Genomic DNA, 57,671 nt, shown 5'->3' on the forward strand with positions numbered 1-57,671 from the left:
GACCCGGCCGGGTCCGCTGCCGGGGCTGGCGGAGTCGGGTTCGGCGAGGGACCCGGCCACGGCGGGGGCAGTCGGCGCTGGTGGGGTCGGCACGGGCCCTGTGTGGCTGGTGGGGTCAGCGGGCGGGCTGGTGGGGGCGGGCCGCGCGGGCCACCGCGACGACCGCCTTCTCCAGGGCGTACGCCGCGTCGTCGCCGCCGCCCTTGACCCCCGCGTCGGCCAGCGCGACCGCGCGCAGGGCGTCGGAGACGGCGTCCGCCGACCAGCCCCGCATCTGCTGCCGCACCCGGTCGATCTTCCACGGCGGCATCCCGAGGTCCCTCGCGAGATCGCCGGGTCGGGCGCCGCGGGGGGCCGAGGCCAGCTTGCCGATGGCCCGGACCGCCTGGGCCAGGGCGCTGGTGATGAGGACCGGCGCGACCCCGGTGGACAGGGACCAGCGCAGTGCTTCGAGGGCCTCCGCCGCCCGGCCCTCGACCGCCCGGTCGGCGACGGTGAAGCTGGAGGCCTCCGCCCGGCCGGTGTAGTAGCGGCCGACCACGGCCTCGTCGATCGTGCCCTCGACGTCCGCGCACAGCTGGGCCGCGGCACTCGCCAGCTCCCGCAGATCGCTGCCGATCGCGTCGACCAGCGTCTGGCACGCCTCGGGCGTGGCGGACCGGCCCAGGGTGCGGAACTCTCCCCGTACGAACGACAGCCGGTCCGCCGCCTTCGTCATCTTCGGGCAGGCGATCTCCCGGGCACCCGCCTTGCGGGCCGCGTCCAGCAGCCCCTTGCCCTTGACGCCGCCCGCGTGCAGCAGCACGAGGACGATCTCCTCGTACGGCGCGGCGAGGTACGCCTTGACTTCCTTGATCGTGTCCGCCGACAGGTCGTGCGCGTTGCGCACGACCAGGACCTTGCGCTCGGAGAAGAGCGAGGGGCTCGTCAGCTCGGCCAGTGTGCCGGGCTGGAGCTGCTCGGACGCGAGGTCGCGCACGTCGGTGTCGGCGTCGGCGGCCCGGGCCGCCGTCACCACCTCGCGCACCACACGGTCGAGGAGCAGGTCCTCCTGACCCACCGCGAGGGTGAGTGGGGCGAGCGGATCGTCGGTTGAGTTCTTCCTGGTGGCCATCGGCTCCAGCATCCCACGCCGCACCGACAGCGCCGCGCCCCGCATACCGGAGAATGGTCCGGTGAACGCACGACACGTACTGGTCCTGCCCGACCGCGACGCCGCCGACGAGGTGGCCCGGGAGCTGGTCGACCGCTTCGGGCTGCCCGAGGAACCGCAGCTGGTCCGCGACGCCCTGGCGGGCGAGGACGACGCCGAGGACGCCCAGTGGCTCGTCGTCGTCGAGGACCCGAGGGAACTCCTCGACGCCACGGCACTGGACGGCCTCGCCGCCGACTACGACGGCTGGCTCGAAGCCCCGTAGCCCGGACCCGTAGCCCACCGGCCGTAGCCCGTAGCCCGGTCTCGGTGCTCCGGCCTCGAGCAGGGGCCCTGGGCGCCCGTCGGTGGGCGGTGGGCTACAGGCCCCCTACGGGCGCTACGGGCTACGGACTACGGGCCCGATCAGGCCTTGTGCACGATCTGTACGTCCAGCTTGACCTCCACGCTCATGCCGATCGCCGCGACGCCGTGGGCCAGCGACTGCCAGTTCAGCGTGAAGTCCTCGCGCTGGAGCTCGGCCGTGGCGCGGCAGGCGGCGCGGGTCTCGCCCTCCAGGCCCGTGCCCACCCCCAGGTACTGGGCGTCCAGGGTGACCGAGCGGCTGACCCCGTGCAGGGTCAGAGCGCCCGCGACGGCCCAGTGGGTGCCGCTTCGGTGGATGAACCGTTCGCTGTAGAACTCCACCGTCGGGTGGCGCTGCGCGTCCAGGAAGTCCGCCGAGCGCAGGTGGTCGTCGCGCAGCCGGACTCCGGTGTCGATACTCGCCGCGTCCATGATCACGTGCATGGACGAGTCCTCCATCCGGTCGGCTATGCGCACCGCTCCGGCGAAGGTGTTGAACCGGCCGTGGATCCGGGCCAGGCCGATGTGCCGGGCCGTGAAACCGACGGAGGAGTGCGCGGGGTCCAGCTCCCAGTGCCCCGGGCGCGGCAGCAGCGGCGGCTCGACCGCGTCGAGGACGATCTCCCCCGGGCCCTGCCGCGGCCCTTCGCCCACGGCCACGATCGTCGCCCCGTGGTACGGCGCGTAGCCCTCGGCCGTGACGGCCAGTCGGTACTCCCCCTCCGGTACGGCGGCCGTGAACCCGCCATAGGGGTCGGTCTCCCCGCTGACGATCCGTCGGCCGATCGGATCGGTCACCTCGAACCGGGCTTGGCGGACCGGCTGGTGGACGGTGTCGAGGACCCGGTAACTGAGCAGGCCCGCCATCGGCGGCAGCGTCAGCGTCGCCGATCCGGGCGGGCCCGCGCCCGCGCCCGTCTCCATACCCCGTCTGCGACTGAACATGGTTGATGCACCCCCGTGCTGTGTGGACTTGATTCGGTCTGGCGAAAACGCATTCGATCATGCGGTTGGGTTGCGGGCAAACAGAACACTCGCACCCGGTATGCGCCCGCCTCCTCCGTCGGCGCCCGGCTGGAAACGCCCGTAGCCCGGGGCCCGCTCCCGTGACCGCCACCGAACCGTCGGTATCGGTGCGCAGTACGGCCGCCCCCGACTCCCGCAGCCGTGCGAGCGTTTCCTTCGCGGGGTGACCGTAACGGTTCCCGGCGCCGACGGGAACGATCGCGATCCGCGGTGCGATCCGTTCCTGCAGTGCGGGGTCCTGGTGGGCGGATCCGTGGTGGGCGACCTTGAGGACGTCCACGGGACCCAGGTCCGGACGGTCTCTCAGCAGCTGCCGCTGGGCGGCCGGTTCGAGGTCGCCCAGCAGGAGCAGACGCAGCCCCGCGCTGTCCACCAGCAGTGCCACACTGGCGTCGTTCGGCCCGTCGGGCGGCGGGCCCGCGCCCGGCCCGGCGGGCGGCGGCCAGAGCACCTCCCACGACAGCGGGCCGATCCGGCGCCGCTCCCCGGCACGGGCCTCCTCCACCCCGATCCCGGCGGCGGCCGCGGTACGGCGGACGAACTCCGCCTGGCCCGGCGGCTGCGCCAGCGTGGTGGTCTGGATCACCCCGACGGTCCGCCCCCGCAGCACTCCGGCCAGTCCGCCCACGTGGTCGGCGTGAAAATGTGTCAGAAGCAACAACGGCACCCGCCGTACCCCCAGGGCCCGCAGGCACCCGTCCACCGGCCCCGGTTCCGGGCCGGTGTCCACGACCACCGCCGTTCCCGGACCGGCGGCGAGGACTCCGGCATCCCCCTGGCCCACGGCGCACTGCGCGTAGCGCCACCCCGGCGGCGGCCAGCCGGTCAGCGTCCGGGTCAGCTGCGGGGGCCGCAGCAGGGCGAGCAGCAGCACCAGCGCCGTGGCCGCGCAGGCCCAGCGGTACCGGCCCAGCCGCGCCGCCAGCCCTACGACGCCCAGCGTCACCCCCGCCAGCAGCAGGCCACCGGTGACCCCGCCGGGCCAGGACAGCTCCGCCCCCGGGAGCCCCGCACCCGTGCGGGCCACCGAGGCGATCCACCCGGCGGGCACCCCGGCGCACCAGGCCAGCGCCCGCGCGCCCGCCATCCACACCGGCGCCACCCCCAGCGCGGCGAAGCCCAGCACCGTGGCCGGGCCCGCCGCCAGCTCGGCCAGCAGATTGCACGGCACCGCCACCAGGCTCACCCGGGCCGCGAGCACCGCCACCACCGGGGAGCACACCGCCTGCGCGGCCGCGGCGGCGGCCAGCGCCTCGGCGAGCCGGTTCGGCACCCCGCGCCGCCGCAGGGCCGCGCTCCAGCGGGGCCCGAGGATCAGCAGGGCCCCGGTGGCCAGGACGGACAGCAGGAAGCCGTAGCTCCGCGCGAGCCAGGGGTCGTTGAGCACCAGCAGGACGACCGCGGCGGCCAGGGCCGGGATCAGCGACCTGCGCCGCCCGGTGGCGAGGGCCAGCAGGGTGACCGCACCGCACGCGGCGGCCCGCAGCACGCTCGGCTCGGGTCGGCAGACCACTACGAAGGCCAGGATCAAGGCCGCCCCGCACAGGGCCGTCCCGCGCAACGAGAGCCCCAGCCGGGGAGCCAGCCCGCGCCGCTCGGCGTGCTGCGCCGTGGCCGCGGGACCGATCAGCAGGAACAGGACGACGGTGAGGTTGGAGCCGGACACCGCCAGCAGGTGCAGGAGGTCGGTGGCGCGGAAGGCTTCGTGGAGATCGACCGGCACCCGGGAGGTGTCTCCGACCACCAGGCCCGGCAACAGCGCCCGCGCGTCCGGCGCGAGCCCTTCGGTGGCCTCGCGCAGGCCTTGGCGCAGCCGCCCCGCTACGCGCTGCGCGAGGTCCGGGCCGCCGGTCACCCGGGGCGGCCCCTCCCCCGCCGGGTTCAGCAGGGCCACCGCCCGCTCGCCGTCCCGCGCCGGGGCCAGCCGCCCCTCCACCCGCACCCGGGTCGAGGGCAGCAGCCGCACCCAGCCCGGGTCCCGCGCCATCACCAGGACCGGCGTCGCCACCCGGGTCCGCGCACCCTCCGGACCGGTCACCCGGGTCACCTCCGCGTCCAGGAGCACCACCGGCGGCCCGCTCCCGGCTCCGGCCCGCCGGGGGTCGGAGCCGACCGTCAGCTCGGCCGTGACCAGGGCGTGCTGCCGCGCGAGCCCGACCACCGGACCCGCCCGGGCCTCCGCCCGGTGCAAGGCGCCCACCGTGGCTCCGGTGGCCGCGCAGAGCAGGGCCGCCGCGACCGCCGTGCCGATCGTCCACCGGGGTTCGCGCCGTCGGCACGCCACCAGCACCAGCACTCCGGCGCCCACCACCCCCAGCCCGGCCCCCGCCGCGCTCCACGCGGCCGGGGTATCGAGCGCGAGCGCGGCGGCCACCCAGAGGGCGAGCGCGGGCCCCACGAGCCGCAGGTCCGTCACCCCCGCCCGATCCCCGCGCCCACCCGGGCCACCCGGCCGACGCGGCTCTACGGAGTCGCCCGGAGCCTGGGGCCCACCGGCCCCGCTCGGGTCGGGGTCCGCACCCGTCCCGGGGCGGCTCACAGCCGCACCAAGGCGCGCAGATCCGCGAACCGCCGCTCCCCGATGCCGTTGACCTGGCGGAGCTCCTCCACGGAGCGGAAGCCACCCCGCGCCGTGCGGTAGTCGACGATGTGGCGGGCCAGGACCGGGCCGACACCCGGCAGGCCGTCCAATTGCTCGACCGTGGCACTGGCGAGGCTCACCGGACCGGGGCTCGGCCCGGGCCCTCCCGGGGCGCCCGGGCCGCCCGGGCCGTTCTGTGGCGGGGCACCGACCAGCACCTGCTCGCCGTCCATCAGGACCCGGGCCCGGTTGAGCCCCGAGGTGTCCGTGCCCGGCCGCACTCCCCCGGCGGCGGCCAGCGCGTCCTCGACCCTCGACCCGGCGGGCAAGCGCCGGATCCCGGGGGCGCTGACCTTCCCGCCGACGTCGACCCCGATCCGCGCCTGAGCCGGGGCCGGGTGCGGTGCGGCCGCCCCCGTAGCGAGCGCGGGCGCGGGAGCGACGACGGAGGGCGCCCTCACCGGCTCAGGCCCGGCCGACCAGTACCGCTGTCCGGCGAACCCCACGGCGGCCACCAGCACCACCGCCACGGCCCCCAGCGTCTTCGTCTCCAGCCCGCAGCGCGCCTGCACCCACACCGGCATCCGCTCGCCCAACGCGAGCCGCCACCCGGCCGGCCGCGCCGACCGCTCCCCGGCGTCCGGAACACCGTCACGCGGGACCCCCGCGCCCGGACTTCCGCCGCCCGGCACCCCCGCGCCCATGACCACCAGCCCGTCGTCACCCGGACTCCCGCCGCCCGGAACCCCGCAGGGAACGTCCGGTGGGGCCTCCCGCGCGCCCGGGCCGTTCACCAGCCGCTCCGCCCGGCGGCGCAGGGCAGGGGAGGGCGGGGCGGGTGGGCGGCCGTGGGGGCGACCGCGGACGCGGCCACGGATCCGGCCGCTGTCGCGGCCGTCGGATGCGTGGGGACGGCCCGGGCCGCTCGTGGCGCCGGAGGACGGTGACGTACGCGTTCGAAGAGTCATACCGACGACGTTAGGGACGATTCCCCGGCCCCGTTCGGAGCCCTCAATTCCGGTGGACAGAGCACCCGTTGTGGATAACCCCGTCACCCTTGAGGGTGGTTCACGGGATCAGCGGGGCGAGACGACCGCCGCCAGCAGCCCTGGCCCGGTGTGCGCGCCGATCACCGCGCCCACCTCGCTGACGTGCAGTTCCACCAGCCCCGGGATGCGTTCCCGGAGCCGCTCCGCGAGTTTCTGGGCGCGTTCGGGGGCGGCGAGGTGGTGCACCGCCACATCCACAGCGCCCGATCCGGCCCGCTCGACGGCCAGTTCTTCGAGGCGGGCGATGGCCTTGGACGCCGTCCGCACCTTCTCCAGCATCTCGATCCGCCCGCCCTCCAGCGTGAGCAGCGGCTTGACGGCGAGCGCCGAGCCGAGCAGGGCCTGGGCCGCGCCGATGCGGCCGCCGCGGCGCAGGTAGTCGAGGGTGTCGACGTAGAAGTAGGCGGACATGTCCGCCGCCCGCTTCTCGGCGGCGGCCACCGCCTCGTCGGCCGAGCCGCCCGCGTCCGCGACCTCGGCGGCGGCGAGGGCGCAGAAGCCGAGCGCCATGGCGACCATGCCCGTGTCCACGACACGGACGGGTACGGGGGCCGTCCGGGCTGCCATGACGGCGGCGTCGTAGGTGCCGGAGAACTCGGCGGAGAGGTGCAGGCTGACGATGCCGGCCGCGCCGGCGTCCGCGGCCGCCCGGTAGGCCCGGACGAACTCCTCCGGGCTGGGCCGGGAGGTGGTGACCGGGCGGCGCTTCTGGAGAGCGAGGGCGAGGCTGCGGGCCGAGATCTCCGTGCCCTCTTCGAGGGCCTCGTCGCCGAGGACCACGGTGAGGGGGACGGAGGTGATCCCGTGCCGCGCCATCGCCTGTTGGGGCAGGTAGGCCGTGGAATCGGTGATGATCGCGACATGGCGGGACATGAGCCGGAGGGTACCGGCAGCGAGGCGAGTCCGGCAGCCCGGTCCGCCCCGCGGGTCCGCCCGGCCACCGGATCCGGAGCCCGCGGCGGCCCGTCCGAGCCCGCCCAGCACCTCACCGGGGTCCGCGGAAGGACCCCTGCGCCCGACGGGCACCGTACCGGCGGAGGACCCTCGCCGAGGCGTCCTGGCGAACCTCCCCACCCACCTCCACCCGAAACCGAGCGGAAGCCGAGCCGGGACCGGTCGCGGATCGAGCCGGGACCGTCCGGTACCGCCCCGGAGCCGAATGCCGACCGAACCGGCACCGACCCGAACCGAGCCGCGCCCTATGCAGCTGGTCGCCTCAGGACGCGCGTGAGCCGCGCCCTCCCCTGCGCCACGCCCGACCGGGCGCCACGCTCAACCTCCAGCGCGCGCCCGACCCCAGCGCCACGCCCAACCCCAGCGCGCATCCACCCTCAGCGCCGCGCCCGACTCAGGCGGTCGTCTCCGGACGCGGGGCCTTCTCCCAGGGGTAAGCGGTCCGCGCCGGAGCCTTCGGCAGCGCCGCCGCGGGCGCCGGAGCCGCGGCCGGGCGAGGGGCCCCACCCGTACCCGGGGCCGACGACGACGCGGCGGGTCCCGCACCGGGCGCGGAGGCCGCACCGGGGGTAGGCTCCGCCGCCCACGCAGCCAGGTCGTCCACGGACTCGCGCGACCAGTCGCGCAGCGCCCCCGACTCGACCTCGATCTGCGCCGACAGCACCGACAGGTCGTCCTCCGCGAACCGGCGGGCCCGGTCGCGGGCTGCCCAGCGCAGCGAATCCGCCGCCTGCGTGACGCGGTCGGTGCGCTCGCGCAGCTCGGGGAGCCGCTCCGCGATCCGCTTCTTGTCCGGTTCCTGCTCCAGCCGCTTGAGCTCGTCGTCCAGCTCGTGCCCGTGGGCGCTGAGCCGCTCGAACAGGCCGATCGACTCCTTCAGCGAGGCATCTGATTGCACGCCCTGGCAGAGCACCTGCTGCGTCGACCGCATCGACGTCCGCAGGTCCAGCCGTATCTGGGCGAGCGCTCCGGACACCCCGACCTGACCGAAGCTGCGTGCCTTCAGGCTGGTGTCCTCGACGGTCCTGCGCGCCTGCGTGATCGTCCGGTCCACGCCGCGCTTCGCCGCGCCGACCACCTTCACGGTGACGAACACGCCCAGCCCCAGGAAGGTGAACAGCACCATCAGGGCCATGATGATCAACGCGGCCTCCATGAGGTTCCCTTTCCCCTGCACGACGGGCTGCTCGCCAACCCGGCTTCTTCGTCCTCCCACCGTAAACGCAGCGGGCAGGCCAGGGGTTCCCATCGAACCCCCAACCTGCCCGTACGGGACAACCCCTAGACCGCCGGGACCAGCGCCCCCGCCGACGCCCCGACCGCAGTCACCGGACCGCAGTCACCAGACCCCAGCCACCTCACCACAGTCGCCGGACCCCAGTCACCGGACCCCAGCCACCTCACCGCAGTCACCGGCCTCAGACGACGATGTTCACCAGCTTCGGCGCACGCACGATCACCTTGCGGATCTCAGCCCCGGCCAGCGCCGCGACCACGCCCTCGTCGCTCACCGCCAGTCGCTCCAGGTCCGCGTCGGAGATCGTCGGCGGCACCTCCAGGCGCGCCTTGACCTTGCCCTTGATCTGGACCACGCAGGTCACGCTCTCGTCCACGACGTACGCCGGGTCCGCGACCGGGAAGTCCTGGTGGACCACCGAGTCGGTGTGGCCCAGGCGGTGCCACAGCTCCTCCGCGATGTGCGGGGCCAGCGGCGCGACCAGCAGCACCAGCTGCTCGGCGACCGTGCGCTCCAGCGGGCGGCCCGCCTTCGTCAGGGCGTTGTTCAGCTCGGTGATCTTGGCGATGGCGGTGTTGAACCGCAGCCCCGCCAGGTCCGCGCCCGCCCCGTCGATCGCCTTGTGCAGCACGCGCAGCGTGTCCTCGCCGGGCTCCGCGTCGACCACGGTGACAGCGCCCGACCCCTCGTCCACGACGTTGCGCCACAGCCGCTGCAGCAGCCGGTACTGGCCGACCACGGCGCGCGTGTCCCACGGACGCGAGACGTCCAGCGGGCCCATCGCCATCTCGTACAGGCGCAGGGTGTCCGCGCCGTACTCCTCGCAGATCTCGTCCGGCGTGACGGCGTTCTTCAGGGACTTGCCCATCTTGCCCAGCTCGCGCTTGACGGGCTCGCCCTCGAAGAAGAACCTGCCGTCGCGCTCCTCCACCTCGGTCGCCGAGACCGGGAAGCCGCGTGCGTCACGGTAGACGTACGCCTGGATCATGCCCTGGTTGTACAGCTTGTGGAACGGCTCGACCGAGGACACGTGGCCCAGGTCGAACAGCACCTTCGCCCAGAAGCGCGCGTACAGCAGGTGCAGCACCGCATGCTCGGCGCCGCCCACATACAGGTCCACGCCGCCGTGCGGCTGGCCCTCCCGCGGGCCCATCCAGTACTGCTCGATCGCCGGGTCGACCAGCGCCTCGGAGTTGTTCGGGTCCAGGTAGCGCAGCTCGTACCAGCAGGAACCGGCCCAGTTCGGCATGGTGTTGGTCTCGCGGCGGTAGCGCTTGACGCCCTCGCCACGGCCCAGGTCCAGCTCGACGTCGACCCAGTCCGCCTTGCGCGACAGCGGGGTCTCCGGCCTGCTGGTGGCATCGTCGGCCTCGAAGGTGCGCGGCGAGTAGTCCTCGACCTCGGGCAGCTCCAGCGGCAGCATCGACTCGGGCAGCGGGTGCGCGACGCCGTCCTCGTCGTAGACGATCGGGAAGGGCTCGCCCCAGTAGCGCTGGCGGCTGAACAGCCAGTCGCGCAGCCGGAAGTTGATCGTCCCTTCACCGATGCCGCGCTCGGCCAGCCAGTCGGTGATCTTCTCCTTGGCGTCGACGACGCCCAGGCCGTCCAGGGACAGGCCCTCGCCGGTCGAGTTGACCAGCGCCGCGTCGTACGAGGCGAACGCGTCGTCCCACTCCGCCGGGTCGGTGCCACGGCCGTCCGAGGGCTGCACGACGCAGCGCATCGGCAGCTCGAAGGCGCGCGCGAAGGCGAAGTCACGGGTGTCGTGGGCCGGGACGGCCATGATCGCGCCGGTGCCGTAGCCCATCAGCACGTAGTCGGCGATGAAGACCGGAACCTGGTCGCCGCTGACCGGGTTGACCGCGTACGCGCCGGTGAAGACGCCGGTCTTCTCCTTGGCGTCCGCCTGGCGCTCGACGTCCGACTTGGAGGCGGCCTGCTTGCGGTACGCGTTGACGGCCTCGGCCGGGGTGGCGTGCCCGCCGGTCCACACGGGGTGGGTGCCCTCGGGCCAGGCGGCCGGGACGATGGCGGAGACCAGCTCGTGCTCCGGGGCCAGCACCATGTAGGTGGCGCCGAACAGAGTGTCGGGGCGGGTGGTGAAGACGGTGATCGCACCGGCGCCGCCGACGGAGAAGTCGACGCGCGCGCCTTCGCTGCGCCCGATCCAGTTCCGCTGCTGCAGCTTGATGGCCTCGGGCCAGTCCAGCGCGTCCAGGTCGTCCAGCAGGCGGTCCGCGTAGGCGGTGATCCGCATGTTCCACTGGCTCAGCTTGGCCTTGAAGACGGGGAAGTTGCCGCGCTCGGACCGGCCGTCGGCGGTGACTTCCTCGTTGGCCAGTACGGTGCCCAGCCCGGGGCACCAGTTGACGGGCGCGTCCGAGGCGTACGCCAGCCGGTACTCGTTCAGCACGTCGGCCCGCTCGCCCGCGGTCAGCGCGGCCCAGGAACGGCCGCCGGGAACCTCACGGGAGCCGTCCTCGAAGGCGGCGACCAGCTCGGCGATCGGGCGGGCCGTCTTCGCCTCGGTGTCGTACCAGGAGTTGTAGATCTGCAGGAAGATCCACTGGGTCCACTTGTAGTAGTCCGGGTCGATCGTGGCGAAGGACCGGCGCTTGTCGTGGCCCAGGCCCAGCCTGCGCAGCTGGACCTTCATGTTCTCGATGTTCGCCTCGGTCGACACGCGTGGGTGCGTGCCGGTCTGCACGGCGTACTGCTCGGCGGGCAGGCCGAAGGCGTCGAAGCCAAGGGTGTGCAGGACGTTGTGGCCGGTCATCCGCTGGTGACGGGCGAAGACGTCGGTAGCGATGTACCCCAGCGGGTGGCCGACGTGCAGGCCCGCGCCGGAGGGGTACGGGAACATGTCCATGATGAACTTCTTCGGACGCGCGACCACGGCCGGGTCCCCGGCCAGGTCACCGGTCGGGTTCGGGGCCTCGTAGGTCCCCTCCGCGTCCCATGCGTCCTGCCAGCGTGCCTCGATGTCGGCGGCCATGGCGGCCGTGTAGCGGTGCGCCTCGGCCGCCTCGGGGGCCCCGGTGTTCGTCTCGCTCATGTTTTCTGAAGCTCCATCGATCGTCTCTGCCGTCTCTGCCTGCCCAAACGAAAAAACCCCTCGCACAGGAGGGGGCGCCGCGCCGATGCCGACCGTCTCGAAGGTCGGCTCTGTTCAGCGCGGCTCGGTAAGCAGAAGGCGTACGGCACGCATGGCGCCAGGGTACCGCAGCGGCCCCGACGGCCGCTCGGCCGTACGGAGCGCGGGACGGCCGCCGCCTCCGGGAGCGCGGGACGGCCGCTCGGCGGTACAGGGACGTCGGCCGTACGGAACGCGGGCCGGGCGGCGTCGTGGAGCGCACACCGGGTACGACGAGAAGCGGGCCACCCGATCCGGGTGCCCCGCTTCTTCACTGTGGAGCTATGGAGAATTGAACTCCAGACCTCCTGCATGCCATGCAGGCGCTCTACCAACTGAGCTATAGCCCCTTGCTGTACTGCTGGTACTGCCCGCCGCCCCGGTGTTCCTCGCGGTTTCCCTTGGCGACGTCCCAAACATTACACGGTGTTGGCCCTGGTCCAAAAATCGGTTTCCGGCCGGATCCGGACGCTCCGAGGTCCGCCGCCCAGGGCCTCGGCTCACGCCCTCGCGAACTGGTAGAAGCGCTTGAGCGTGCAGTGATCGTCGAGCAGCCGGCCATAGATCGGCTCCCCCTCCAGCTCCCGGTACGTCTCGATCGGGTCGCCTTTTATGACCAGCGCCCGCGCGCATTCCTCGCACCAGTACTGGTAGTCGGGATTGACCGGGTCCATGTCCCGCACGATCGGCGTGCCGTTGTTGCACCAGTCGCACCGGCGCCGGTGTGCACCCATCCGTCAGCGACTCCCTCCCGCCAGGGGCCGCCCCGCTCCCCTCCGGCCGTCCGATTCTGCCATGCCGGTGACCTGCGGGGCAGCAGGGACAAAACCAAGGATCCCGCCCCCTGTTGGGGACGGGATCCTGATTGTGGAGCTATGGAGAATTGAACTCCAGACCTCCTGCATGCCATGCAGGCGCTCTACCAACTGAGCTATAGCCCCGCTCTCCGCGGCGCTCCCCCCGTTTCCGGTGTTCTGCGCTGCGAACAAGAAGAACTCTAGCCTGCGACCAGCCGGAAAGTGAAATCCGGGCCGGTGGGCCGCCGGGGAGGCGTCAGACGTCGTCGCCGAGCACCGGTTCGGGCAGTGTGCCCGCATTGTGCTCCATCAGCCGCCAGCCCCGGGCGCCCTCACCGAGCACCGACCAGCAGCAGTTGGAGAGCCCGCCGAGGCCCTCCCAGTAGAAGGACTCCAGGCCGAGCAGCCGACCGATGGTGGTGCGGATGGTGCCGCCGTGGCTGACCACGACCAGCGTGCCGCCCTCGCTGAGCCGGTCCACGTGCTTGAGGACCAGGGGGGCCGCCCGGTCGGCGACCTCGGTCTCCAGCTCGCCGCCGCCCCGCCGCACGGCCTCGCCGCGCTTCCACGCCGCGTACTGCTCGCCGTACTTCTCCAGGATTTCCTCATGCGTCAGGCCCTGCCAGGCGCCCGCGTACGTCTCGCGCAGCGCGGCGTCGTGCTCGACGGGCAGGCCTGTGATCGCGGCCAGTTCGGCGGCCGTGGCCGCCGCGCGCTGGAGGTCGGAGGCCACAATGGCCTCCGGTTGCAGAGAGGCGAGCAGCCGGGCGGCGCGGCGCGCCTGCGCCACACCGGCCTCGGTGAGCTCGATGTCCGTGGAGCCCTGGAAGCGGCGCTCCAGGTTCCAGGCGGTCTGGCCGTGCCGCCACAGGACGATCTTGCGGCCCGTGTGCTTCTCCCTGCCGGTGCTGGCGCCCTTGCCAGTGTCGATCGTGCTCAGAACAGATCACCGTCCAGTTCGTCGTCGCTCTGCGTGGCACGCAGAGCGGCGTACTCGTCGGCCTTGCCCTTGGTGAGCTTGGCGTCCTCGGGCAGGTCGATCTCGGGGCAGTCCTTCCACAGGCGCTCCAGCGCGTAGAAGACGCGCTCTTCGCTGTGCTGCACGTGGACGACGATGTCGATGTAGTCGAGCAGGATCCAGCGGGCGTCGCGGTCGCCCTCGCGGCGCACCGGCTTGACGCCCAGCTCCTTCTGGAGCTTCTCCTCGATCTCGTCGACGATCGACTTGACCTGGCGGTCGTTGGGCGCCGATGCGAGCAGGAAGGCATCGGTGATCGACAGCACATCGCTGACGTCGTACGCGATGATGTCGTGCGCGAGCCGGTCGGCCGCGGCCTGGGCGGCGGCGGTGATGAGCTCGATGGAGCGGTCCGTGGCGGTCACTGGCCATGCTTTCGGGTCGGCGGGCAGATCCTTACAAGGGTCTCATGTACCGCCGACACCGCCCGCGCCAAAGCCGTGGCGCGGGCGGAATTGCTGGTCAGAGGGGTTCCGCCGGGGGTCAGAGAGCCTTGTAGTCCTTGCCCAGGGTGACCACGACGTCCGCGTTCACCGCGTTCTCGGCCTTCTTGACCACCGTTTCGGGCAGTCCCAGGGTCTTGGCCACGTCGACCGCCTTCGCCTTCTGGGCGTCGTCCTCGTAGGTGATCTGCGACGCGGACTGGGTCGCCGGCGCCTTGCCGCCGTCCACGAAGTCGTAGCCGCCGTTCTGCAGGGCCGCCTTGGCCGCGAGCTGGGTCTTCTCGCTGCCGGAGGCGTCCCGCAGGCCCACGCGGGGGGCCGTGCCGGGCTTCGGGGCGGTCACGGTGCCGCCGAGGACCTCCCTGACCACCTTCTTGTTGGCGTCGTCGGTGAGGGCGCCGTCGGGCTTCACCGGGAGCACCTCGGTGCGGTAGTCGCCGGCCTTGGCGTGCTCGGCGAGCTTGGCGAGGGAGCTGCCGAGGGCCTTCTCGTTCAGCGACGGGTCCAGGATCTGGGTGAGCGTCTCGACGGTGACGGTGGCCGCGGCCGGGTCGCTGGGCATCTTGCGCAGCACGGCGTACAGGACCTTGCCGAAGCGCTCCAGCTGCTTGGCCTCCGGTTCGCCCTGGCCACGGTAGGTGGCGTAGGCGACGGCCATGGGGCCGCTCAGGGTCTGCTTCGCGCCCTGGCCGACGGCCGGGGTCTTGACCTGGTCGTCGGCGGGGACGGCGGCGTCCGTGTCGACCTCGATCCCGCCGACCAGCTCGACGAGCCGCTCCAGGAAGGGGGTGTCCAGCCGCCAGGTGCCGCCGATACGGGTGCCGAGCATGGAGTCGAGGGCCTCGCGGGTGCCTCCGAGGCCGTCCTCCTCGACGGACTTGCCGAGTCCGGTGGAGGTGCCGTCGTCCTTGGGCACGGTGAGGGTGTTGGGCAGCAGGACGGTCGCGCCCTGCTTGGTGGTGACGTTGTCGACGAGCAGGGCCGTGGAGGTGCCGCCCCGCTTGGTGTTGTGCAGGTGCACGACGATCATGTCGCGCTTCTGCGGCCCGGTGGGGGCCGCGGCGCCCTTGGCCTTCTGGGGCCCGTCGAGGAACGGCAGGCCGCCCGCGTACCAGAGGTAGCCGAGGCCGCCGACGACGAACAGGGCGAGGACGACGATCAGCGCCACCACCCGGTTCTTGCCCCGGCGGCGGGCCTCCTCGCGGCGTTCGGTGCGGCTCTCGGTGAACGCGAGCCAGTCGATGACGTCCTCGGAGTCCTCGTCCGGCTGGTCGATGAAGGCGAACTGCGCGGTGTGGTATTCGTCGGCCCGGCGCGGTTCGGGGACCTGCGCGACCGCCGGACCGGGGGCCGGATCAGGCGCGGGAGCGGGAGCCGGCTCGGGGGCCGTCGCCTGCTCGGGGACGCTCTGCTGCGGGATCCACTGCTGCGTCTGCTGCTGCTGTTGCTGCTGCTGCTGCTGGTAGTAGTACTGCTGCTGTTGTTGCTGGTGCCGCTGGTCGTAGCCCTGGTAGTCGTACTGCTGGTACTGCTCCTGAGCAGGCACCGGGCCGTACACCGGCTGCCCGTACGCGTCGTAGCCGATGAGCTGCTGCTCCTGGCCGGCGTACGGGTCGTACGGCTCCTGTCGGTCGTTCACCGCGGGGCCCCTCTCTGCGGAAGCGGAAGCTCAGGCTCCCCGGTACAGCTCACGCTTGTCGATATAGCGCACCACACCGTCCGGCACCAAATACCAGACCGGATCACCCTGGACCACCCGCGCGCGGCAGTCCGTGGACGAGATGGCCAGCGCGGGCACCTCCACCAGGGAGACCCCGCCCTTGGGCAGGCCGTCGTCGGTCAGCACGTGCCCCGGACGGGTGACCCCGATGAAGTGGGCGAGGGCGAAGAGCTCCTCGGCGTTGCGCCAGGTCAGGATCTGCGCGAGGGCGTCGGCACCGGTGATGAAGAACAGGTCCGCGTCGTCGTTGCGCGCACGCAGGTCCCTGAGGGTGTCGATGGTGTACGTCGGGCCACCGCGGTCGATGTCGATGCGGCTGACCGAGAACTGCGGGTTCGACGCCGTGGCGATGACCGTCATCAGGTAACGGTCCTCGGCGGCCGACACCGCCCCGTGCGACTTCTGCCACGGTTCGCCCGTCGGTACGAAGATCACCTCGTCGAGGTGGAAAAGGGCGGCCACTTCGCTGGCGGCCACCAGGTGTCCGTGGTGGATCGGGTCGAATGTCCCGCCCATCACACCGAGCCGGCGCTTGACCGGGCCGGTAGGCATTTCCTGCTCTCCCATGAGCGCAGAGCCTACTGGCCCGGTGGCGCGGCCAGGACCCGGATTCGAGCACCTGCGCGACGGGCTCGCGACGACGCGGGATCGGCTAGCGGTCGCGGTTCAGGCGGGTGGTCACCCAGAGCATGAGGAGCAGCAGGCAGAAGGCGCCGCCGCCGGTCAGGTACGGGTTGAGACTGTCGTGGCTGCCGCCGTGCTCACCGGCGCCCTCGGAGGCGAGGAGGACCAGGTCGTGGGCGGTGGAGGAGAGGCTCATCAGGCTGGTTACCTATCGAGTCGGGGTGCGGGCGGAGACTTCGCTCACATCGTAAGCGGGGCCCCGGGGCACGCTCACGCCGACTCAGGCGTTGGAGAGGATGGACACACGTCACAGCAGTGGATCGAGGGGGAAGCGCGATGACTGACGGCACCGCATTCGAGAAGGCACCGGCGCGGGACCGCAGGAGGTTCCCGGGCATTTCGTCGCGGGCGTACGAACATCCGGCGGACCGCTCGGCCCTGGTGGCCCTGCGCAGGCTGAGCGGTTTCGACGCCGTCTTCAAGGCGCTCAGCGGGCTGCTGCCGGAGCGCAGCCTGCGGCTGCTGTTCCTGTCGGACTCGGTGCGCGTGGGCGAGACCCAGTTCCCGCACCTGCACGCGATGCTGCTCGACGCCTGTTACATCCTGGACCTGGAGAAGGTCCCGCAGATGTACGTCCAGCAGGACCCGAAGCCCAATGCCATGTGCATCGGGCTGGACGAGCCGATCATCGTGGTCACCACGGGCCTGGTCGAGCTGCTGGACGAGGAGGAGATGCGGGCGGTCGTGGGTCACGAGGTGGGCCACGCGCTGTCGGGGCACTCCGTGTACCGCACGATCCTGCTGTTCCTGACGAACCTGGCGCTGAAGGTCGCGTGGATCCCGCTGGGCAATGTGGCGATCATGGCGATCGTCACCGCGCTGCGCGAGTGGTTCCGCAAGTCGGAGCTGTCGGCGGACCGGGCCGGGCTGCTGGTCGGGCAGGACGTACGGGCCTCGATGCGCGGCCTGATGAAGATCGCGGGCGGCAATCATCTGCACGAGATGAATGTGGACGCCTTCCTCGCCCAGGCCGAGGAGTACGAGTCGAGCGGTGACCTGCGCGACTCGGTCCTGAAGATCCTCAATGTGCTGCCGCGGACGCACCCCTTCACCACGGTGCGGGCCGCCGAGCTGAAGAAGTGGGGCGAGAGCCGCGAATTCCAGCGGATCATGGCCGGTCACTATCCGCGCCGCGAGGAGGACAAGGACACCTCGGTGTCCGACTCCTTCCGGCAGTCCGCCGCGCACTACGCCGATTCGGTACGCACCAGCAAGGACCCGCTGATGAAGCTCGTCGGGGACATCGCGGGCGGTGCGGGAGACCTGGGCGGCAAGCTGCGCGACAAGTTCACGGGTGCGACGGGCACCACGACCACGCCGGGCGGCGCTCCGGACGGCACCCCGGACGGCACGACCGGCTCCACGGACGGCAAGGACAGCTCCGGAGACGGCAAGGGCGGGGCTACGGACCAGGGCTGACCGCGGCCGCGGGGTCGGCCGGTGGGGCGGGGTCGGGCGGCGTCGTGGCCGGGGCGGCGGCCGGGGATGCCAGGACCCCGCACAGACCGGAGGCCCGGCGCGGGGTGCCGCTGGCGTACGGGTCGCTGGCGGCCGGGCCCACCGTCGTCGGGGCCGCCCCCGCGAGGAGCGGCCGGAAGCCCGGAGCCGGGTCGGCGGAGCAGTCCTGCGGCCCGGCCATCACGTAGGCCGACAGCAGTTCCGCCCGGTGGGCGGCGAGGTCCTCGCGGTCGAAGCGCATGCGCAGCTCGCGCCGGACCGTGAAGAGCGAGGCGCTGTCGAGGGCGGGCCCGGCGACGGCCGGGCGCACGGCGTAGACGAAGGTGTGGTCGGTGGTGACCTCCAGGACATCCGCGGACACCTCCTCGAAGCCCAGCGTGCCGCTGACCCGTACCCGGGAGTCAGCCAGTACGGCGGTGCCCGGGTCGAAGCGGACCAGCCAGCCGGTGGCCGCGTGCCGCCCGTCACCGGAGGGGGCGCTCATGCTGTGGTCGAACTGGGCCAGCAGGTCGGGGTCCAGCAGCACCCGCACCGGCCGGGAGGCGACGGCTCCCAGGACGTCCGGGTCCAGCGAGGACTGGACCAGGTAGTCCTTGGCGATGGCCAGGGCGGCGAGCACCTGGGACTCGGCGAAGTGCTGGGTGCGGCGTACCGCGGGCAGGGTGATCCCGGCCGCGCCGACCCGGTATTCGGCGGCCGGGCTCTTCGCGTACAGGTCGGTGGGCTTGCCGCCGGTGACGGTGGTGGTGGGGGCCAGCGGGACCACGACGGCGCCGAGCGGCTGGGCGTGTCCCTGGGCTGGGGCGACGTACGGATTGCGCAGGCCCAGGTAGACGGCCGCCCCGAAGGCCATGGCGATGAGCAGGACCAGCATCGCGCCCTGGCGCGCGGCCCGGCTCGGGGTGCTCGTGTGGGTCCGCGGCGCGCCCGAGGACCACATGGAGCGGCTGCGCACGGCCCGCGCGTGCTCGCCCATGCGTTCCTCGGCGGAGAACTCCTGGAGCCGGGCAGCCCGGACGAAGTCCTCGTCGAACACCACCGACCGGTACTCGTCCGGCCGGAATTCGTCCTCGCCCCCGCCGATGCCCTCGGGGGTGCCGTCGGGTGGGTCTCCTGGCACGGCCATCGCTTCTCCCCGCTGTCCCCGCTTCAGAGAAGCCCCCTGCTCGGATGCGCGCCGCAACCGGTCGCGCGTGAGAGGGGTCGTACCTTCAGGGTTGGCGGCCGACGGGGTGCGTAAACTCGCCGGACCCGGTGACTTCCGTCAGTGGGGTACTGGCGGGGGCCGGAGCGGGGTGCGGGGCCGGGTCGCGATCGCCCGCGGCGCTCCGGTACACGGCGCTGAAAGCGAGCGTGACCATCCCGATGCCCATCACGACGGCGAGCACCCACGCGACGGGCCGCAGCCACCGGGAGCGGCCGCGGTAGGGGCGCAGGGAGCCGCCGTAGGCCCCGTACGGGCCGTACCCGTAGCCGTGGGCGTATTCGCGCCCGTACTCGTCGACGTCGTATCCGTCGGGCCCGTAGCCGTACGGATGGCTGCCATGGCCCTCGAAGGCCTCGTCGTCCGCGGACCAGCCGCCCGCGACGGCGGCCGCGCGGGCCTCCGCCTCGGCGCGGGCCCGGTCGGCCGACCGCTGGCGCTCCAGGGCGCTCGGTTCGTGGATCCGTGCGTTCCGGACGAAGTCCTCGTCGAACACCACGGAGGCGAAGTCCTGATCCGCGCCTCCGCGGTCGTCGTCGGGCTCCCCGTCGTCCGGGAACGGCTTGCCCCCCGTGTCGTCCGGCACAGGCCCAGCGTAGACCTGGGGGACGGCTTTGGGCAGGGCATAAGCCGAAATCCGGCCACGCGGAGTCGGGTCGTCGGCTACCGAACGTGACCGTCGCCGGTGACGATGTACTTGGTGGACGTCAGCTCCGGAAGGCCCATCGGGCCCCGGGCGTGCAGCTTCTGGGTGGAGATGCCGATCTCCGCGCCGAATCCGAACTGACCACCGTCGGTGAACCTCGTGGACGCGTTCACGGCGACCGTGGTCGAGTCGACCAGCTGGGTGAAACGGCGGGCGGCGGCCTGCGAGGTGGTGACGATCGCCTCGGTGTGACCGGAGGTCCAGCGGCGGATGTGGGCGACGGCGTCGTCGAGGGAGTCCACGACCCCGGCGGCGATGTCGTAGGAGAGGTACTCGGCGGCCCAGTCCTCGTCGGTGGCGGGCAGCGCGGTCACCTTGGACTCCTCGGCGTACGAGAGCACCTCGGCATCGCCGTGCACGGTCACCCCCGCGTCCGCGAGCGCGTCCAGCGCCAGCGGGAGGAAGGCCGCGGCGATGTCCCGGTGGACCAGCAGCGTCTCGGCGGAGTTGCAGACGGAGGGCCGCTGCGCCTTGGAGTTGACGAGGATGTTCACCGCCATGGCGAGGTCGGCCTGCGCGTCGACGTAGACGTGGCAGTTGCCGGTGCCGGTCTCGATGACCGGGACGATGGACTCCTCGACGACCGTCTTGATGAGGGAGGCGCCGCCGCGCGGGATGAGGACGTCGACGAGGCCGCGGGCGCGCATCAGCTCGCGGACGGAGTCGCGGCTCTCGCCGGGGACCAGCTGGATCGCGTCGGCGGGCAGCCCCGCGCCCTCGACCGCGTCGCGCAGGATGGCGACGAGGGCGGTGTTGGAGGCGTAGGCGGAGGAGCTGCCGCGCAGGAGGACCGCGTTGCCGGACTTGAGGCAGAGGGCCGCTGCGTCGACGGTGACGTTGGGGCGGGCCTCGTAGATGATGCCGACGACGCCGAGCGGGACGCGGATCTGGCGCAGGTCGATGCCGTTGGGGAGGGTCGAGCCGCGGACGACCTCGCCGACGGGGTCGGGCAGGGCCGCGACGTCGCGGACGTCGGAGGCGATGGCGCGGATGCGCTCCGCGGTGAGGGTGAGGCGGTCGATGACGGTCTCGCTGGTGCCGGACGCGGCGGCCTTCGCGGTGTCTACGGCGTTGGCCTCGATGATCTCGGCGGTACGGGCCTCCAGGGCGTCCGCGATCGCCAGCAGCGCGGTGTCCTTGGCGGACCGCGGGAGCGGGGCGATGACGGCCGCCGCCGTGCGGGCGCGGGTCGCTGTGGCGGTGACGGTGGCGGGGCCGGTGGGGGTGGCGTCGTTGAGCGAGGTCATGCGTGCAGGGTAGTCCCCGGGGGCGGGGGGACGGCCGGGGTTCCACCCCGCGAGACGGGGCGGTTGGGGCGGCGCGGGGGGGGTGCATCTGCCCGTGCCTCTGCCTCTGCCTCTGCCTCTGCCCTGGGCAACTCCGGCCCCGACCAGAGCATCCCCAGCCTCGCCCAGCTGACCTCCAGCGCCGCCCGGCGGGGCTGGCTATGCGCGGCCGGACCTCTCGGCTCCGCCGGGGCGCCTCAAACGCCGGCGAGGCTGGGGATCTCCGGCGGGGCCGGGAATGCCCCAGCGGGGCTGGGAATGCGTTCGGCGGGGCCGGGAATGCCCCAGCGGGGCTGGGAATGCGTTCGGCGGGGCCGGGAATGCCCCACGCGGGCCTGGGGACGCCTCCGGCGGGGCTGGACGGCTTCCCGGTGGGTCAGTACGGGTGGACGCCTACCGGGTGGGCCGGCGGGGGGCCGTAGCCTTCGGCCACTCGTTGGTGGTAGGTGGCGCGGTCGATGACCTCCAGGCCGACGATCTCCCAGGCCGGGAGCTTCGCGGACGAGCGGTGCTCGCCCCATAGCCGCAGGGCCACGGCGGCCGCGTCGTGGAGGTCGCGGGCCTCCTCCCAGTACCGGATCTCCGCGTGGTCGTCGGCGTACCGGCTGGTGAGCAGGAAGGGGTGGTCGTGGGCCAGCTGCTCCAGCCCGCGCCGGACCTCGGGCAGGGGGACGGGCTTGCCGGAGACGCTCAGGGTGATGTGCCACAGCCGCGCGTCGTCGGGCTCGCCGCCGCTACCGGCGCCCCTGCCCGCCCCGTCGCAGTTCCCCGAGCCGACGCTGGTCAGCGCTCGTCTCACCAGCCGCCTCCTGTCTGCGCGCTCCGCGTGTCCGACCTTCACAGTTGACCAGTCCCCGACCGGCCGCGCGGTGGTTTTGCCCAACCTCAGTCCTGCGGTCTCAGTCCTGGAGCAGGACCAGATCGTCCCGGTGGACGACCTCGCGCTCGTACTCCGGGCCCAGTTCGCGGGCCAGTTCCTTGGTGGAGCGGCCCAGCAGCAGCGGCAGCTCCTTGGCGTCGAAGTTGACCAGGCCGCGGGCGACCGCGTGGCCCCGGGCGTCCCGCAGCTCCACCGGGTCGCCCGCGATGAAGTCCCCGGCGACGGAGGCGATGCCCGCGGGCAGCAGTGAGCTGTGGCGTTCGGTGACCGCGCGGACCGCGCCGTCGTCGAGGACCAGGTGGCCCTGGGGCGCCGAGGCGTGCTGGAGCCACAGCAGCCGGTCGGTGGAGCGGCGGCCGGTGGCGTGGAAGTGGGTGCCGGTGGCGCCGCCCGCGAGGGCGTCGGCGGCCTGGCTGGCGGAGGTCAGGACCACGGGGATGCCCGCGGCCGCGGCGATCCGGGCGGCCTCGACCTTGGTGACCATGCCGCCGGTGCCCACGCCCGCCTTGCCCGTGCTGCCGATGGTGACGTGTTCGATGTCGGCGGGGCCGCGGACCTCGTCGATGCGGGAGGTGCCGGGGAGCGACGGGTCGCCGTCGTAGAGCCCGTCCACGTCGGACAGCAGTACGAGGAGGTCCGCGCGGACCAGGTGGGCGACGAGCGCGGCGAGCCGGTCGTTGTCGCCGAAGCGGATCTCGTCGGTGGCGACGGTGTCGTTCTCGTTGACGACGGGCAGCGCCCCCATGGCGAGGAGCTGGTCCAGGGTCCGGTAGGCGTTGCGGTAGTGCGCGCGCCTGCTGGTGTCGTCGGTGGTGAGCAGCACCTGGCCGACGCGGACGCCGTAGCGCGCGAAGGAGGCGGTGTAGCGGGCGACGAGGAGGCCCTGGCCGACGCTGGCGGCGGCCTGCTGGCGGGCCAGGTCCTTGGGGCGGCGGCGCAGTCCGAGCGGGGAGAGCCCGGCGGCGATGGCGCCGCTGGAGACCAGCACGATCTCCTTCTCGCCGCCGCTGCGCGCCTTGGCGAGTACGTCGACCAGGGCGTCCACCCGGTCGGCGTCCAGCCCGCCTTCGGCGGTGGTGAGCGAGGAGGAGCCGACCTTGACCACGATCCTGCGGGCGTCGGTCACGCCCTGCCTTGCCGCTGACACGTCTGTCCCCTTGCCCCTTGCCTGATGTACGGGCCTCAATCTACGGGGTGGGCTCGGGGACGCGCCCTGGGGTTTCAGACCGTGGACGCCGTGGGCTCCGTACCCTCCGGGCCGCCCTCCGGATCGCCGTCCGGGGCCCCGGCGGCGGCGCCGGCGACGGCGCCGGGGACCAGGATGCGGCGGGAGATCAGATACGTGAAGGGGATGGCGACGACCGCGGCGACGAGCGGCGCGATCTTCTCGTTCATGCCGATCCAGTTCACCAGGAGGATCAGGCCCACGGACTGGATCACGTAGTTGGTGATGTTCGTCAGCGGGAAGAGGAAGAACTTCTTCCAGGTGGGCTTGGTCCGGTAGGTGAAGTACGTGTTCATGAAGAACGAGCCGACCATCGCCAGCACGAAGGCCAGCGAGTAGGCGGCGAAGTACGGCATGTGCGGGTGCAGCAGCAGGTACAGGACGTAGAAGGTGCCGGTGTTCACCGCGCCGACGAGGCCGAAGCGGAGGATCTGGCCGAGCTGGCTCTTCATCGGGCGTCCTGGTCGGCGGGAGCCGCGGCCACGGCGGGCGCCGCAGGAGCCACGGGGGCCGTCATGCGGGGCGGCTCCACGGCCACGCCGTGCGACTCCTTGACGAGGAAGTGCGGGCGGCGCTTGGTCTCGTAGTAGATGCGCCCGATGTACTCGCCGATCAGCCCCAGCATGATCATCTGAACGCCGCCGATGCCGACGATGATCGCGACGAGCGTGACGTAACCGGGCGAGTCGATGCCGTGCGTGATGGCCATCACGGTGATCCACAGGGCGTACACGGCGGTCAGCGCGACCAGCGACACGCCCGCCCAGATCCCGATCCGCAGCGGCCGGTTGTTGAAGGAGATCAGGCCGTCCATGCCGTAGTTCAGCAGGGACCCGAACTTCCACTTCGTCTCGCCCGCCTCGCGCTGGGCGTTCTGGTAGTCGAAGTGGACGGTGTCGAAGCCGATCCACGAGAAGAGGCCCTTGGAGAACCGGTTGTACTCGGGCAGCGCGAGCAGCGCGTCCACGGCCGGACGGGACAGCAGCCGGAAGTCACCGACGCCGTCGGTCAGCTCCACGTCGACCCAGCGGTTGATGCCCCGGTAGTACATCCGGCTCAGGGCGGAGCGCAGCTTCTTGTCGCCCTCGCGGGTGCGCCGGGCGATGATCTGGTCGTGGCCCTGGCGGTAGTACTCCAGCATCGTGGCGATGAGGTCCGGCGGGTGCTGGAGGTCCGCGTCCATGATCACGACGGCGTCGCCGGTGGCCTCGCGGAGGCCCGCGAGCATGCCCGCTTCCTTGCCGAAATTGCGGCTGAAGGAGACGTAGCGGGTCTGGTCGCCGTACTCGGCCGCGATCTTGCGCAGCTTGCCGAGGGTGCCGTCCCGACTGCCGTCGTCGACGTAGCAGACCTCGTACTCGACGGGGAGGGAGTCCAGAACCCTGCGGATCTCGGTATCGAAGCTGTCGATGACCGCTTCTTCGTTGTAGCAGGGAACTACTACGGACAGCTTCGTCATGAACACTTCCTGCTGGATCCGAACGGGTGATTGTCGGCAGCCGGACACGACGCCCACCTCTTCCTTAGAAGTATGCACGCCGACGGTCGGCCTGCCTGAGCTGAGTGCCGCACACGGTAGCTTTGACTGGGCGGGGGTCCCCCTGGACGGAGTCCGGGGGCGGATGGGAACAACAAGATCGAGGTGCACGTGCCTGACGTCTCCGTGGTCGTCATCGTCTACAACGACGCAGAGCGTCTGCCGACAGCAGTCCAGTCGGTTTTGGACCAGACTCTCAACGGGGTCGAAGTCGTGATCGTCGACGACTGCAGCAAGGACCGGTCCTTCGGGATCGCCAAGGAACTGGAAGCGGCGCACCCCGGCCGGGTCCGGGCGTTCCAGCTGCCCGAGAACAGCGGCGGCTGCGGCGCTCCCCGCAACCGGGGCATCCGGGAGGCGGCCGGAACGTACGTCATGTTCCTGGACAGCGACGACGTCCTGGAACGCAACGCCTGCCGCAACATGCTCGACGCCGCCGAGCGGACCGGTTCCGACCTGGTCTCCGGCATGTGCGTCCGGGTCCACGTGGACAACCGGTTCGGCAAGACGACCGAGTGGTACCCCTGGATCTACTCCCGCACCCGCACGCTGGAGTCGATCACCGAGTACCCGGACCTGCTGGTCTACGACACCCTCTCGACCAACAAGTGCTACCGCCGCTCGTTCCTGCTGGAGCAGGGGCTGGAGTTCCCGGTCGGCATCCACTACGAGGACCTGCTCTTCTCGGCGCAGGCGTACGTCGCCGCGAGCCGCATCACGCTGATCCCCAACCAGGTCTACTTCTGGAACGTGGTCGAGAAGGCCGCCGCCAAGTCGATCAGCAACCGGCGTCACGAGATCGCGAACTTCGTCCACCGGATGGAGATCCACCGCCGGGTCGACGAGCTGCTCGCCAGCAAGGGCCACGACCAGATCAAGTCCGCCAAGGACGCCAAGTTCCTCAAGCACGACCTCGTGCTGCACCTGCGCGACCTGCGGCTGCTCGACGACGACTACCGCCAGGAGTTCGCCCGGCTGGCCAACGGCTACCTCGCGGGCATCGACCCGGCCGCCTACGAGCACGTCACCCACCTCCAGGCGATCTGCGCGTACCTGCTCGGCCAGGAGGACTGGGACAACCTGCTCTCGGCCGCCGACGCCATGACCAACAAGGGGCGGCTGTCGTCCTCCCTGGCCGAGCGCGACGGGCGCGTCTACTGGTGCGCCGGGCACCTCGACGACGCCGAGGGCCGCCGGATACTGGACGTCACCGACCAGGGCTTCCACACCACGGCGCTGACCTCGCTCACCCTGGGCAACCGGCTCACCTCGTACGAGGACGACGGCCGCGGCACGGTCACCATGTCGGGCTCCGTCGTGAACCCGCTGGGACGGATCCTGCCCGGGGCGGAGCTGAGCGCCGAGCTGGAGTTCCGGGCCCGGCGGCAGATCGGGGTGCGCCCCTTCCGGTTCCCGGTGGCAACCGTGCGCCACGCCGGTGACACGATCGAGTGGACCGGTACGGCCGACATCGGCTCGACCGTGCGGCCGCTCGGCATCATCGACGCCGTCTGGGACGTCCGGCTCAAGCTGAAGGCGGGCGCGGACCGGATCTCCACCCGGGTCTCGGTCGGTGCGGTGGACCTCGATTCGGCCACCGCCCTGCGCGTGCGCCCGCGGCTCACCCGGCTGGTCTCCGACCGCTTCGAGCCGGAGATGACGAAGAAGGGCAACCTCTCGTACGTCCTGACCGCCGAGGGCGCCGCCGCCGTCCGCACCCAGAGCCTGATCAACAACGCCATGCACGGCAGGGCCGCGGGCGTGCTCAAGCGCGGGCTGCGCAAGGCCCTGCGCGCCCGCCGCAACATCGGCTCCGGCGAGCAGAAGGTGAAGCTCTACCACGAGGTGTTCTCGAAGCTGCCCGTCAAGAAGGGCACGGTCGTCTTCGAGAGCCACATGGGCAAGCAGTACAGCGACAGCCCGAAGGCGATCTACGAGGAGATGGTCCGCCAGGGCATCGCCTTCGACGCCGTGTGGTCCTACGCGGGCGCCCGCCCCACCGGCTTCCCCAAGGAGGCCACCCTGGTCAAGCGCTGGAGCTGGGCCTACCTGCGGGCGCTGGCGCAGGCCGAGTACTGGATCGACAACCAGGGCTTCCCGCTCGCGCTCGCCAAGCGGCCCGGGACGACGTACATCCAGACCTGGCACGGCTCCGCGCTCAAGCGGATGGGCTTCCACGAGCCGCGCACCAAGGCCCAGGGCCGCGCCGGACAGGCGAAGTTCCAGAAGGCCGTGGACCGGTTCGACCACTTCCTGATCCGCTCCGAGCACGACGCCCGCACCCTCGCCAAGGGCTTCCGGCTGCGCGACGAGGTCCTGCTGCGCACCGGCTACCCGCGCAACGACGCGCTGGTCGCGGCGCACCGCGCCGAGGCGGACAGCGGAGAGCGGGTGCGCGGGCCGCTCGCCGCGGAGCTGGGCATCGACCCGGCGACGAAGGTGCTGCTGTACGCGCCGACCTTCCGGGCGAACGCGGACGGCGCGGTGGAGGGCTTCGACTTCCCCTTCGACGTGGAGGAGTTCGCGGACCGGCTCGGGGACCGCTTCACCCTGCTGGTGCGCACCCACTACCTCAACAGCGTGTCGCTGCCGCCGTCGGTGTCGGGCCGGGTGATCGACGTCTCCCGCCGTCACGACATCACCCCGCTGCTGGAGCTGGCCGACGGGCTGATCACCGACTACTCGTCCGTGATGTTCGACTACGCGGTCCTCGACCGGCCGATGGTGTTCTTCGCCTACGACTACGAGAAGTACTCAACGGACATCCGCGGGACGTACTTCGACCTCAAGGAGAAGGCACCGGGCCCGGTGGTCGCCACCGCGGACGAGCTCCTGCAGGCGCTCGGCGCCTTCGAGGAGGCCGACGCCAAGTACGCGGAGGCCCGCTCCCGTTTCCTCACCGAGTTCGGTGAATACGACCGCGGGGACGCGGCCCGCCAGATCGTCGAGAAGTTCTTCACCAGGGGTGGCAAGTGAGCCAGCAGAACGCCGAGTCGGTGACGTCCGGCGGGCGGGACGTCTTCATCGTCTCCAACAGCGTCGACGAGCTGGGCGGGGTGACCACCTGGTCGCACCAGATGGCCCGGCTCTTCACCGACCGCGGCCACCGGGTGCACGTCGTCGGCATCGCCCCGGTCGCCGAGGAGATCCGCCAGGAGCTCCCCGCGGACCTGCCCTACGAGACGACCACCCTGTACGACGCCCACCCGCCCGCGGCCCGTCGGCTGCACGGCCTCAAGGGCCGCCTCAACGCCCCCGAACGGCGCCGTCAGGCAGCCCGCCGGGCCGGGATGCGGGCCAGGGCCGAGCAGCTGAGCGCCCTGTTCCGGGCGGCCCGCCCCGGGGCCGTCGTGATCGTCACGCAGGTCTGGGCGATGGAGTGGGTCGCGCTCGCCGACACCAAGGGGCTCGTCCTCATCGGGATGAGCCACGAATCGTTCGAGGCCAGCCGCAAGTCCACCCGCGGGGCCCGGGTCCGGCGTCACTACCGGGACGTGGACCGGCTGCTCGTGCTGACCCCCGAGGACGCGGACCTCTGGATCCGTTCCGGGATGCAGAACGTGGGCAGCATGCCGAACCCGCTGCCCTTCATGCCGGACTCCCCCGCTCCGCGCACCGAGAAGGTCGTCGCCTGCGTGGGCCGGCTCGCCGACGAGAAGGGCGTGGACCTGCTCCTCGACGCCTGGGCGGACGCCGTACCGCAGCACCCGGACTGGACCCTGCGGATCTACGGCGCGGGCGTGGACGCGGCCATGCTGCGCGAGCGCTGCACCTCGCTCGGCCTGGACGACTCCGTCGAGTGGATGGGCAGTACGAACGACGTGCTGGGCGCGCTGAGCGGAGCCTCGGTGTTCGCCCAGGCCTCCCGGGCCGAGGGATTCCCGATCACCCTGCTGGAGGCGATGGCGGCGGGCGTGCCCTGCGCCGCCTTCGACTGCGCGCCGGGCGTCCGGGCGATCGTCTCGCACGGTGAGGACGGGCTGCTCGCCCGGGTCGGCAACACCATGGAGCTGGCCGGACACCTGCGGGTGCTGATGACGGACAAGGAACTGCGCGACCGGATGGGCGACGCGGCCTTCCAGAACGTGCGGCGCTACTCCAGCGACGAGATCACCGACCGGTGGGAGAACCTGTTCGCGTTCCTGGAACGCTGAGCCCCTCCCCACGCGGAAGCCGCCCGCCCCGGTCCACGACCGGGGCGGGCGGCTTCGCGCGTAGGGGTGCGTGCGCGCCGTGCTCAGCCCTTGCGGTTGGCTTCCCAGCCCGCCCACGCCGAGGTGATCATCTCGCGGACGTCGTGGCGGGCCTTCCAGCCCAGCTGCGCCGCGATCCGGTCCGCCGAGGCCACGACCTTCGCCGGGTCGCCGGGGCGGCGCGGGGTGACGACGGGCGCGATGGCGTGCCCGGTGTTCGCGTTCAGCAGCTCGACCATCTCCCGTACGGAGACGCCCTCGCCGCGCCCGATGTTGACGGTGAGGTCCTGGTACTCGCCCCGCCCGGCCCACTCGGCGAGCTTGCGCGCGGCCACCAGGTGGGCGTCGGCCAGGTCCTCGACGTGGATGTAGTCGCGGATGCAGGTGCCGTCCGGGGTCGGGTAGTCGTCGCCGAAGATCCGGGCGCCCTCACCGGCGTCGTAGCGCTCGAAGACCATCGGGACCAGGTTGAAGACGCCCGTGTCGGCGAGTTCGGGGGTGGCCGCGCCCGCCACGTTGAAGTAGCGCAGGCAGGCGGTGGAGATGCCGTGGGCCTTGCCCGCGGCGCGGACCAGCCACTCACCGGCCAGCTTCGTCTCGCCGTACGGGCTCAGCGGCGCGCACGGGGTCTCCTCGGTCACCAGGTCCACGTCGGGCATGCCGTACACGGAGGCGGACGAGGAGAAGAGGAAGCTGCGGATCCCGGCGGCGGCGACCGCCTCCAGCAGGACCGTGAGGCCCTGGACGTTCTCGTGGTAGTAGTACAGCGGCTTCTCGACGGACTCGCCGACCTGCTTCTTGCCCGCCAGGTGCACCACACCGGTGATGTCGTACTGCTGGAAGGCCTCGTCGAGGACGAGCCGGTCCAGGACGGAGCCGATCACCAGGGGCACGCCCTCCGGGACCCGGTCGGCGTTGCCCGTGGACAGGTCGTCCAGGACGACGACCTCCTCACCCGCGAGCAGCATCGCCCGGACGACGTGCGCGCCGATGTACCCGGCGCCTCCGGTGATCAGAAACGTCATGCGTATCTCCCCAGCTCTCGCGTGAAGCTCTAGCGTGACCGGCGGCCCGTACGGGCGCGGTCGAGACGGTTGCGTACGAAGCTCGCGGCGCCCTCCGCACCGGGCGCGAGCCGCAGCGCGAGCGACCCGGAGGCCGTTCGGTAGGGCTGCGCCAGCAGAACACCGTACCTGCTGCTGAACAGGGCGCGGCGACGCAGCAGATCGCCCAGGGGGCGCAGGGAGGTGAGGAGGGAGCTCCCGTCCTCGCACTCCACGCCCACCCGGACGTCCCAGGCCTGGATTCCGCGCAGTCCCCTGCGGCGGCCGGTGGCGGCCAGCGCGGCGAGCCGGAACGGCAGCTCGGCGCTCCAGCCGTCCGCGCCGTCGGGGCGCAGCTCGGCCGCCGGGACCTCGACCGGTTCCCCGCCCGCGCGCGGGACGAAACACAGGTGTGCGCTGCGGGGCGCGGACTCGGCGAGGCGTCCGTACAGGTCGTGCACACGGAGGGTGAGACGCGTGCCGCCGCCCGCCGGTTCCGCGTCGACGGTGACGGGCAGCTCCGCGGCCGGGAGGGCGGCGAGGCCGTCGAGGGCGGCGGGGGTCTCCTCGCTCCACACCGGGGCGCCGTCGGCGGCCCGGGCGTACGGGGGCAGCAGACGGGGCGGTTCGGCGGCGAAGCGGCTCAGGCGCCGGATGTCGGCGGGCGGGGCGGGGGTGGCGCGCAGGACCCGGACGATCCAGCGGGCACGGGCCGGGGCCGCCTCGACGGCGGCTTCGTCGAACCCGGCGACGTAGTCCCTGGTCAGGGTCCACCAGGCGGCCTGATAGCCGGGGTCGGTGCCCAGCTCGCGCAGGTACATGCGCAGGTCGTAGTCGAGGAACTTGACCTGGCAGGCGAGGCCCAGCTCCGGCTCGGCGGCGGTGATGACCGCGGCGGCGGTGCGGTGGGCCTCGACGCGGGCGGCCCAGTTGCCGACGTCCTTGCGGTCCAGGGAGATCGACACCTGGGCGGCGGAGCGGCGCACGTGCCAGACGTAGACGAGGTCGGGGACGACCGCGATGCGGGGGGCGGCGGCCAGCACGCGGGCGGTGAAGACGAAGTCCTCGTAGACGAAGCGCCCGTCGGGGAAGCGGATGGCGTGCTTGTCGAGGAAGGCCCGCTCGTAGAGCTTGTTGACGCACAGGGTGTCGCGGACCAGCGCGGGCCGGTCCGCGGGCCGCTCGATCACCTCGCCGGGGGTGTACAGCCCGGGCATCCAGGGCGTGTCCTGGCCCTGGGGCAGCTCGCGCCGGACGCAGGCGCCGACGGTGACCGGCGCGCGGTGCTCCCCGGCGGCGCGCACCAGGGCCTCCACGGCTCCCGGGGGCAGCACGTCGTCGCTGTCGAGGAAGAGGACGTACGGCTCGGTGGCGGCCGCGATCCCGTCGTTGCGGGGCGTGCCGCAGCCACCGCTGTTCTCGGTGCGGTGGACGACCTTCAGGCGCGGGTGTACGGCGGCCAGCTCGTCCAGCACCCGGCCGGTGCCGTCGGCCGACGCGTCGTCGACCGCGATGACCTCACCGACCAGGGGGCCTTGGGCGAGTGCCGAGGTGACGGCCTCGCCGACGAGCGCGGCGTCGTTGTACGCGATCACCACGACGGAGACCCGGGGAGTGTTGCTGCTGCTCACCCCAGGATCCTATGGGACGTCCTGGGCGGTGCGACCGGTACCGGTTCACTCTGTGTCAAAGCCCCCGCCAAGATCCCGTCCGGGATCCTTGCGGGGGCTTCGGCCGTGCCGGAGGCGCGACGTGTTACATGCCGGTCTGGTTCTGCCGGAAGTCGTCGTACTCCTGCTGCGCCACGTCGCCGCGCTCGGCTTCCTTGTCGCGGCGGCGGGTCGTCGCGGGGCGCGGGGCCTCGAGGCGGTGGTCCTCGCCGCGGCGGCCCAGCATCTCGGCGCCGGCCATCATGGTCGGCTCCCAGTCGAAGACGACCGCGTTCTCGTCGGAGCCGATGGCCACGCCGTCACCGGAGCGGGCGCCCGCCTTCCTGAGCGACTCCTCGACACCGAGGCGCTGGAGGCGGTCGGCGAGGTAGCCGACGGCCTCGTCGTTGTTGAAGTCGGTCTGGCGGACCCAGCGCTCCGGCTTCTCGCCGCGCACCTTGTAGACGTCCTCGGCCTCGTCGTAGGTGACGGTGAACCCGGCGTCGTCGACGGCCTTCGGGCGGATGACGATGCGGGTCGCCTCCTCCTTCGGCTTGCGGGCGCGGGCCTTGGCGATGACCTCGGCGAGGAAGTAGGAGAGCTCCTTGAGCCCCGAACGGGACACCGCGGAGACCTCGAAGACCTTGTAGCCGCGCGCTTCCAGGTCCGGGCGGACCATGTCCGCGAGGTCCTGGCCGTCCGGGATGTCGACCTTGTTCAGGACGACGAGGCGCGGGCGCTTCTCCAGGCCGCCGCCGTAGAGCTTGAGCTCGTTCTCGATGGCGTCGAGGTCGGCCAGCGGGTCGCGGTCGGACTCCAGGGTGGCGGTGTCCAGGACGTGCACGAGGATCGAGCAGCGCTCGACGTGGCGCAGGAACTCCAGGCCGAGGCCCTTGCCCTGGCTGGCGCCGGGGATCAGGCCCGGGACGTCGGCGATCGTGTAGACCGTCGAGCCCGCGGTGACCACGCCGAGGTTGGGGACCAGGGTGGTGAAGGGGTAGTCGGCGATCTTCGGCTTGGCGGCCGAGAGCACCGAGATGAGCGAGGACTTGCCCGCGCTCGGGAAGCCGACGAGCGCCACGTCGGCGACGGTCTTCAGCTCCAGGACGACGTCGCCGCCGGTGCCGGGTACGCCGAGCAGGGCGAAGCCGGGCGCCTTGCGGCGGGCGGAGGACAGCGCGGCGTTGCCGAGACCGCCGCGGCCGCCCTCGGCGGCGACGTAGGTGGTGCCCTGGCCGACGAGGTCGGCGAGGACGTTGCCCTCCTTGTCGAGGACGACGGTGCCGTCCGGGACGGGCAGGATGATGTCCTGGCCGTCCTTGCCGGAGCGGTTGTCGCCGGCGCCGGGCTGGCCGTTGGTGGCCTTGCGGTGGGGGCTGTGGTGGTAGTCCAGCAGGGTGGTGACCGCCTGCTCCACCACCAGGATCACGTCGCCGCCACGGCCGCCGTTGCCGCCATCGGGGCCGCCGAGCGGCTTGAACTTCTCCCGGTGAACGGAGGCGCAGCCGTGGCCCCCGTTACCCGCGGCGACATGCAGCTCGACGCGGTCCACGAAGGTGGTCATGGGTGTTCCTCCAGATACATACGGGAATGTCCCGGGCAGGCCTTGCTGCCCATTAAACGTGTCTATGTGACAACGCGCCGAGGGCGGACCTCTCTTCCCGGCTGTCGCCGGGAAGAGCTGAGATCCGCCCTCGGGAAGTTACGTACGCCAGATCAGCCGGAGCTGGATCAGGCGGCCGGAACGATGTTGACGACCTTGCGGCCGCGGTGGGTGCCGAACTCGACAGCACCAGCCAGCAGCGCGAACAGCGTGTCGTCGCCGCCACGGCCGACGCCCGCGCCCGGGTGGAAGTGGGTGCCGCGCTGGCGGACGAGGATCTCACCAGCGGAAACGACCTGACCGCCGAAGCGCTTCACGCCGAGCCGCTGAGCATTGGAGTCGCGCCCGTTCCGGGTGGAAGATGCGCCCTTCTTGTGTGCCATGTCTCAGTCCCTCTTACTTCGCAGCCGCGGGGATACCGGTGACCTGGATCGCCGTGTACTGCTGGCGGTGACCCTGGCGACGGCGGTAGCCGGTCTTGTTCTTGTAGCGCAGAATGTCGATCTTGGCGCCCTTGTGGTGATCCACAATCTCGGCCGTGACCTTGATGCCGGCCAGGACCCACGGGTCACTGGTGACGGCTTCGCCGTCGACAACGAGCAGGGTCGAGAGCTCGACCGTGTCGCCAACCTTGGCAGTGGGAATCTTGTCAACTTCAACGATGTCGCCGACAGCAACCTTGTGCTGGCGACCACCGCTGCGCACGATGGCGTACACGCGGATCTCTCTCTCACTCGGGGCGGATGCTCCTGAAGCCAGCCGCTCAGGCAGGCCCGTCGCGAAGACGGGACCGCACAGATCCGGATTGGACGAGCGGCCTCTCCCCATACGGCGCGAAAGCGCACGCGACGGGAGGAAGGTGCTCAGGAGCGCGGCGCGCCATAAGACACGCCGACGGTCTAGGTTACGGGGCCCCAGTTCAGGAATCAAACCGGGCCCTGCACGGCTGTGGGCCCCCCCGTCCGGCGGGGCCCACACCCGGTGTGGGTCAGGCTTCGGTCGTCGGGGCCGACACGGACGGGAGCGTCTGCTGCTCGGCCGCCGCGGTCTTCTTCGTCGCCGCCTTCTTCACGGTCTTCTTGGCGGTCGCCTTCTTCGCGACCGTCTTCTTGGCAGCCGTCGCCGTGGCCGTGGCCTTCTTGGCGGCGGTGGCCTTCTTGGCCGGGGCCTTCTTGGCGGCCGTCTTGCGGACCGCCTTCTTGGCCGGGGCGGGAGCCTCGGCCTCGGGCTCCGCGGCCTCGGGCTCGGCGGCCTCGGGCTCGGCGGCCGGGGCCTCCGCCGGCGTGGTGGCGACCACGACGACGGCGGCGTCGGCCGAACCGGCCGGGGCACCGGCGGGCGCGGTGGCCTTGCGCGTCGCCCGGCGGCGCGGACGGGCCGGGGCGGCCTCCACCACGGGCTCCGGCTCCACCACGGGCTCCGGGGCGGCCGGCTCCGGCGCGGGGGCCTCCTGGGCGGGCTCGGCCGCCTTGGGGGCACCCGCCGGGGCGGTGGCCTTGCGGGTGGCGCGGCGCCGGGTACGGCCCTGCGGAGCGGCTTCCTCGACCGGCTCGGCCACGGCCTCGGCGACCGGAGCCGCCGGGGCGGCCTCGATCACCGGCTGCGGCGGGGCGACGGGCTCGGCCACCGGCTCGGGCGCGGCGACGCGCTCGGCCACGGGGGCCGGAGCCTGTGCCTGTGCCTGTGCCTGTGCCGGAGCCTGGGCGGCGCCCCCGCGCGGAGCGCCCGCCGGAGCGGTCGCCTTGCGGGTGGCGCGGCGACGGTTGCGCCGACCGCTCAGACCCGCCGCGGCCTCGGCCTCGGCAGCGCTGCTGTACAGCTCCTCGTCCGCGACGAACTCCGGCTCGGGCAGGGCGCGCGGCGCGGCGGCCTCGGCGGCCACCTCGGCCTCGGTCTCGATCCGCTCGGTCTCGACGTCGGCCTCGAGCTCCGCGTCGATCTCGTGCTCGTGGTCGTGCTCGGAGGTGCGGCCCGCACGCTTCTTGGCGCGCTTGCCGTTGCCGCCGCCACCGATGGCCGTCGGCTGCTCCATGTGCACGATGACGCCGCGGCCGTTGCAGTGGACGCAGGTCTCGGAGAAGGACTCCAGCAGACCCTGGCCCACCCGCTTGCGGGTCATCTGGACCAGGCCCAGCGAGGTGACCTCGGCCACCTGGTGCTTCGTACGGTCGCGGCCCAGGCACTCCAGCATGCGCCGCAGCACCAGGTCGCGGTTGGACTCCAGGACCATGTCGATGAAGTCGATGACGACGATGCCGCCCAGGTCGCGCAGCCGCAGCTGGCGCACGATCTCCTCGGCCGCCTCCAGGTTGTTCCTGGTGACGGTCTCTTCGAGGTTGCCGCCCTGACCGGTGAACTTGCCGGTGTTGACGTCGATGACGATCATCGCTTCGGTCTTGTCGATCACCAGGGAGCCGCCCGAGGGCAGCCACACCTTGCGGTCGAGCGCCTTGGCGAGCTGCTCGTCGATCCGGTACGTCGCGAAGACGTCGACCTCGGAGGTCCAGCGCGAGAGGCGGCCGGCCAGGTCCGGGGCCACGTGGTTCACGTAACCGTGGATGGTCTCCCAGGCGCTGTCACCGCTGACGATGACCTTCGAGAAGTCCTCGTTGAAGATGTCGCGCACGACGCGGACGGTCATGTCCGGCTCGCCGTACAGGAGGCTCGGCGAAGAGGTCGAGATCTGCTTCGACTTCTTCTGGATGTCCTCCCACTGGCCCTGCAGGCGCTCGACGTCACGGCGCAGCTCGTCCTCGCTCGCGCCCTCGGCGGCGGTGCGCACGATGACGCCCGCGTCCTCGGGGACGATCTTCTTGAGGATGGTCTTCAGGCGCGCGCGCTCGGTGTCGGGCAGCTTGCGGCTGATGCCGGTCATCGAGCCCTCGGGCACGTAGACCAGGTAGCGGCCGGGCAGCGAGACCTGGCTGGTCAGGCGGGCGCCCTTGTGGCCGATCGGGTCCTTGGTGACCTGCACCAGGACCGACTGGCCGGACTTGAGGGCGGCCTCGATGCGGCGGGGGCCGTGGGCCATGCCCAGCGCCTCGAAGTTGACCTCACCGGCGTACAGGACCGCGTTGCGGCCCTTGCCGATGTCGATGAAGGCGGCCTCCATGGACGGCAGCACGTTCTGGACCTTGCCCAGGTAGACGTTGCCGACGTACGAGGTGGCTTCTTCCTTGTTGACGTAGTGCTCGACGAGCACGTCGTCCTCGAGGACGCCGATCTGGGTGCGCTCGCCGCTCTGGCGGACGACCATCACGCGCTCGACGGCCTCGCGGCGCGCCAGGAACTCGGCCTCGGTGATGATCGGGACGCGGCGGCGGCCCTGCTCGCGGCCTTCACGGCGGCGCTGCTTCTTGGCTTCCAGGCGGGTCGAGCCCTTGATGGACTGGACCTCGTCGGAGGACGTCGACAGCGGTGCGGACTCGCGCTCGCGCGCCGGGCGGGGCTCGCGGACCTTGACGACGGTGCGTACGCCGTCCTCGTCGCCCGAGTCGCCGTCCGCGCCGGAGTCACCGCTGCGGCGGCGACGGCGACGGCGGCGACGGCTGGAGCTGGAACCGGCCGGGCCGTTCTCCCCGTCCTCGTCCTCGGCGGACCCGTCGTCCTCGTCGGCCTCCTGCTCGGCGGCGGCCTCGTCGTTCTCCTCGGCCTCGTCCTCGGCGGACTCGTCGAGGTCGGCGGCCTCGCCACGACGGCGGCGACGGCCACCGCGGCGGCGACGGCGCGACGGGCGGTCGCCCGACTCGTCGTTCTCGTCCTCGTCCAGCTCGGCGGCCTCGGCCTCGGGCTCCTCGTCCAGGACGGACTCGAAGGAGATCGGGCCGGTGGCGGCGGGCGCCTGCGCCGGGGCGGCGTCGACGCCGTGCTCGGGGGCGGCGCCACCGCGGCGACGGCGGCGGCGGCCCGCGGCGGGGGCGGCGGGCGCCTGCACCGGGGCGGCGGCCTCGAACTCGGCCTCGAACTCGATGTCCTCGTCCTCGGCCTCCTCGGCCGGGACGTGCGCGGCGGCGGCCATCATGGCTGCGGTCTCGGGGGTCTGGAACATCGGCTCGGCGAACACCGGGGCCTGGAACACGGCGACGGCGGGGCGCGCGGCGCGGCGGCCACGCGGCTCGGCGGGCGCGGCCGGGGCCACGGGCTGCGGGGCGGCGGCCGGAGCTGCGGCGCGGGTGGCGCGGCGGCGCGGGGCGCGGCCCTTCGGGGAGTCCACGGCGTCGGCGACCGTCACGGCGGCCTTGGCGGCGGCCCCCCTGGGCTGCTCCTCGACGACCGGAGCGGCTTCCGCGGCTTCGGCGGCGGGGGCGGCGACGGCGCGGGTGGCGCGGCGACGGGCTCGGGGCGCGGGGGACGCGTCCTCGACCGGAGCGGCGGCCGCAGCCGCGACCGGCTCGGCCACCGGGGCCTCGACGGCTTCCGCGGCCGGGGCGGACTCGGCGGCCGGAGCCTCGGCAGCGGTCATGGCGCGGGTGGCGCGACGGCGGGCTCGCGGCGCCGGAGCGGCGTCCTCGACCGGAGCCTCGGCGACGGGGGCCTCCTCGGCCACGACGGGCTCGGCTGCCTGCACGGCCTCGGCGGCGGGGGCGGCGACGGCGCGGGTGGCGCGGCGACGGGCTCGGGGCGCGGGGGACGCGTCCTCGACCGGAGCCGCGACCGGAGCCGCGGCCGGCTCGGCCACCGGGGCCTCGGCCGCTTCCGCGGCCGGGGCGGTCACGGCGCGGGTGGCGCGGCGACGGGCTCGGGGAGCCGGAGCGGCGTCCTCGACCGGAGCCGCGGCCGGAGCGGCCGCGGGTGCCGCTTCCACCGTCTCGGCGGCCACGACGGCCCCCGGGGGACCGGCCGGGCGCGACGCGGCGCGGCGGCGCCTGCGCGGCGGCAGGTTGTCGCTGGGGCTGCTGCCCTCGGCGGTGTTGTTGGTGTCGTTCTCGTTGTTGAGCATGTGCGGGGTTCTCCCGTCGCGCTCCCGGGCGCCGCGGCTGACATCCGGTCCGGCGCGGATTCGCGCGTTGAGCGCGAACCCGGCCTCCGGGGCGCGTGCGCCACACGGGAGCTGTAGTCCATGGCCGCCGGTTCCGTACGTGTGTGTTCGTACGGCCTGGCGGAAGTCTTCAGGTCATTGCGCTGCCCGACCCAGGTGGATCCCGGGTGCCAGGGCGGCGCGGCAACGACTGTCCTTACGCGGCGGGACCTTCCGGCGCCTTCGCGTCGGCAGCCTCGGTCGCCGTGGATGGGGCGGCCGTGACGGCTTCGCGGTCGGGCGCGAGCGGGTCGGTCACCGTGCCGGACTCCTCGTCGAAGAGCCCCTGCGCCAGCCTGGTCACCGCTGCGGGGACCGGCGGCGCCAGGTCGGCCACAACTCGGAGACCGGACAGGACGTCGTCGGGTCGAACGGCAGGTGTCAAATGCCGAACAACCAGCCGCAGTATCGCACAAGCACTGTCCGGCGTCCTATCAGCCGGAACGGCCGAGGCCGGGACGACGGCGAGACTGACGACGGCGCCACGCGTGTCGAAGGTGCGCATGCCGTTCTTCGTACGGCGCTGGACCTCGACGGATTCGGCGGCGAGGAAGACCTCGACGGCCCGTTCGGCCTCGGCGGGTTCCGTGCCTTCGAGGCGCAGTTCCCATACGGAGGCGGTCAACCGGTCGGCCAGGCCCGAGGTGCGGGCCTCGACGGCGTCGGTGATGTCGAGCCCGGCCGGCATCGACTCGTCGAGCAGCTCCCGCAGTTTCTGCGGGTCGCGGGCTTCGGCGAGGGCGATCTCCAGGTACTCGGCCTCGCTGCCGGTCCCGGTGGGGGCGGCGTTCGCGTAGGAGACCCGGGGGTGGGGGGTGAAGCCCGCCGAATACGCCATGGGGACCTCGGCGCGGCGCAGGGCCCGCTCGAAGGCTCGCTGGAAGTCTCGGTGGCTGGTGAACCGGAGGCGGCCGCGCTTGGTGTAGCGCAGTCGGATGCGCTGCACCACCGGAGCGGGAGGGGGGCCTTCGGGCTGTCGCTTGCCCAGTGGTTCTTCTCCTTGTGCGGGGCGGCCGCTCTCGCGCGCCGCCCGGAGGTCTGTGGGGCCGTCCGGCCGTGCCCGCAGCTCCGGCTCACCCCTGCTCGCGCAGGGAGATCTCGGGTGCGGGCGCGTTGCCGACAGCTGTCGTACTACCCACAGTACGCGTCCGTGACCTCCCTGGTCGCACCGGAGGAGCGGCCTCGGTCGATGGAACCGGGCTCGGCGAGCCAGCGGGTACCGAGCGCGACGTGCCCGCACAACGTACGGATCGGCTCGCGCCCGGCGCATCTCCGGGCCCCATGGGAATGCCCATGCCCCCCGCCGGATCCCGGCGGGGGGCATGGGGGGGAGAACAGCGACCGCTACTTCACGACCGACAGCGGCAGCAGCTTCTGGCCCGTCGGGCGATCTGGATCTGCGTGTCCATCTGCAGGCAGATGGACACAGGGCTACATCCGTCCATACGCTCCGGCTCATGAAGACGTATGCCGTCGAGACCGAGTGGACTGCCTCAGACCTGGCCCTCTTGGAGGACCTGAGGAAGGCAGAGGCTCTACTCCCTGCGGATGCTCCGCGTGCCCTGCTGTCCATCCGCCTGTCCGTACTGACGGAGGACACGACGTCGCCGGTACGGCAGGATCTGGACCTCCGCCTCCTGGCCAGAGAGAAGGGGTGCCGCGTCGTCGGCATCGCCTCCGATCTCAACGTGTCGGCGACGAAGGTTCCGCCGTGGAAGCGGAAGGAGCTGGGCGAGTGGCTCAACAACCGGGCCCCGGAGTTCGATGTCCTGCTCTTCTGGAAGCTCGACAGGTTCATCCGCCGCATGTCGGATCTCTCGACCATGATCGAGTGGTGCGAGCGGTACGGGAAGAACCTCGTGTCGAAGAACGACAGCATCGACCTCGAATCAACTGTCGGCCGGATGATGGTCACGCTCATCGGTGGTATCGCCGAGATCGAGGCGGCGAACACGTCGACACGGGTCGCGTCGCTGTGGGACTACACGCGGACTCAGGACGCGTGGTTCGTCGGCAAGCCTGCGTACGGCTTCGTCACCACGAAGGCGAACGGAAAGCCCTCCCTCGCCATCGAGCCGAACGCACACAAGGCACTGCACTGGGCTCGCCGCATGGCACTTCGGGGAGTGTCTGCCCGGCGCATGGCTCTGTGCCTCGTGCGCTCCGGGCTCATGTCCCCAGGGCTCACTACCTCGACTCTCCTCCGGCGCCTCCGTAACCCGGCGCTCATGGGCTACCGGGTGGAGGAGAACAAGAACGGCGGCGTACGCCGCTCGAAGCTGATACTCGGACACGACGGCAAGCCGATCAGGGTGGCCGATCCCATCTTCACCAAGGAGGAGTACGACGAACTCCAGGAGGCCATCGACCGGCGCGGCAAGAACCAACCCCAGCGCCAGACGCACGGCGCGACGCAGTTCCTGGGAGTCCTCACCTGTGTCGACTGCACGTCGAACATGACCGTGCACGTCAGGACCAACAAGTTCGGCCAGTACCAGTACCTCCGGTGCCAGAAGTGCAAGAGCGGAGGGCTCGGCGCCCCGGACCCACAGGGTGTGTACGACGTGCTTGTAGACGACGTCCTACGGGTTCTCGGCGATTTCCCCGTCCAGGTCCGCGAGTACGCGCAGGGGGCTGAGGCTCGCGCCGAGGTGAAGCGACTCGAAGAGGCCATCACCTACTACATGACCGGACTTGAGCCCGGAGGCCGCTACACGAAGACGCGGTTCACTCAGGAGCAGGCAGAGAAGACGCTCGACAAGCTCACCGACGAACTGAGTGCGATCGACCCTGAGACCACCCAGGACCGATGGACTCTCGTCCACAACGGGAAAACGTTCCGCGAAGCGTGGGAGTCGGGAGGCATGGAGGCCATGGCCGAGGATCTCCGCCGCGTCGGCATCACGTGCGAGGTCAAGCGGACCAAGGTCAAGGGGGTACGCGCGCCCTCCGTACACCTGCGCCTGAAGATCCCCCGTGACGTACGCGAGCGACTCGTCATCAAGGGCGACGACTTCGCCGCGAAGCTCTGAGGAGTAGCGCCGCCCCTGCCCTGGCTCGCTTACCGCGCCGCGAGGGGCGGGGGCTCGGCCGGCACGGTTGACGACCGCAACCGGCCATGTAAGAAGATCCTTCCGTTCCTTAGATGAGCGGACACCGTAGCTCCCGTCGTGTGACGCCGGTAGAGCTGGCCACCCCGTGAAGGGGCCGCCACCCCAAGGGGCTGGCAGGGGAAGCCAAGGGCACCCCGAAGCGCAGGACGGTTCTGCGCGACTTCCACTCACCCGCCGAGGTACAGCTACGCGCTGCCCTCGGCCGCCGCCGGGAGGTCGCCACCCCTTGAACATCACGATCGAAGTCGTTTGGACCTGTGAGGCCTGCGCATCGCCTCTCGTCGACGGAGAGACTCACGACTGTGGCGGCACGGAGGTTCCGAGCCGATGAGCACGAGCACCATCAACTTCGGCCCCGGCCGCCCGTGGGGCGGGGTATCTCAGCGCGAGTACCAGCGCATGGCCCGAGACCCCCGACACCAGCTCGCCTACCGCATCCACTTCGCGGCCCTCGGTTGGTCCGACCGCCACGGGCACGCGAGCTTCGGCCCCGGCAAGCTCGCCGTGCTGCTCGGCAAGGAGGGCAAGCCCCTGTCCGACCAGAGCACGAACAACGCCCTGGCTCGCGCCAGGGAGCTGGAGCTTGTCTCGCCCCGATCGGGGGCCGCTTGCCTCGTCCTCCCCTCTCACGTCTTCCAGAAGAGGAAGGGCGCACCCGTGCCGTGCCGCCTGCACCTCGATCGGTGACTACATCTCTCGCGTGTAGCCAGCACACGCCTCACGTGTACCGAGACGACATCTCACCTGCGGAAACGTTCGCGCCTTCTCTTGTCTTTTTGGCCTCACAGCGGCCCCCGAAGGGGCCGACAGCAGGAAGACCAGGAAGCCAGCCAGGTTGGGGCGTTGCCACGCCCCCACAACGTGAAGCCGCACGGCCAGCCCCGGAAAGCCTCACTCTCGTGCGGGCTCTGAGTGCCGGCTCAGCTGCGCGCAGCCTCCCCACCTGCTACTTCTCCGCCGCTGCACCCATTCTCCGGCTTCCCATCGCCCTTGAAACCGTGGCGCAATCTTGGCCGCCAAGACATGGCGGTCGGGCAAGGCCCCCTTGGGGGTCATACCCCCACCCCTTCGCCGTCGCCGTTGGTCACGGGCGTGACGACCATGACGCTGTCGGCGTTGTCCCTGTCATGACTGCGAACGAGTGGCTGGAGTGCTGGTTGGCGCGAGCGCCCATGCTCAGCGAGGAGCAGGTGGACGAGATCCTCAGTCTCATGGGGCTGGAGCAGGAGCCAGCTGGCAGGGGCTACGACCAGAGCGTCTCGTAAACCTTCGTTTTCGGGACGGACGGACCAGGCTCGGGGCGCGTCCGTTTCGCCCACGCCCGGATGTCTCTGTCCCCCGACAGCGAACCTGGACCGATTGTCATCGAAGTTGGACCGAAGGCCCTTGTCAGTGGAGTGCGCTTTCCTGTCCTGCATGGAGCTCACGCATTCGGCGCTTAACGACCTGCTGGCCCGGCTCACCGAACCGAGCGGGTCTCTGCACCTGTCACTGGACATTGACCCGCATACGCTCGTTGAGAGGCTGGCCGACCGTCACGGGGCACCACGGATCCTGGTCCTGGACGGCTTCACGGACCCGACCGTGGACGAGTCCTGTGGCGTGGCTCTTCTCACCCTTCTCGAAGGCCGGGGCGTGACGATACGGGCATGGGCGTACGGAGGGCAGTGGATCGGCGCTGGTACCGCCCGAGATGCGCAAGGGATCATTCGGCCGGTGCTGGTGACCGCGCCACGGCGGATACAAGCGCCGCCTGCGGGGATGACCGGCCAGGATGAGAACTGGGTCGAGCGGCTTATCGGAATCACCGGCTGGACTTCGCCCCCGCGGCGGCCGAACGTCGACTGGGCGCAGGTAGAAGCAGGCGTGGGTACGCGCCTTCCCAGCGACTACAAACGCATGGTCGAGACGTTCGGGGAGGGCGCCTTCGACGCGTACCTCAACCTGAATCAGGAGCCGTGGACCCACCTCAAGGAGGACGGCCTGCTCATCTGGGCGGGCACCGAGCACGAGAACTTGTACTGCTGGCAAACCAACGACGGCGACGCCGACCGCTGGCCCGTCACTGTCCAGACCTTCGACGGCGAGCTCGTCCCCTTCGACTGCCCGGCCGCGGAGTTTGTCTGCCGCATCCTCCTTGACCCGCACCACCCGTTCACGATGGCCCACTACTTCGACACCCATTGGTTCATGAACTACCGGGAGAACGAGTGAACGAAGTCTGCCGACCACGGCTACGCAGGCCCGATGAGACCACGCTGCGTCCGGTTCATCCGGGGCAGCGCCGCAAGAGCAAGCAGCCAGTCCAACTTCAATGGGTTCGCTGTCAGGGGACAGTCTCGCAACCCGTCCCGAAACAACGTCCTCATCGCTGACTTTCGGGACACGTTTGTGAGACTGTCTCGTCATGACCACGAACACCCCGGCCGCACAGGTCGAACGCCACACCTGCCCGAAGTGCGAAGCCCCCGCCGGTAGCCCCTGCCGCACGACCACGGGCAAGGTGGCAGCGAACTACCACACAGGCCGCTTCGCCCTGGTGCCCGCGCTCAAGGCAGAACTGACCGTGAAGGCTCCGGCCGACCGCAACCCCGGTAAGGCGTGGACACAGGGCGCTCCCGTCACACAGGTGCCCGACGCGATACCGGGCGCAGCGATCCGCCTGGGCTACGCCCGTTGCTCAACCGTTGGGCAGGAACTTCAGTCCCAGTTGGACATGCTTGCCCGTGCCGACTGCACCCGCGTGTTCTCGGAGAAGATCAGTACCCGCGTGAAGGAGCGGCCGGAGCTGGAGAAGGCGCTCACTCTGGCCCGGGAGATCAAGGCAGCCGCACCGGGTCAGCCGGTCATCCTGACCGTGGTCGAGATGAAGCGTCTTGCCCGTAGTGCGGCAGAGCTGATGACGCTGTCTTCCACCCTTCAGGCGGACGGCATCCAACTGGAACTGCTGTCCGGTCCCCTTCAGGGCGTGTACGACCCGAACGGGGCAGGCGCCATCGTGTTCGCCGTCCTTGCCGTGAGTGCCGAGGTGGAGCGGGAAGGCATCCGGGAGAAGACGTTGGAAGGGCTGGAGGCTGCGGCCCGGAAGGGCAACGTCGGTGGGCGTCCGTCCGTCGTGGATGACGACGCGCTCGCCGTAGCCCGTGCCCGGCACGCCAAGGGAGACAGCGTCACAGTCATCGCCAAGGCCCTGGGAATCGGCCGTGCCACGTTGTACCGCCATCTGGGAGAGAGCGCCTGAGGCAGGCGCACAGGGACACAGACAGGCCCCCGGCATCACGTCGGGGGCCGCTGTCATGCACGGGCCTGTCAGGCGCGCACTTCCGAGTGCGCCGGGACCGGTGGCTGAAGGCCCGTGAGGGACTCCGCGCGAGCGAGAAGGCGCGGTGCCAGGTCCGGGTACCAACCACGGGCTACGGCTTGCAGCATCTCCGCCAGGGCCGCAAGCTCCCCGACTCGGCCGGCTGGGGTGTCCAGGACCGAAGCGAACTCCAGTCCTACCGGCGCAGGGGTGCCGTGCTGGCCGATCTCGCCGCCATCGGCGCCAAGCGACGCGACCCCGAACAAGTCGTCCTGTACGGGCGGGAAGCCATCCCGAAGCCCGGCTACGTCGCCGACTGGCCGGACCTCCCGAAGTGGCAGCAGGAGACCGACGCCGACATCTTCGAGGCCATCGAGAAGACTGCCTCCTGATCCTGGCCGCTTGAGACAGCCCCCGGAGCGAGCGGGGCATACCCACCGGACCGGGGGCCGAGCCTTGCCCAGGAGCGCCTCGCGGACGCCTGCCGGGCGAACAGCCCCCGAGGGTGGCATCCGACGCGGCGGGGGCGTACAGCCCCTCTCGCAGCCGGTGAGCCCGCCTCACTCGGGACAGGCGAGAGGCGCCCGGCTGTTACTGCCCGGACGCCTCTCGTCAGCTACACCCACTCGACCGCCGAGACGATGCCCGGATCTTGCCGAGGAGCAGGGAGCGGCGTGCGCCGCACAGGGCGGGAAGCCTGCTCGCGCTCCTTCGCCCCGAGCCCACGAAGGATCTCGGTACGCTCCGCCTCGCTCATGCCAGCGAGCGTCTCAGCCATCCTCTGGACGGCATCGCCGCTGGTCACGGCTACTTCTTGACCTCAAGTGGGAGCAGCTTCTTCCCCGTCGGTCCTACTTGTGGCCATGTGTCGAACTGCGGGCAGACACCGCAGTCGAAGCAGGGGGTCCAGCGGCAGTCCTCGACCTCGGTCTCGTCGAGGGCGTCCTGCCAGTCCTCCCAGAGCCAGTCCTTGTCGAGACCGGAGTCCAGGTGGTCCCAGGGCAGGACCTCCTCGTAGGTGCGCTCGCGGGTCGTGTACCAGGCCACGTCCACGCCGTACGCGGGGAGCGCCTTCTCGGCCGCCTGCATCCAGCGGTCGTACGAGAAGTGCTCGCGCCAGCCGTCGAAGCGGCCGCCCGATTCGTAGACCGCGCGGATGACGTCGCCGATGCGGCGGTCACCGCGGGACAGCAGGCCCTCGACGATGCCCGGCTTGCCGTCGTGGTAGCGGAAGCCGATGGAGCGCCCGTACTTCTTGTCGCCGCGGAGCTTGTCGCGCAGCTTCGCCAGCCGGGCGTCCGTCTCCTCCGCCGACAGCTGCGGGGCCCACTGGAAGGGGGTGTGCGGCTTCGGGACGAACCCGCCGATCGACACGGTGCAGCGGATGTCGTTCTGGCCGGAGACCTCGCGGCCCTTGGCGATGACGTTGACCGCCATGTCGCCGATCTGCAGGACGTCCTCGTCCGTCTCGGTCGGCAGGCCGACCATGAAGTACAGCTTCACCTGGCGCCAGCCGTTGCCGTACGCCGTGGCTACCGTCCGGATCAGGTCCTCTTCCGAGACCATCTTGTTGATGACCTTGCGCATGCGCTCGGAGCCGCCCTCGGGGGCGAAGGTGAGGCCCGAGCGGCGGCCGTTGCGGGTCAGCTCGTTGGCCAGGTCGACGTTGAAGGCGTCCACGCGGGTGGACGGCAGGGACAGGCCCACCTTGTCCTGCGTGTAGCGGTCGGCGAGGCCCTTGGCGATGTCGGCGATCTCGCTGTGGTCCGCCGAGGACAGCGAGAGCAGACCCACCTCCTCGAAGCCCGTGGCCTTCAGCCCGCGCTCCACCATCTCGCCGATGCCGGTGATGCTTCGCTCCCGTACGGGACGCGTGATCATGCCGGCCTGGCAGAAACGGCAGCCGCGGGTGCAGCCGCGGAAGATCTCCACGGACATGCGCTCGTGGACGGTCTCGGCGAGCGGGACCAGGGGCTGCTTCGGGTAGGGCCACTCGTCGAGGTCCATGACCGTGTGCTTGGACACCCGGTACGGAACGCCGGAGCGGTTCGGAAGGACACGCGCGATACGGCCGTCCGGGAGGTATTCGACGTCGTAGAAGCCCGGCACGTACACCCCGCCGGTCTTCGCCAGACGCAGCAGGACCTCCTCGCGCCCGCCCGGACGGCCTTCGGCCTTCCAGGCGCGGATGATGTCGGTCACGTCGAGGACGGCCTGCTCGCCGTCGCCGATGACCGCGCAGTCGATGAACTCCGCGATCGGCTCGGGGTTGAAGGCCGCGTGGCCGCCCGCGAGGACGATGGGGTGGTCGACCGTACGGTCCTTGGCCGCCAGCGGGATGCCCGCCAGGTCCAGCGCCGTCAGCATGTTGGTGTAGCCCAGCTCCGTGGAGAAGGACAGGCCGAACACGTCGAACGCGCCCACGGGGCGGTGGGAGTCGACGGTGAACTGCGGCACCTGGTGCTCGCGCATCAGCTCTTCGAGGTCCGGCCACACGCTGTACGTGCGCTCGGCCAGGACGCCCTCGCGCTCATTGAGCACCTCGTAGAGGATCATGACGCCCTGGTTGGGGAGCCCGACCTCGTAGGCGTCCGGGTACATGAGCGCCCAGCGGACGTCACATGCGTCCCAGTCCTTGACGGTGGAGTTCAGCTCCCCGCCGACGTACTGGATCGGCTTCTGTACGTGCGGAAGCAGGGCCTCTAGCTGAGGGAAGACCGACTCGGTCATCACGCGACTTTCGTGAAGCGGGCAGGGGGCGACTCTCAAGCGTACCCCGAGGCACGGCCGCCCCCCGCCGCCGTGATCAGGGGCCCGGAGCGGGTCACGTCAGGGATCGCGGGTCCGCGGCCTCGGCCCAGACCTCCGGCAGTTCCCGCTCCGCGCGCGCGGCCAGGGTCTCCTCGCGCCCGTAGAGCACACCCCAGCTGAAGGACGGCTCCCCGGCGCCCGACGCCTGGAGGGCCAGGCCGCGCAGAGCCTCCCGCGCGACCACGCTGTCCTGGTGGTCGCCGAGCAGGGTCTGGACCGCCTTCACCCGCTTGGCCAGCCGTTTCGCCGGGCTCCCGAGGGCGGGGCGGGCCGCCTCCGCCGCGTAGCGGGCGCGCTTGGCGGCCTTGCGGGCCTCGTGGAGGGCGACGTCGCGCTCCTCGCCCGCGGTGAGGGCGAACGCCGCCTCGATCCGCCGGGACAGCCGGGCGTGTTCGGCGAGGACCGCCTTGGGCAGGATCCGTACGGCGGGCCTGGCCGCGGCCGGGCGCAGCGGCGGGTCCTGGAGCAGCGCGTCGAGGGCGTCGAGCAGGGCGAGGTAGCGGGCGTCGTCGAGGGCGGCGAGCGCGCGGCGCCGGGAGCCGGAGCGGCGGGTGGTGTTCCAGGTCCGCAGGCGGCCGCGGACGGGGCCCACCAGCAGGGGGCGCGGGAGTTCACCGATCCGGGCCTGGAGCCGTTCGAGGAGGACCTCCTGGTCGCGGTCGACGCCGAGTTCGGCGGCGAGCCAGCGCAGTTCGGCGCGGAGCGGGTCGGTCCGCTCGCGGTCGACGACCGTGCGGTAGGTCCGCAGGGCGCTGCGCAGGCGCCGGGTGGCGACCCGCATCTGGTGGACGGAGTCGGGCAGGCCGCGCCGGACGGCGGGGTCCTGGGCGACCAGCGCGGCGAACTGCTCGCGCAGGTACGCGAGGACGTGGGCGCCCGCGGTGCCGTCGGCCGGGGTGCCGCCGGGCCGGGGGGCGGGCGCGGAGCCGGTCTCGGCGAGCGCGCGGGCGAGTTTGGAGGGGGCCTCGGACACCGTGAGCCCGGCCTTGCGGAACGTCTTCTCGACGGCGTCGAGGAGTGCGGGATCGACGCCGTCGGCGAGTTCGACCTCCACCTCGGTCCAGGCGGCGCTGGCGTCGTGGCCCTCGGCGCGTACGGCGTCGGTGCTCAGTTCCGCGAGCAGCGCGCCGTCCGCGTCCAGGAGGTGGAGCACCCGGCGCGAGGACAGCAGCCGCATCTGCGGCAGCAGCGCGCCGTCGCGGACCCGGGAGCGCAGCAGGGCGGTGAGGGCGCCCGGCACGGTGTCGGCGAGCCCGGCCCGGATTTCGTCGCGCACGTCGGGCGAGACGGGCAGTTTGAGGTGCCAGCCCGCGTCCGCGCCGCCCGTTCTGCGCCGCAGGGTGAGCCCGTCGGCGGCGAGCCGCTGGTCAAGGGTGTCGTAGTAGACGGCGTCGAGGTCGACGGTGCCCCGGTCGTGGACGGCGGCGATGCCGGCCGTCCCCGTCAGGTCGGGAACCCCGCGCTGTCCGGCTTCGACGCTCGTGAACTCGAATTTCCGCTCGATCTCGCGCTTCGTGTCCGCCATGGATCGAACTTAGTCCGGAACGGAACGCGACGTGAAGCCGAAGGAAGGTCCCGGCCACCCGTCAGGCCGACATCGGCCGCTGCACCCTGATCGACTGGAGCAGTCCGATGGCCACCCACACGGCGAACATCGACGATCCCCCGTAGGACACGAACGGCAGCGGCAGCCCCGCCACCGGCATGATGCCCAGGGTCATCCCGATGTTCTCGAAGGACTGGAACGCGAACCAGGCGATGATCCCGGCGGCCACGATCGTCCCGTACAGCTCGGTGGTCTCGCGGGCGATCACGCAGGCCCGCCAGAGCACCACCCCGAGCAGGACCAGGATCAGCCCGGCCCCGACGAAGCCCAGCTCCTCGCCCGCCACGGTGAAGACGAAGTCGGTCTGCTGCTCCGGCACGAACTGGCCGGTGGTCTGCGAGCCCTGGAAGAGTCCCTCGCCCAGCAGCCCGCCGGAGCCGATCGCGATGCGCGCCTGGTTGGTGTTGTAGCCGACGCCCGCGGGGTCCAGGGCCGGGTTGGCGAAGGCCGCGAACCGGTTGATCTGGTAGGCGTCGAGGATGCCGAGCTGCCAGATGAGCACGGCGCCCATCGCGCCGGAGCCGAGCAGCCCCACCACCCACCGGTTGGAGGCCCCGGAGGCCAGCAGCACCCCGAGCACGATCATGACCATGACCATGACCGAGCCGAGGTCGGGCATCAGCATGACGATGCCCATGGGGGCGGCGGCCAGGCACAGCGCCTTGACGACGGTCCGGTGGTCGGGGTGGTCGAGGTCGCCCGCGTCCACCCGGGCCGAGAGCAGCATCGCCATGATCAGGATGATGGTGATCTTGACGAACTCGCCGGGCTGGAGCGAGAAGCCGCCGCCGATGACGATCCAGGCGTGCGCGCCGTTGATGGTCGCGCCGAGCGGGGTGAGCACCGTGATGACCAGGAGCAGCGAGAGCCCGTACAGGACCGGCACGGCGCCGCGCAGGGTGCGGTGGCCGAGCCAGATCGTGCCGATCATCAGCACCAGGCCGATGCCGGTGTTCATGGCGTGCCGGAAGAGGAAGTAGTACGGGTCCCCGTTGTTGAGGGTGGTGCGGTTGCGGGTGGCCGACCACACCAGCAGCGCGCCGATGAAGGACAGCGCCAGCGCGCTGAGCAGCATCGGCCAGTCGAGGCGGCGCAGCACCGAATCGCGGGCGGTCAGCTTGCCGATCGCACCGCGGTCGGGGGCGTAGCGGGAGACGGAGAAGGTGTTCGGTCCGGGCATCAGTCCTGCCTCCCGGTCCCCGGGGCGGGCGGCCCGGCGAGCGGGGGCGGGGGCGCGTCGGTCGGGTCGGCGGGAACGTACGGCTTGATCTCGGGCGCGTCGATCGAACCGTCGGGCTGGATCTTCGGCAGGGCCGACTCGGGGTGGGGCAGCAGGGCCGTCTTGAGGTCCTGCTTGCCCGCCATGTCGAGGCCGTAGATCGCGTTGTAGATGTTGCGCACGGCCGGGCCGGAGGCACCGGAGCCGGTACCACCCTGGGAGATCGTCATCACGATCGTGTAGTCCTCGGTGTACGTGGCGAACCAGGACGTCGTCTGCTTGCCGTAGACCTCGGCGGTGCCGGTCTTGGCGTGCATGGGGATCTGCTTCTGCGGCCAGCCGCCGAAGCGCCAGGCGGCGGTGCCACGCGTGGCGACACCCTCCAGCGCGTCGTTTATCTTCGACCGGGTCTCCTCGGTCATGGGCAGCTTGCCGTGCGCCTTCGGCTGGATCTCCTCGGTCTTCTTGCCGTCGGCGCTGATGACGGCCTTGCCGATGGTCGGGTTCCACAGGGTGCCGCCGTTGGAGATGGCCGCGTAGATGGTGGCCATCTGGATCGGGGTGACGAGCGTGTCGCCCTGCCCGATGGAGTAGTTGACGGCGTCACCGGCGCGCATGAGGTTGCCTTCGAGGCAGTTCTCGTAGGACAGCAGCTCGACGTAGGTGCCGCCCTTCTTGCCGGTCTTGCACCACTGGTCCTTGTTGGCCTCCCAGAACTTCTGCTTCCACTCGCGGTCGGGGATCCGGCCCTTCTCCTCGCCCGGCAGGTCCACACCGGTCTCCGCGCCGAGGCCGAACTGGTGGGCGGTCTTGTAGAAGATCTGCGCCGGGTTCTTCACCGGCTTGAGACCGCCGTCCTTCAGCCACTGCTGGTGGCCGAGGGCGTAGAAGACGGTGTCGCAGGACACCTCCAGGGCCCGGCCGAGGGTGATGGAGCCGTGGCCCTGGGACTCGAAGTTCTTGAAGACCTGGCCGCCGATGGAGTACGAGCTGGGGCAGGGGTAGTCGCCGTCGAACTTGTACCCGGCATTGACCGCGGCCGCGGTCGGGACCACCTTGAAGATGGAGCCGGGGGCGGCCTGGCCCTGGATCGCCCGGTTCATCAGCGGGACGTTGGATTCCTTGGCGGTGAGCTTGGCGTAGTCCTTGCCGGAGATGCCGCCGACCCAGACGTTGGGGTCGTACGTCGGGTTGGAGGCCATGGCCACGACGCGGCCGGTCTTGGACTCCAGGACGACGACGGCGCCCGCGTCGGCCTTGTAGTTGACACCGGTGTTGCGGTCGTTCTGCTTGCGGGCCTCGACCATGGCCGCGTTCAGCTCGTACTCGGCGACGCCCTGGACCCGGGCGTCGATGCTGGTGACCACGTTCGCGCCGGGCACGGACGGGTCGTTCTGGGCCTCGCCGATGACCCGGCCGAGGTTGTCGACCTCGTAGCGGGTGACGCCGGACTTCCCGCGCAGCTGCTTGTCGTACGTACGTTCCAGGCCGAAGCGGCCGACCTGGTCGGAGCGCAGGAACGGGGAGTTGGTGTCCTTCGCGGCCTGGATCTCGTTGTCGGTGACCGGCGAGAGGTAGCCGAGGACCTGGCCGGTGTTGGCGCCGCCGGGGGCCGGGTAGCGGCGTACGGCGGTGGGCTCGGCGGTGATGCCGGGGAAGTCCTCGGGGCGCTCGCGGATCTGGAGGGCCTGCTGGGTGGTGGCTTCCAGGGTGACCGGGATCGGCTGGTAGGGGGAACCGTTCCAGCAGGGCTGGGGGGTCTTGGAGTCGCAGAGCCGGACCTTGTCCACGACGTCCTGCGGCTTCATGTCCAGGACCCCCGCGAGGCGGCTCAGGACACCCTTGCCCTTGTCTTTCATCTTCATCAGCTCGGTGCGGCTGGCGGAGACGACCAGACGGGTCTCGTTGTCGGCCAGCGCCACCCCGCGCGCGTCCAGGACCGCGCCGCGCACGGCGGGCTGGACGACCTGCTGGACGTGGTTGTTCTTGGCCTCGTCCGCGTACTCGGCGCCGTTGCGGATCTGGAGGTACCACAGGCGCCCGCCGAGCGTCAGCAGCAGCGAGAAGACGAGCACCTGGATGATGACGAGCCGGATCCGCACCCGGGGGGTGCGGCCGGTCTCGGGAATGTTGGTCACGCGTGCTCCCCCGTCACAGCTTCTTGACGCCCTTGACGCTCTTCACGCCCTTGACGCCCTTGACTCCCTTGATGCGGACGGCCTTGTTGGCGCGGCCGCGCGCGGTCTTCATCCGCAGGCCGCCGCGCTGACTTCCGATGCGCAGGCCCGTGCCCCCCGAGAGCCAGCCGGAGGCCACGTCGGCGCCCTGCCCCGGGCCGCCGTTGGCCTCGACGGCCATCGGGTCGCTCTCGGCGCGCCGGGCCAGCGCCATCAGGAACGGCACGGTGAAGGGCGCGAGCAGCAGGTCGTAGAGGACCGCGGTGAAGAGCAGTCCTACGAGGCCCACGTGGCGGGCGGCGGTGTCGCCGACCAGGGCGCCCACTCCGGCGTACAGCAGGGTGGAGGCGAACGCGGCGGCCACCACGGTCAGCATCGGGCCCCAGGCGGAGCGGAAGCGGCCGTTGTCGGGCCGCATCAGCCCGCAGCCGTAGCCGATGAGGCAGAGCACCAGCGCGTACCGCCCGGCGGCGTGGTCGGCGGGCGGGGCCAGGTCGGCCAGCAGTCCGGCGCTGAAGCCGATCAGGGCGCCGCCGACCGGCCCGTAGACCAGGGCGAGGGCGACGACGGTGAGCAGCACCAGGTCGGGGACGGCGCCCGGCAGCTGGAGGCGGCCCAGCACGGTGACCTGGACGACGAGGGCGACGACGACCAGGGTGGAGGCGAGCAGGATCCGGTTGAAACGCATGGCGGTCAGCTCCTACTCGGCCGGGGGCTTGATGGAGGCATTGGGCGACGGGGTGACCGTGACGGTGACGGTCGGCGTCGGCTTGGGCCCCTCGGGCTTGGGCGGCAGGACGGCGTCGCGCGGGTCCGCGCGGGGCGGCATGACGACGACGCCGACGATGTCGAGGCGGGAGAACCCGACGTACGGGCGGACCCAGACGGTGCGGGTGAGGTCGCCGCGCGAGGGGTCGACCTTGACCACCTCTCCGATGGGGACGCCGGGCACGAAGGGCTTGTTGCCGCGCGAGCCGAAGGTGACGAGGCGGTCGCCGGGGCCGATCTTCGCCTTGCCGTTGAGCATCTGCACGGACAGGGCGCGGTCGCCCTGGCCGGTGGCGAAGCCCAGTTCGCCGGTCTTCTCCAGGCGGGTGCCGACGGTGAAGTCGGGGTCGTTGGCGAGGACGACGGTGGCGGTGTCGGGGCCGACGGTGGTGACCCGGCCGACCAGGCCGTCGCCGTTGAGGACGGTCATGTCGCGTTCGATGCCGTCCTTGCTGCCCGCGTCGATGGTCACGGTCCAGGAGAAGCCCTGGGCCGCTCCTATCGCGATGACCTCGGCGCCCTTGATGCCGTACTGGCCCGAGCCCGCCCGCTTGAGCATCTCGTCCAGTTCGTGGATGCGGCTCTTGTTGCGGTCGTCGCTGCCCAGTTTGGCCTTGAGGGCGGCGTTCTCCCCTTCGAGCGCGGTGATGCGGTTGTGGCGCTCACCGGAGTCGCGTACCGCCCCTATGGCGTGCGCGACCGGGTCCACCGCGGTCGCCATGCCCTTCTCGACCGGGCCGAAGGCCGCTGCGGCGGCCTGCCGGGCACCGTCGACCGGTGACTCCTCGCCCGCTCTGATGTCCACCGTGATCAATGCGAACGCGATGGCGATCAGCAGCACCAGGAGCAGCCGGCTCTCTCGTGTGTCCCTCACGTGCGGCGGCCGTGCCTTCCTCGTCGGAATAATTCCTGCCTGTATATCAACGATCCGCCGTACGGGAGCGACAGCACCCGTACGGCGGATCCTTGTGTTCCGCGAGGTCCCCTGGCAGCGGGACCCCCTGACGGGAGCGGTGTCAGCGCCGGGGCTGCGCGTCCAGCACCTGCTGGAGCGCCTCGAACTCCTCGACGCACTTGCCGGAGCCCAGGGCCACTGAGTCGAGCGGGTCCTCGGCGATGTGGATCGGCATGCCCGTCTCCCGGCGCAGCCGCTCGTCGAGGCCGCGGAGCAGGGCCCCGCCGCCGGTCAGGACGATGCCCCGGTCCATGATGTCGCCGGACAGTTCCGGCGGGCACTTGTCGAGGGTGGTCTTGACGGCGTCGACGATGGCGTTGACGGGCTCCTCGATGGCCTTGCGCACCTCGGCGGCGGAGATGACCACCGTCTTGGGCAGGCCCGAGACGAGGTCGCGGCCGCGGATCTCGGTGTGCTCGTCCTTGTCGAGGTCGTAGGCCGACCCGATGGTGATCTTGATCTGCTCGGCGGTGCGCTCGCCGAGGAGGAGCGAGTACTCCTTCTTGATGTGCTGGATGATCGCGTTGTCCAGCTCGTCACCGGCCACCCGGATGGACTGTGCCGTGACGATTCCGCCGAGGGAGATGACGGCGACCTCGGTGGTGCCGCCGCCGATGTCCACGACCATGTTGCCGGTGGCCTCGTGGACGGGAAGGCCCGCGCCGATGGCGGCGGCCATGGGCTCTTCGATGATGTGCACCCGGCGGGCGCCCGCCTGTGTGGACGCCTCGATGACGGCGCGGCGCTCCACTCCCGTGATGCCGGAGGGTACGCAGACCACGACGCGCGGACGGGCCAGGTAGCGGCGCTTGTGGATCTTGAGGATGAAGTACCGGAGCATACGCTCGGTGATCTCGAAGTCGGCGATCACGCCGTCCTTGAGGGGCCGTACGGCGACGATGTTGCCGGGCGTGCGCCCGATCATCTTCTTCGCTTCGGAGCCTACCGCCAGGATGCCGCCGGTGTTCGTGTTGATGGCGACCACGGACGGCTCGTTCAGGACGATTCCCCGGCCCCTCACGTACACCAGCGTGTTGGCGGTCCCGAGGTCGATCGCCATGTCACGGCCGATGAACGACATGTTGTTCCCCTTGTTCCCCATGAGGAGCGTCTGGCCTTCCAGTTGATAGCGGCTGCTGTCAGGTCGGCGAGGTGGGTGTTTGTGGGTGGAGGCCCCATCGTAGTGCCGCATGTACGGGCATCGCGCGACGGGACTCCGGCAATCCGCCGGAACGGAAACCCGCCCCCTAGTGGTGACGTCGTGTCCTGCTCATGCGTTCCCGGTATCGCCCGGTCATACCGAAGGGCGACCGAAATTACTTCGGTCGCCCCAGGTCATGAGCGCTATTTGGCTGATGTTCCGTCAGGAAAGAGTCATCAGAGCGCAGGGAAGAACAGCTTCAGCTCCCGCTCCGCGGACTCCTCGGAATCCGAGGCGTGGATCAGGTTCTCCCGGGTGATGCTGCCGAAGTCACCCCGGATGGAGCCGGGCGCCGCGGCGATCGGGTCGGTGGGCCCGGCCAACTGGCGGACACCCTCGATGACGCGTTCCCCTTCGACCACCAGAGCGACGACGGGGCCGGAGGACATGAAGCCCATGAGGGGCTCGTAGAAGGGCTTGCCCTTGTGCTCGCCGTAGTGCGCTTCCAGGGTCTCCTGGTCCAGCGTGCGCAGCTCCAGCGCCGGAATCGTCCAGCCGGCCTTCCGCTCGATCCGGCCGATGACCTCGCCGATCAGGCCGCGACGGACCGCGTCGGGCTTGAGCAGGACGAGAGTGCGCTGGGTCATGTTCGAACTCCTTGCGGCATACGGGTGCGGTGCGTCGAGGCTACAGGGGCCGTACGGGCCCCCGTCACGCAGCGTCAGGCGCCGCGGCCTCGGCCTGGGCCGCCCAGCGGGCCTTGACCTCGTCGATCTTGCGGCCGTAGTGCACGGAGCACCACCACAGGCCCGCGAACACCACGCCGAGGAAGAACATCGTCGGGACGACGAACCCGCTCAGGATCAGCCCGATCTGCAGCGCCCAGCCGATCTGGACCGCGCCGGGACGCGTCAGCATCCCGCACAGCAGTACCGACAGCAGCATGGTGACCCCGCAGACCGTCCAGACCGCGGCCTGGGTCAGATCCGGGTCCTTCATCGCGACCAGGCCCGCGAAACCGATCACGAAGAACTCGCCGATCAGCGTGCTGGCACAGAGCGTGCGCATGTCCTCAGCCCCTCTTGAACAGCAGGCGGGCCTCGCCCACCGTGATCACGGAACCGGTCACCAGGACCCCGGCCCCACCGAATTCGGCCTCTTCCTCCGCCAGGGTGATGGCCGCCTCCAGCGCGTCGTCCAGCCGGGACTCCACCTGCACGCGGTCGGTGCCGAAGACCTCCACCGCGACGGCGGCCAGCTCGTCCGCGCCCATCGCCCGGTGGCTGGTGTTCTCGGTCACCACCACCTCGGCGAAGATCGGCTCGAAGGCTTCGAGGACGCCCCTGACGTCCTTGCCCTCGCTCGCGGCGACCACACCGATCAGTCGGCTGAAGCCGAAGGACTCGGTGACCGCCTCGGCGGTGGCCAGGGCGCCCGCCGGGTTGTGCGCGGCGTCCAGCACCACCGTGGGGCTGCGCCGTACGACCTCCATCCGGCCCGGCGAGGACACCGAGGCGAAGGCCTTGCGCACGGTGTCCACGTCCAGCGGACGCGCGTGCTCGGCGCCGATCCCGAAGAAGGCCTCGACCGCCGCCAGGGCGACCGCCGCGTTGCGGGCCATGTGGGCGCCGTACAGGGGCAGGAACAGGTCGTCGTACTCGCCGCCCAGCCCGCGCAGGGTGAGCCGCTGACCGCCGACCGCCACCTCGCGGGAGACCACGCCGAACTCCATGCCCTCGCGGGCCACGGTCGCGTCCACCTCCACGGCCTTCTTCAGCAGTACCTGCGCCGCGTCCACCGGCTGCTGCGCGAGGATCACGGCGGCGCCCTGCTTGATGACCCCGCCCTTCTCCTGGGCGATCTCGCCGGGGGTGGAGCCGAGCCGGTCCGTGTGGTCCAGGCTGATCGGGGTGATCACCGCGACCGACCCGTCGATCACGTTGGTGGCGTCCCAGCTGCCGCCCATGCCGACCTCGATCACGGCCGCGTCGACCGGGGCGTCCGCGAAGGCCGCGTACGCCATCCCGGTGAGCACCTCGAAGAAGGACAGCCGGTACTCCTGGGCCGCGTCGACCATCTCCACGTACGGCTTGATGTCGTGGTAGGTCTCCACGAACCGCTCGTGGCTGATCGGCAGCCCGTCCAGGCTGATCCGCTCGGTGATCGACTGCACGTGCGGGCTGGTGTAGCGCCCGGTGCGCAGCTCGAAGGCGACCAGGAGGGCCTCGATCATGCGGGCGGTGCTGGTCTTGCCGTTCGTGCCGGTGACGTGGATGGAGGGGTACGCGCGCTGCGGCGCGCCCAGGAGGTCCATCAGCGCCTCGATGCGCGTGACGGACGGCTCCAGCTTGGTCTCCCCCCAGCGTCCGGCCAGCTCCTGCTCCACCTCGCGCAGGGCCCGCTCGACTTCCGGGTCCTGGGGGCGGGAGGGGGCCTGGTCGCCCTGGGGCGCTCCGCCGTGGGCGCGCAGGGTGCGGCTACCGGCCTCGATCACCGCCAGGTCGGGGTCGCGGTCGGTCTCTTTGGCCACGATCTCGTCGAACTCGTCGGACCGGTCGTCGCTCTCGTGCTGCTGCTCACTCACGGGGCCAGTCTACGGACGGGGAGCCGGAGGACTTTCGGCCCGGCCGTTTCGGGAC

The 57,671-nt window shown here is 71.5% G+C and carries 46 protein-coding genes, 2 tRNA genes and 1 pseudogene; 10 read left to right on the forward strand and 39 right to left on the reverse strand.

Annotated elements, in window-relative coordinates; translation table 11 throughout:
• Window positions 1-115 precede the first annotated feature (115 nt).
• Complete coding sequence (gene holA / locus QMF80_RS28240) at window positions 116-1,114, reverse strand: DNA polymerase III subunit delta (protein WP_283458316.1); 999 nt, start codon at window positions 1,112-1,114, stop codon at window positions 116-118.
• Between the two features lie 61 nt (window positions 1,115-1,175).
• On the opposite strand from holA, the gene QMF80_RS28245 reads away from it, so the two are divergent.
• Entirely contained in the window at window positions 1,176-1,418 is a 243-nt protein-coding gene (locus QMF80_RS28245) for a hypothetical protein (RefSeq protein ID WP_283458317.1), read from the forward strand.
• Window positions 1,419-1,558: 140 nt separating this feature from the next.
• Here the strand turns inward: QMF80_RS28245 and QMF80_RS28250 are convergent, their stop codons facing one another.
• The 14 genes and pseudogenes from QMF80_RS28250 to QMF80_RS28315 all read right to left on the reverse strand — a co-directional run bounded on the left by QMF80_RS28250 (window position 1,559) and on the right by QMF80_RS28315 (window position 16,276).
• Entirely contained in the window at window positions 1,559-2,443 is an 885-nt protein-coding gene (locus QMF80_RS28250; RefSeq protein WP_502962943.1) for a YceI family protein, read from the reverse strand.
• A 136-nt stretch (window positions 2,444-2,579) separates the two neighbouring features.
• Window positions 2,580-5,063, reverse strand: a pseudogene (locus tag QMF80_RS28255) (ComEC/Rec2 family competence protein); the annotation flags it as partial.
• Window positions 5,060-6,073, reverse strand: coding sequence for a ComEA family DNA-binding protein (locus QMF80_RS28260; protein ID WP_283458319.1), 1,014 nt, complete (start codon window positions 6,071-6,073; stop codon window positions 5,060-5,062). The pseudogene QMF80_RS28255 and the gene QMF80_RS28260, both read right to left, overlap by 4 nt.
• 108 nt (window positions 6,074-6,181) lie before the next feature.
• Window positions 6,182-7,027 carry a DegV family protein gene (locus tag QMF80_RS28265; protein WP_283458321.1) on the reverse strand — a complete coding sequence of 282 codons (846 nt, stop codon included), beginning with the start codon at window positions 7,025-7,027 and terminating at the stop codon, window positions 6,182-6,184.
• Window positions 7,028-7,502: 475 nt separating this feature from the next.
• A complete protein-coding gene (locus tag QMF80_RS28270) occupies window positions 7,503-8,264 on the reverse strand; it encodes a hypothetical protein (RefSeq protein WP_283458322.1) in 762 nt (253 codons plus the stop codon).
• A 262-nt stretch (window positions 8,265-8,526) separates the two neighbouring features.
• Window positions 8,527-11,400 (reverse strand): leucine--tRNA ligase, encoded by a 2,874-nt coding sequence (gene leuS, locus QMF80_RS28275; protein ID WP_283458324.1) that lies wholly within the window; start codon window positions 11,398-11,400, stop codon window positions 8,527-8,529.
• A 355-nt stretch (window positions 11,401-11,755) separates the two neighbouring features.
• Window positions 11,756-11,828 (reverse strand) — tRNA-Ala (locus tag QMF80_RS28280).
• 150 nt (window positions 11,829-11,978) lie between these two features.
• Window positions 11,979-12,212: a hypothetical protein gene (locus QMF80_RS28285; RefSeq protein WP_283458326.1), complete on the reverse strand. Its 234-nt coding sequence runs from the start codon at window positions 12,210-12,212 to the stop codon at window positions 11,979-11,981.
• Between the two features lie 134 nt (window positions 12,213-12,346).
• Window positions 12,347-12,419, reverse strand: a tRNA-Ala gene (locus QMF80_RS28290).
• A 112-nt stretch (window positions 12,420-12,531) separates the two neighbouring features.
• The gene (locus QMF80_RS28295; protein ID WP_502962945.1) at window positions 12,532-13,206 is read right to left on the reverse strand and encodes a histidine phosphatase family protein; all 675 of its coding nucleotides are present in this window, start codon (window positions 13,204-13,206) and stop codon (window positions 12,532-12,534) included.
• Window positions 13,207-13,211: 5 nt separating this feature from the next.
• Window positions 13,212-13,658 carry a ribosome silencing factor gene (gene rsfS / locus QMF80_RS28300; RefSeq protein WP_283458328.1) on the reverse strand — a complete coding sequence of 149 codons (447 nt, stop codon included), beginning with the start codon at window positions 13,656-13,658 and terminating at the stop codon, window positions 13,212-13,214.
• Between the two features lie 118 nt (window positions 13,659-13,776).
• Complete coding sequence (locus tag QMF80_RS28305; RefSeq protein WP_283458331.1) at window positions 13,777-15,375, reverse strand: LCP family protein; 1,599 nt, start codon at window positions 15,373-15,375, stop codon at window positions 13,777-13,779.
• A 30-nt stretch (window positions 15,376-15,405) separates the two neighbouring features.
• Window positions 15,406-16,023 (reverse strand): nicotinate-nucleotide adenylyltransferase, encoded by a 618-nt coding sequence (nadD, locus tag QMF80_RS28310; protein WP_283458333.1) that lies wholly within the window; start codon window positions 16,021-16,023, stop codon window positions 15,406-15,408.
• Window positions 16,024-16,108: 85 nt separating this feature from the next.
• On the reverse strand, window positions 16,109-16,276 hold the full coding sequence (locus QMF80_RS28315) for a hypothetical protein (RefSeq protein WP_283458335.1): 168 nt from the start codon (window positions 16,274-16,276) through the stop codon (window positions 16,109-16,111).
• A gap of 140 nt (window positions 16,277-16,416) precedes the next feature.
• Between QMF80_RS28315 and QMF80_RS28320 the strand changes: the two genes are divergently transcribed.
• Entirely contained in the window at window positions 16,417-17,559 is a 1,143-nt protein-coding gene (locus tag QMF80_RS28320) for a M48 family metallopeptidase (RefSeq protein ID WP_283458337.1), read from the forward strand.
• On the opposite strand, the gene QMF80_RS28325 is transcribed toward QMF80_RS28320, so the two are convergent.
• The 7 genes from QMF80_RS28325 to QMF80_RS28355 all read right to left on the reverse strand — a co-directional run bounded on the left by QMF80_RS28325 (window position 17,543) and on the right by QMF80_RS28355 (window position 24,358).
• Entirely contained in the window at window positions 17,543-18,724 is a 1,182-nt protein-coding gene (locus tag QMF80_RS28325) for an SCO2583 family membrane protein (RefSeq protein WP_283458339.1), read from the reverse strand. The two genes, QMF80_RS28320 and QMF80_RS28325, sit on opposite strands and share 17 nt — an antisense overlap.
• An 85-nt stretch (window positions 18,725-18,809) precedes the next feature.
• Window positions 18,810-19,388 (reverse strand): SCO2584 family spore wall biosynthesis protein, encoded by a 579-nt coding sequence (locus tag QMF80_RS28330; protein WP_283458341.1) that lies wholly within the window; start codon window positions 19,386-19,388, stop codon window positions 18,810-18,812.
• A gap of 77 nt (window positions 19,389-19,465) precedes the next feature.
• Complete coding sequence (locus QMF80_RS28335) at window positions 19,466-20,755, reverse strand: glutamate-5-semialdehyde dehydrogenase (RefSeq protein WP_283458343.1); 1,290 nt, start codon at window positions 20,753-20,755, stop codon at window positions 19,466-19,468.
• 415 nt (window positions 20,756-21,170) lie between these two features.
• Window positions 21,171-21,635 (reverse strand): DUF8830 family protein, encoded by a 465-nt coding sequence (locus tag QMF80_RS28340; RefSeq protein ID WP_502962944.1) that lies wholly within the window; start codon window positions 21,633-21,635, stop codon window positions 21,171-21,173.
• 58 nt (window positions 21,636-21,693) lie between these two features.
• On the reverse strand, window positions 21,694-22,821 hold the full coding sequence (gene proB, locus QMF80_RS28345; RefSeq protein WP_283458345.1) for a glutamate 5-kinase: 1,128 nt from the start codon (window positions 22,819-22,821) through the stop codon (window positions 21,694-21,696).
• 74 nt (window positions 22,822-22,895) lie between these two features.
• Window positions 22,896-23,351, reverse strand: coding sequence for a GtrA family protein (locus QMF80_RS28350; RefSeq protein ID WP_283458347.1), 456 nt, complete (start codon window positions 23,349-23,351; stop codon window positions 22,896-22,898).
• The gene (locus QMF80_RS28355; protein ID WP_283458349.1) at window positions 23,348-24,358 is read right to left on the reverse strand and encodes a glycosyltransferase family 2 protein; all 1,011 of its coding nucleotides are present in this window, start codon (window positions 24,356-24,358) and stop codon (window positions 23,348-23,350) included. The genes QMF80_RS28350 and QMF80_RS28355 overlap by 4 nt, the downstream gene beginning before the upstream one ends.
• 183 nt (window positions 24,359-24,541) lie before the next feature.
• Between QMF80_RS28355 and QMF80_RS28360 the strand changes: the two genes are divergently transcribed.
• Window positions 24,542-27,412 carry a bifunctional glycosyltransferase/CDP-glycerol:glycerophosphate glycerophosphotransferase gene (locus QMF80_RS28360; RefSeq protein WP_283458351.1) on the forward strand — a complete coding sequence of 957 codons (2,871 nt, stop codon included), beginning with the start codon at window positions 24,542-24,544 and terminating at the stop codon, window positions 27,410-27,412.
• Window positions 27,409-28,590 (forward strand): glycosyltransferase, encoded by a 1,182-nt coding sequence (locus QMF80_RS28365; protein ID WP_283458353.1) that lies wholly within the window; start codon window positions 27,409-27,411, stop codon window positions 28,588-28,590. The genes QMF80_RS28360 and QMF80_RS28365 overlap by 4 nt, the downstream gene beginning before the upstream one ends.
• An 83-nt stretch (window positions 28,591-28,673) precedes the next feature.
• Here QMF80_RS28365 and galE read toward each other — a convergent pair whose 3' ends face one another.
• The 7 genes from galE to QMF80_RS28400 all read right to left on the reverse strand — a co-directional run bounded on the left by galE (window position 28,674) and on the right by QMF80_RS28400 (window position 38,887).
• Complete coding sequence (gene galE, locus QMF80_RS28370; protein WP_283458354.1) at window positions 28,674-29,654, reverse strand: UDP-glucose 4-epimerase GalE; 981 nt, start codon at window positions 29,652-29,654, stop codon at window positions 28,674-28,676.
• A gap of 29 nt (window positions 29,655-29,683) precedes the next feature.
• Window positions 29,684-31,303, reverse strand: a complete 1,620-nt coding sequence (locus QMF80_RS28375; protein ID WP_283458356.1) for a glycosyltransferase family 2 protein — start codon at window positions 31,301-31,303, stop codon at window positions 29,684-29,686.
• Between the two features lie 124 nt (window positions 31,304-31,427).
• On the reverse strand, window positions 31,428-32,885 hold the full coding sequence (gene obgE / locus QMF80_RS28380; RefSeq protein WP_283458359.1) for a GTPase ObgE: 1,458 nt from the start codon (window positions 32,883-32,885) through the stop codon (window positions 31,428-31,430).
• 167 nt (window positions 32,886-33,052) lie between these two features.
• Complete coding sequence (rpmA, locus tag QMF80_RS28385; RefSeq protein WP_283458361.1) at window positions 33,053-33,307, reverse strand: 50S ribosomal protein L27; 255 nt, start codon at window positions 33,305-33,307, stop codon at window positions 33,053-33,055.
• A 13-nt stretch (window positions 33,308-33,320) separates the two neighbouring features.
• The gene (gene rplU, locus QMF80_RS28390) at window positions 33,321-33,641 is read right to left on the reverse strand and encodes a 50S ribosomal protein L21 (RefSeq protein ID WP_283458363.1); all 321 of its coding nucleotides are present in this window, start codon (window positions 33,639-33,641) and stop codon (window positions 33,321-33,323) included.
• Window positions 33,642-33,912: 271 nt separating this feature from the next.
• The gene (locus tag QMF80_RS28395) at window positions 33,913-37,863 is read right to left on the reverse strand and encodes an Rne/Rng family ribonuclease (RefSeq protein WP_283458365.1); all 3,951 of its coding nucleotides are present in this window, start codon (window positions 37,861-37,863) and stop codon (window positions 33,913-33,915) included.
• A gap of 235 nt (window positions 37,864-38,098) precedes the next feature.
• Window positions 38,099-38,887: a TIGR03936 family radical SAM-associated protein gene (locus QMF80_RS28400; RefSeq protein ID WP_283458367.1), complete on the reverse strand. Its 789-nt coding sequence runs from the start codon at window positions 38,885-38,887 to the stop codon at window positions 38,099-38,101.
• A gap of 511 nt (window positions 38,888-39,398) precedes the next feature.
• Here QMF80_RS28400 and QMF80_RS28405 point away from each other — a divergent pair.
• From QMF80_RS28405 to QMF80_RS28430, 6 genes are all read left to right on the forward strand, one after another.
• On the forward strand, window positions 39,399-40,973 hold the full coding sequence (locus tag QMF80_RS28405) for a recombinase family protein (RefSeq protein WP_283458368.1): 1,575 nt from the start codon (window positions 39,399-39,401) through the stop codon (window positions 40,971-40,973).
• Window positions 40,974-41,381: 408 nt separating this feature from the next.
• A complete protein-coding gene (locus tag QMF80_RS28410) occupies window positions 41,382-41,741 on the forward strand; it encodes a hypothetical protein (protein ID WP_283458371.1) in 360 nt (119 codons plus the stop codon).
• Window positions 41,742-42,181: 440 nt separating this feature from the next.
• Window positions 42,182-42,319 carry a hypothetical protein gene (locus QMF80_RS28415; RefSeq protein ID WP_283458373.1) on the forward strand — a complete coding sequence of 46 codons (138 nt, stop codon included), beginning with the start codon at window positions 42,182-42,184 and terminating at the stop codon, window positions 42,317-42,319.
• Window positions 42,320-42,470: 151 nt separating this feature from the next.
• A complete protein-coding gene (locus QMF80_RS28420; protein ID WP_283458375.1) occupies window positions 42,471-43,268 on the forward strand; it encodes a hypothetical protein in 798 nt (265 codons plus the stop codon).
• 193 nt (window positions 43,269-43,461) lie between these two features.
• On the forward strand, window positions 43,462-44,295 hold the full coding sequence (locus QMF80_RS28425) for a recombinase family protein (protein ID WP_283458377.1): 834 nt from the start codon (window positions 43,462-43,464) through the stop codon (window positions 44,293-44,295).
• Between the two features lie 179 nt (window positions 44,296-44,474).
• Window positions 44,475-44,747 (forward strand): hypothetical protein, encoded by a 273-nt coding sequence (locus QMF80_RS28430; protein ID WP_283458428.1) that lies wholly within the window; start codon window positions 44,475-44,477, stop codon window positions 44,745-44,747.
• A gap of 415 nt (window positions 44,748-45,162) precedes the next feature.
• Here QMF80_RS28430 and QMF80_RS28435 read toward each other — a convergent pair whose 3' ends face one another.
• From QMF80_RS28435 to folC, 10 genes are all read right to left on the reverse strand, one after another.
• Entirely contained in the window at window positions 45,163-47,088 is a 1,926-nt protein-coding gene (locus QMF80_RS28435) for a TIGR03960 family B12-binding radical SAM protein (protein WP_283458379.1), read from the reverse strand.
• Between the two features lie 91 nt (window positions 47,089-47,179).
• Entirely contained in the window at window positions 47,180-48,691 is a 1,512-nt protein-coding gene (locus tag QMF80_RS28440) for a CYTH and CHAD domain-containing protein (RefSeq protein WP_283458381.1), read from the reverse strand.
• Window positions 48,692-48,752: 61 nt separating this feature from the next.
• The gene (gene rodA, locus QMF80_RS28445) at window positions 48,753-49,952 is read right to left on the reverse strand and encodes a rod shape-determining protein RodA (protein ID WP_283458383.1); all 1,200 of its coding nucleotides are present in this window, start codon (window positions 49,950-49,952) and stop codon (window positions 48,753-48,755) included.
• Window positions 49,952-52,129 (reverse strand): penicillin-binding protein 2, encoded by a 2,178-nt coding sequence (mrdA, locus tag QMF80_RS28450; RefSeq protein WP_283458385.1) that lies wholly within the window; start codon window positions 52,127-52,129, stop codon window positions 49,952-49,954. The genes rodA and mrdA overlap by 1 nt, the downstream gene beginning before the upstream one ends.
• A gap of 13 nt (window positions 52,130-52,142) precedes the next feature.
• On the reverse strand, window positions 52,143-52,856 hold the full coding sequence (gene mreD / locus QMF80_RS28455; protein ID WP_283458387.1) for a rod shape-determining protein MreD: 714 nt from the start codon (window positions 52,854-52,856) through the stop codon (window positions 52,143-52,145).
• A 12-nt stretch (window positions 52,857-52,868) separates the two neighbouring features.
• Window positions 52,869-53,810 carry a rod shape-determining protein MreC gene (mreC, locus tag QMF80_RS28460; protein WP_283458389.1) on the reverse strand — a complete coding sequence of 314 codons (942 nt, stop codon included), beginning with the start codon at window positions 53,808-53,810 and terminating at the stop codon, window positions 52,869-52,871.
• 142 nt (window positions 53,811-53,952) lie between these two features.
• Entirely contained in the window at window positions 53,953-54,972 is a 1,020-nt protein-coding gene (locus QMF80_RS28465; protein WP_215018090.1) for a rod shape-determining protein, read from the reverse strand.
• A gap of 296 nt (window positions 54,973-55,268) precedes the next feature.
• Window positions 55,269-55,679, reverse strand: a complete 411-nt coding sequence (gene ndk, locus QMF80_RS28470) for a nucleoside-diphosphate kinase (protein WP_283458390.1) — start codon at window positions 55,677-55,679, stop codon at window positions 55,269-55,271.
• Window positions 55,680-55,743: 64 nt separating this feature from the next.
• A complete protein-coding gene (locus QMF80_RS28475; RefSeq protein ID WP_283458392.1) occupies window positions 55,744-56,100 on the reverse strand; it encodes a DUF4233 domain-containing protein in 357 nt (118 codons plus the stop codon).
• A 4-nt stretch (window positions 56,101-56,104) separates the two neighbouring features.
• Window positions 56,105-57,616: a bifunctional tetrahydrofolate synthase/dihydrofolate synthase gene (gene folC / locus QMF80_RS28480; protein ID WP_283458395.1), complete on the reverse strand. Its 1,512-nt coding sequence runs from the start codon at window positions 57,614-57,616 to the stop codon at window positions 56,105-56,107.
• Window positions 57,617-57,671 lie beyond the last annotated feature (55 nt).

The organism is Streptomyces sp. G-G2 (assembly GCF_030063135.1).
Lineage (GTDB): Bacteria > Actinomycetota > Actinomycetes > Streptomycetales > Streptomycetaceae > Streptomyces.

What these genes read in the sequence shown, in the direction of transcription:
- QMF80_RS28335 (WP_283458343.1), bottom strand. Translation starts at nt 20,755, where the DNA reads ATGACCTCGCTCAACGACGCCACCCCCACCGGCCCCGCCACCGTCACC.
- QMF80_RS28475 (WP_283458392.1), bottom strand. Translation starts at nt 56,100, where the DNA reads ATGCGCACGCTCTGTGCCAGCACGCTGATCGGCGAGTTCTTCGTGATC.
- QMF80_RS28260 (WP_283458319.1), bottom strand. Translation starts at nt 6,073, where the DNA reads ATGACTCTTCGAACGCGTACGTCACCGTCCTCCGGCGCCACGAGCGGC.
- QMF80_RS28270 (WP_283458322.1), bottom strand. Translation starts at nt 8,264, where the DNA reads ATGGAGGCCGCGTTGATCATCATGGCCCTGATGGTGCTGTTCACCTTC.
- QMF80_RS28250 (WP_502962943.1), bottom strand. Translation starts at nt 2,443, where the DNA reads ATGTTCAGTCGCAGACGGGGTATGGAGACGGGCGCGGGCGCGGGCCCG.
- QMF80_RS28420 (WP_283458375.1), top strand. Translation starts at nt 42,471, where the DNA reads ATGGAGCTCACGCATTCGGCGCTTAACGACCTGCTGGCCCGGCTCACC.
- QMF80_RS28395 (WP_283458365.1), bottom strand. Translation starts at nt 37,863, where the DNA reads ATGCTCAACAACGAGAACGACACCAACAACACCGCCGAGGGCAGCAGC.
- QMF80_RS28325 (WP_283458339.1), bottom strand. Translation starts at nt 18,724, where the DNA reads ATGGCCGTGCCAGGAGACCCACCCGACGGCACCCCCGAGGGCATCGGC.
- QMF80_RS28350 (WP_283458347.1), bottom strand. Translation starts at nt 23,351, where the DNA reads ATGAAGAGCCAGCTCGGCCAGATCCTCCGCTTCGGCCTCGTCGGCGCG.
- QMF80_RS28425 (WP_283458377.1), top strand. Translation starts at nt 43,462, where the DNA reads ATGACCACGAACACCCCGGCCGCACAGGTCGAACGCCACACCTGCCCG.
- QMF80_RS28410 (WP_283458371.1), top strand. Translation starts at nt 41,382, where the DNA reads ATGAGCACGAGCACCATCAACTTCGGCCCCGGCCGCCCGTGGGGCGGG.
- QMF80_RS28405 (WP_283458368.1), top strand. Translation starts at nt 39,399, where the DNA reads ATGAAGACGTATGCCGTCGAGACCGAGTGGACTGCCTCAGACCTGGCC.
- nadD (WP_283458333.1), bottom strand. Translation starts at nt 16,023, where the DNA reads ATGGGAGAGCAGGAAATGCCTACCGGCCCGGTCAAGCGCCGGCTCGGT.
- ndk (WP_283458390.1), bottom strand. Translation starts at nt 55,679, where the DNA reads ATGACCCAGCGCACTCTCGTCCTGCTCAAGCCCGACGCGGTCCGTCGC.
- QMF80_RS28315 (WP_283458335.1), bottom strand. Translation starts at nt 16,276, where the DNA reads ATGAGCCTCTCCTCCACCGCCCACGACCTGGTCCTCCTCGCCTCCGAG.
- QMF80_RS28415 (WP_283458373.1), top strand. Translation starts at nt 42,182, where the DNA reads ATGACTGCGAACGAGTGGCTGGAGTGCTGGTTGGCGCGAGCGCCCATG.
- QMF80_RS28265 (WP_283458321.1), bottom strand. Translation starts at nt 7,027, where the DNA reads ATGTCCCGCCATGTCGCGATCATCACCGATTCCACGGCCTACCTGCCC.
- rodA (WP_283458383.1), bottom strand. Translation starts at nt 49,952, where the DNA reads ATGCCCGGACCGAACACCTTCTCCGTCTCCCGCTACGCCCCCGACCGC.
- QMF80_RS28285 (WP_283458326.1), bottom strand. Translation starts at nt 12,212, where the DNA reads ATGGGTGCACACCGGCGCCGGTGCGACTGGTGCAACAACGGCACGCCG.
- QMF80_RS28355 (WP_283458349.1), bottom strand. Translation starts at nt 24,358, where the DNA reads ATGACGAAGCTGTCCGTAGTAGTTCCCTGCTACAACGAAGAAGCGGTC.
- QMF80_RS28320 (WP_283458337.1), top strand. Translation starts at nt 16,417, where the DNA reads ATGACTGACGGCACCGCATTCGAGAAGGCACCGGCGCGGGACCGCAGG.
- QMF80_RS28465 (WP_215018090.1), bottom strand. Translation starts at nt 54,972, where the DNA reads ATGTCGTTCATCGGCCGTGACATGGCGATCGACCTCGGGACCGCCAAC.
- galE (WP_283458354.1), bottom strand. Translation starts at nt 29,654, where the DNA reads ATGACGTTTCTGATCACCGGAGGCGCCGGGTACATCGGCGCGCACGTC.
- leuS (WP_283458324.1), bottom strand. Translation starts at nt 11,400, where the DNA reads ATGAGCGAGACGAACACCGGGGCCCCCGAGGCGGCCGAGGCGCACCGC.
- holA (WP_283458316.1), bottom strand. Translation starts at nt 1,114, where the DNA reads ATGGCCACCAGGAAGAACTCAACCGACGATCCGCTCGCCCCACTCACC.
- QMF80_RS28440 (WP_283458381.1), bottom strand. Translation starts at nt 48,691, where the DNA reads ATGGCGGACACGAAGCGCGAGATCGAGCGGAAATTCGAGTTCACGAGC.
- mreD (WP_283458387.1), bottom strand. Translation starts at nt 52,856, where the DNA reads ATGCGTTTCAACCGGATCCTGCTCGCCTCCACCCTGGTCGTCGTCGCC.
- obgE (WP_283458359.1), bottom strand. Translation starts at nt 32,885, where the DNA reads ATGACCACCTTCGTGGACCGCGTCGAGCTGCATGTCGCCGCGGGTAAC.
- rpmA (WP_283458361.1), bottom strand. Translation starts at nt 33,307, where the DNA reads ATGGCACACAAGAAGGGCGCATCTTCCACCCGGAACGGGCGCGACTCC.